The sequence below is a fragment of the Streptomyces griseus subsp. griseus genome (assembly GCF_003610995.1).
In the GTDB taxonomy this organism is placed as follows: domain Bacteria; phylum Actinomycetota; class Actinomycetes; order Streptomycetales; family Streptomycetaceae; genus Streptomyces.
Genome location: NZ_CP032543.1, coordinates 1,377,512 through 1,433,398, shown reverse-complemented (window position 1 = coordinate 1,433,398; position 55,887 = coordinate 1,377,512). Strand labels below are relative to the sequence as shown.

Genomic DNA, 55,887 nt, shown 5'->3' with positions numbered 1-55,887 from the left:
ACACCGAACTCCTTGGTGTAGCGGCGCAGGATTTCGCGCCAGGCGATGGCCGTCTCGTTGGCGTCGGCCGGACGGACGACGTTCAGGCCCGGGATGGCGCGCAGCGCGGCCAGGTGCTCCACCGGCTGGTGGGTCGGGCCGTCCTCGCCGAGGCCGATCGAGTCGTGCGTCCACACGTACGTCACCGGCAGGTGCATCAGCGCGGAGAGCCGCACGGCGTTGCGCATGTAGTCGGAGAACACCAGGAAGGTGCCGCCGTAGATGCGGGTGTTGCCGTGCAGCGCGATGCCGTTCATCGCGGCGGCCATCGCGTGCTCGCGGATCCCGAAGTGGATCGTGCGGCCGTACGGGTCGGCCTCCGGCAGCGGGTTGCCCACCGGCAGGAACGACGACGTCTTGTCGATCGTGGTGTTGTTCGAGCCGGCCAGGTCGGCGGAGCCGCCCCACAGCTCGGGCACGACATCGCCCAGCGCCTGGAGCACCTTGCCGGAGGCGGCACGGGTGGCCAGGGACTTGCCGGCCTCGAAGACCGGGAGCTTCTCCTCCCAGCCCTCCGGCAGCTCGCCCGCGGCGATCCGGTCGAAGTCGGCGGCGCGCTCGGGGTTGGCGGTGCGCCACGCGGCGAACGCCTTGTCCCACTCGGTACGGGCCTCACGGCCGCGGTCCAGGGCCTCACGGGTGTGGCCGATGACCTCGTCGGAGACCTCGAAGGTCTGCTCCGGGTCGAAGCCCAGGACCCGCTTGGTCGCCGCGATCTCCTCGTCGCCGAGCGCCGAGCCGTGCGCGGCCTCGGTGTTCTGGGCGTTCGGGGCGGGCCAGGCGATGATGGACCGGGCCGCGATGAACGAGGGGCGCCCGGTCTCGGCCTTGGCCGCCTGGAGCGCCGCGTACAGACCCGCCGGGTCCAGGTCGCCGTTGGGCAGCTGGTCGACGCGCTGGACGTGCCACCCGTACGCCTCGTACCGCTTCAGGGTGTCCTCGGAGACCGCGGTCTCCGTGTCGCCCTCGATGGAGATGTGGTTGTCGTCCCAGAGCAGGACCAGGTTGCCCAGCTTCTGGTGCCCGGCCAGCGAGGACGCCTCGGCCGAGATGCCCTCCTGGAGGCAGCCGTCACCGGCGACGACCCAGACCGTGTGGTCGAACGGGGAGGTGCCGGCGGCCGCCTCGGGGTCGAAGAGGCCACGCTCGTAGCGGGCGGCCATGGCCATGCCCACCGCGTTGGCGACACCCTGGCCCAGCGGACCGGTCGTCGTCTCGACACCCGTCGTGTGGCCGTACTCCGGGTGGCCCGGGGTCTTGGAGCCCCAGGTCCGGAACGCCTTCAGGTCGTCCAGCTCCAGGCCGTAACCGGCGAGGTAGAGCTGGATGTAGAGGGTCAGGCTGGAGTGGCCCGCCGACAGGACGAACCGGTCGCGGCCGGTCCACTCCGCGTCGGCGGGGTCGTGCCGCATGACTTTCTGGAACAGGGTGTACGCGGCGGGAGCCAGGCTCATGGCCGTGCCCGGGTGGCCGTTTCCGACTTTCTGTACGGCGTCCGCGGCGAGGACGCGGGCGGTGTCCACGGCCCGCTGGTCCAATTCGGTCCACTGGAGGTCTGAGGTGGTCGGCTTGATGCTCACCCTGAGTCAGGGCTCCTCTCCACTGTTCGTAAGCCGGTGACCGTTACCGCACCGGACGCTGCCGAGCCTACCCCCGCCGCGGGGGACACTTTCCGAGCACTTTCCAGGGTGCGGGCGACCCGCCCGCTTCGCCTCCCGGCGGACGGGCCCCGTACATCCGACAGTCACCCTCAACACGACCCCACCCCCGCGAAGGGCGGTGTACCCCCAACGTCTAGAGTGGTCGAGTTCGCGCAAGTCTTCACAAGGGCCCTTCGGCCCGGAGCTTGCTGGGATTTCTCTGTCAGGGGTGTGCGTGACGGCCGTCGAGTCCCGACCCGCCGGGGTCGCCTTGACTCCCAGCCCAGGGGGCCATCGCCCGTACGGGGCCCGTGTCAAGGCATTCGTGGCGCTTACCAAGCCACGGATCATCGAGCTGTTGCTCATCACCACCGTTCCGGTGATGTTCCTCGCGGCCCAGGGCGTACCCGACCTGTGGCTGGTGCTCACCACGACCGTCGGCGGGTACCTCTCCGCGGGCGGCGCCAACGCGCTGAACATGTACATCGACCGCGACATCGACGCGCTGATGGACCGCACGTCGCAGCGTCCGCTGGTCACCGGCATGGTCAGCCCCCGTGAGTGCCTCGCCTTCGGCATCGGCCTCGCGGTGGTGTCCACGCTCTGGTTCGGACTGCTCGTCAACTGGCTGTCCGCCGGGCTCGCTCTCGGGGCACTGCTCTTCTACGTCGTCGTCTACACGATGCTGCTGAAGCGCCGCACCTCGCAGAACATCATCTGGGGCGGTATCGCCGGCTGCATGCCGGTGCTCATCGGCTGGTCCTCGGTGACGAACTCCCTCTCCTGGGCCGCCGTCATCCTCTTCGCCGTCATCTTCTTCTGGACGCCGCCGCACTACTGGCCGCTCTCCATGAAGGTGAAGGACGACTACGCCCGGGTCGGCGTCCCGATGCTCCCGGTCATCGCCTCCAACCAGGTGGTGGCCCGGCAGATCGTCCTCTACAGCTGGGTGATGGTCGGCGTCTCGCTGCTGCTCACCCCGCTGGGCTACACCGGCTGGTTCTATCTGTCGGTGGCGCTGCTGGCGGGCGGCTTCTGGCTCTGGGAGGCCCACGGGCTCCAGAACCGCTCGAAGGCCGGGGTGACGGGCGCCAAACTCAAGGAGATGCGGCTGTTCCACTGGTCCATCACCTATGTCTCGCTGCTCTTCCTGGCCGTCGCGGTGGACCCCTTCCTCCGCTGACTTCCGGACCTGTACGGGCGGGTCACGTGGCACAAGCCACGTGACCCGCCCGTCGCCGTTCGCCCTACCCGTCGGTAGCATCCTGTCCATGGCAGAGACGGCAGCAGACACGGAGCAGACCTCACGGACGGACGCCAGGAAGGCGGCCCGGGCGGAGCGCAGGGCGGCGAAGCTGGCCCGCGAGATCGGGGCCTTCGCCAAGGAGCACGGCGGCGCCGAGGGGCAGCTCGCCTACATCGGCCAGGCGGGCGCCCGTATCGTCCTGGTGGGCCAGGACGGCGCCTGGGGCGACCTGGTGGCCCCGACGTACGCGGTGGCCGAGAGCGCGGCGGAGAAGTCCGGCATCACGGTGCACGAGGAGTTCGACGGCGACTTCGCCCTCAAGGTCCGCACGGGCCCCTACGAGTGGTCGCGGATGGCCGGCATCCAGATCGGCGGTCCGTCCAACGACAGCTGAGCGGATACGGAGAAGGGGCGGCGGGCAGATGCCCGCCGCCCCTTCTCCGTAAGGCCGTTCAGAGAGCCTGCGCCGACTCCCGCCGCTCGGCGGGGGCGGACGGGCCCGGCAGCGGAGCCGGGACGTCGTCGCCGCGCTCACGCATGCTCATCACCAGGCGGATCACGGCGATCCACATGATGGCCGAGCCGAACATGTGGATGCCGACCAGGACCTCGGGGACGTCGCTGAAGTACTGGACGTACCCGATCGCGCCCTGGGCGAGCAGCACGACGAGCAGGTCGCGGGCGCGGGCCCGGGTGTCGGCGGGGGCGTCGACCACCCGCAGGGCCAGCCACATCGCGATGGCCAGCGCGCAGACCACCCAGGCGGCGATGGCGTGCACATGGGCGGCGGCCGACCAGTCCCACGGCATCCGCGGTACGTCGCTGCTGTCGCCCGCGTGCTTGCCGGAACCGGTCACCGAGGTGCCGAGCACGATGAGGACCACGGTGGTCGCCAGGATCGCCCAGGAGAGGCGGCGTACCGGCAGGGGAGCGCGGGGCCGCGCGGGGCCGTCGCCCTCCCCGACCCGGACCCAGGTGATCACGGTGACGGCGAGCAGCGCGTTGGCGAGCAGGAAGTGCCCGGCCACCGTCCACGGGTTGAGCCCCGCCCAGACGGTGATGCCGCCGAGGACGGCGTTGCCCAGCACGATCCAGAACTGCGACCAGGCCAGCCGGGTGACCTTGCGGCGGCGCGGCTTCATCGAGCGGGTGGCGACGATCGCCCAGCCGACGGCCGCCGACAGGACGTACGTCAGCATCCGGTTGCCGAACTCGATCGCGCCGTGCAGCCCCTGCTCGGGCGTCGCGAACAGGCTGTCGTCGGTGCACTTGGGCCAGGTGTCGCAGCCGAGGCCCGAACCGGTCAGCCGGACGGCACCGCCGGTCACGATGATGAGGACACTCATCATCACGGCGGAGAGCGCGGCACGCTTCACCACCTTGGTGGAGGGCGTCCAGCGCTTGGCGATGGCAGAGATGGGGGTTTCCACGCGGACCATCGTAGGACGAGGCTTGTGCACGTTTTCACGAGGGGTGGGTTCGTGGCGGCTTGCCCTGGCTGGTCCCGCTACTCCCAGCGGAAGAACCTCGCCGCCGCGCCCAGACCCAGCACCGCCCACACCGCCAGGATCCCGGCCTGGCCCCACGGCATCGACGCGCCGTGCTGGAGGACGTCCCGCAGCCCCTCCGAGAGCGCCGAGACGGGCAGCAGCCCGAGCACCGACTGCACCGCGTCGGGGAACTTGTCCAGCGGCACGATGACCCCGCCGCCGACCAGCAGCAGCAGGAAGACCAGGTTGGCGGCGGCCAGCGTCGCCTCGGCCTTCAGCGTCCCGGCCATCAGCAGCCCGAGCCCGGAGAACGCGGCGGTCCCCAGCACCAGGAGCAGCAGCACGGAGAGCGGGCCGCCCTGCGGCGACCAGCCGAGCGCGAGGGCGATCGCCGTCAGCAGCAGCACCTGGAGCACCTCGGTGACCAGCACCGACAGCGTCTTCGCCGTCATCAGGGCCCAGCGCGGCAGCGGGGAGGCCCCGAGCCGCTTCAGGACCCCGTAACGGCGTTCGAAGCCGGTGGCGATGGCCTGGCCGGTGAAGGCCGTCGACATCACGGCCAGCGCCAGGATGCCCGGCGCCAGGAAGTCCACGGACGCGCCCGAGCCGGTGTCCACGATGTCCACCGCGCTGAACAGCACCAGCAGCAGCGTCGGGATGATCACCGTCAACAGCAACTGTTCGCCGTTGCGCAGCAGCATCCGGGTCTCCAGCGCGGTCTGCGCGGCGATCATCCGGGGGAGCGGGGCGGCGCCGGGGCGCGGGGTGTACGTACCGGCGCTCATGCGCGCAGCTCCTTGCCGGTCAGTTCGAGGAAGACGTCCTCCAGGGTGTGCCGCTCCACCGAGATGCCCTCGGGCATCACGCCGTGCTGCGCGCACCAGGAGGTGACGGTGGCCAGCAGCTGCGGGTCGATGGCCCCGGTGATGCGGTACGTGCCCGGGAGCGGCTCGGCGGCCTCGGAGCCGTCGGGCAGCGCCTTGACCAGGGAGCCGAGGTCGAGTCCCGTACGGCCGGTGAAGCGCAGGGTGTTCTCCGCGCCGCCCCGGCAGAGCCGCTCGGGGGAGCCCTGGGCGATGACCCGGCCCGCGTCGATGATCGCCACGTCGTCGGCGAGCGCCTCGGCCTCGTCCATGAAGTGGGTGGTGAGCACCACGGAGACGCCGTCTCCGCGCAGTTCGCGCACCAGCTCCCAGGTGGAGCGGCGGGCCTGCGGGTCCAGCCCGGCGGTCGGCTCGTCCAGGAAGACCAGCTCGGGCCGGCCGACGACCGCGAGGGCCAGGGCGAGGCGCTGCTGCTGGCCGCCGGAGAGCCGCCGGTAGGTGGTGCGGCCGCAGGAGCCTAGGCCGAGGCGTTCGATCAGGGCGTCCACGTCCAGCGGGTGGGCGTGGAGCCTGGCCATGTGGCGGAGCATCTCCTCCGCGCGGGCGCCGGAGTAGACGCCGCCGGACTGGAGCATGACCCCGATCCGGGGGCGCAGCCGCCCGGCGTCGGCGACCGGGTCGAGTCCGAGGACGCGTACGGTGCCGGCGTCTGGGCGGTGGTAGCCCTCGCAGGTCTCGATCGTGGTGGTCTTCCCGGCGCCGTTCGGGCCCAGGACGGCGGTCACCGCGCCCGGCGCCACGACCAGATCGAGGCCGTCCACCGCGGTCTTCGTGCCGTACCGCTTCACCAGGCCGGTGACCTGTACGACGGGCTCGTTCTCCATGGCAGGGAAGTCTAGGCAGGGCCCGCCGGGGGCCTGGTCCCGGGGCCAGATTAGGTAACCCTAAGTGACGAACCACACCGTAGATCGTTCCGGACCGTGGTTGTCATGGCCGAATGAATTACGCAACAATGGTGTTGTGAAATACGACGGTGGGGCTCCTCAGGAGGAACTCGCGACCGGTGAGCGCTCGACGCGCAACCGGGTCGCGCGCTCCATCCTGGACCACGGCCCGTCCACCGCCGCCGACCTCGCCCAGCGCGTCGGCCTCACCCAGGCCGCCGTCCGCCGCCACCTGGACGCCCTCGTCTCCGACGATGTCGTCGAGGCCCGTGAACAGCGGGTCTACGGGGCGCGGACCCGCGGCAGGCCCGCCAAGGTGTTCGCCCTGACGGACTGCGGCCGGGACGCCTTCGACCAGTCCTACGACAAGCTGGCCGCGGACGCTCTGCGCTTCATCGCCGAGTCCGGCGGGGACGAGGCGGTCGCCGCCTTCGCCCGTGCCCGGATGGCGGCGATGGGTGAGGCGTACCGCGCCGCGGTCGAGGCCGCGGAGCCCTCCGAGCGCACGGAGGCCCTCGCCAGGGCCCTGAGCGCCGACGGGTACGCTGCTACGGCGCGCAGCGCGCCGGGCCCCCAGCAGGGCGAGCAGCTGTGCCAGCACCACTGCCCGGTGGCGCATGTCGCCGAGCAGTTCCCACAGCTGTGCGAGGCGGAGACGGAATTCTTCTCCAGCCTCCTCGGGACCCATGTGCAGCGTCTGGCCACCCTCGCCCACGGCGACGGCGTGTGCACGACCTATGTGCCGCGCAGCGGTCAGACAGCACCCCCACAGACCACCCATTCAGCATCTGCAAGCACGGCCGGGAGGAACCCCGCATGACGCTCCCCACGGAGACTGCCCACCCTGAGCTCGAGGGTCTGGGTACGTACGAATTCGGCTGGGCCGACTCCGACGCGGCAGGCGCGGCGGCGAAGCGCGGCCTCTCCGAGGCTGTCGTCCGCGACATCTCGGAGAAGAAGAACGAGCCCGAGTGGATGCTGAAGCTGCGGCTCAAGGGCCTCAAGCTCTTCGGCAAGAAGCCCATGCCGAACTGGGGCTCGGACCTGTCGGGCATCGACTTCGACAACATCAAGTACTTCGTGCGGTCCACGGAGAAGCAGGCGGCCTCCTGGGAGGAGCTGCCCGAGGACATCAAGAACACGTACGACAAGCTCGGCATCCCGGAGGCGGAGAAGCAGCGCCTCGTCGCCGGTGTCGCCGCGCAGTACGAGTCCGAGGTCGTCTACCACCAGATCAACGAGGAGCTGGAGGCGCAGGGTGTCATCTTCATGGACACCGACACCGCGCTGAAGGAGCACCCGGAGCTCTTCAAGGAGTACTTCGGCACCGTCATCCCGGTCGGCGACAACAAGTTCGCCTCGCTGAACTCGGCCGTGTGGTCCGGTGGCTCGTTCATCTACGTGCCCAAGGGCGTCCACGTCGAGATCCCGCTCCAGGCCTACTTCCGTATCAACACGGAGAACATGGGTCAGTTCGAGCGGACGCTGATCATCGTCGACGAGGACGCCTACGTCCACTACGTCGAGGGCTGCACCGCCCCGATCTACTCCTCGGACTCGCTGCACAGCGCCGTGGTCGAGATCATCGTGAAGAAGGGCGGCCGCTGCCGCTACACGACGATCCAGAACTGGTCGAACAACGTCTACAACCTGGTCACCAAGCGGGCCGTGGCCTACGAGGGCGCGACCATGGAGTGGGTCGACGGCAACATCGGCTCCAAGGTGACCATGAAGTACCCGGCCGTCTACCTGATGGGCGAGCACGCCAAGGGCGAGACGCTCTCCATCGCCTTCGCGGGCGAGGGCCAGCACCAGGACGCCGGCGCCAAGATGGTCCACATGGCGCCGAACACCTCCTCGAACATCGTCTCCAAGTCGGTGGCGCGAGGCGGCGGCCGTACGTCCTACCGCGGACTGATCGAGATCGGCGAGGGCGCGCCGGGCGCGAAGTCCAACGTCCTCTGCGACGCTCTCCTCGTCGACACGATCTCCCGCTCGGACACCTACCCCTACGTCGACGTCCGTGAGGACGACGTGTCGATGGGCCACGAGGCGACCGTCTCCAAGGTCTCCGAGGACCAGCTCTTCTACCTCATGAGCCGCGGACTCACCGAGTTCGAGGCCATGGCGATGATCGTGCGCGGCTTCGTCGAGCCGATCGCGAAGGAGCTGCCCATGGAGTACGCCCTGGAGCTGAACCGGCTGATCGAGCTGCAGATGGAGGGTTCGGTCGGCTAGTCCTCGCTTCCGAGGACGACCAGGGGCGGTCGTACGCGGCCGCCCCAGCCCCCACCGAACCACCCCCCTTCTTGACTGAGAAAGCGAGCACTACGACAGCCATGGCTGAGGCTCAGAACACTCCGGTGGGCTCCACCACCGCCGGCTCCATCGCGGTGGCCGCCGAGTCGACCGTCGCCACGCGCATGAGCGCACCCCCGTCCTTCGACGTCGCGGACTTCCCCGTTCCGCACGGTCGCGAGGAGGAGTGGCGCTTCACCCCGCTGGAGCGGCTGCGCGGGCTGCACGACGGCACGGCGGTCGCGAACGGCGGCGGCGTGAAGGTCGCGATCGAGGCGCCCGACGGCGTCACCGTCGAGACCGTCGGCCGCGACGACGCGCGGCTCGGCAAGGCCGGTACGCCGGTGGACCGGGTCGCCGCCCAGGCGTACAGCTCCTTCGAGCAGGCCTCGGTCGTCACCGTCGCCAAGGAGGTCGTGCTCACCGAGCCCATCCGGATCGCCGTGCACGGCGAGGGCGGCACCGCCTACGGCCACCAGCTCATCGAGCTGAAGCCCTTCGCCGAGGCCGTCGTCGTCATCGACCACACCGGTGACGCGGTCATCGCCGCCAACGTCGACTACGTGCTGGGCGACGGCGCCAAGCTGACCGTCGTCTCCGTCCAGGACTGGGACGACACGGCGGTCCACGTCGGCCAGCACAACGCGCTGGTGGGCCGGGACGCCTCCTTCAAGTCGATCGTCGTCACCTTCGGCGGCGACGTCGTCCGCCTGCACCCGCGCGTCGCCTACGCGGCCACCGGCGGCGAGGCGGAGCTGTTCGGCCTGTACTTCACCGACAAGGGCCAGCACCAGGAGCACCGTCTCCTGGTCGACCACAACACCCCGCACTGCAAGTCCAACGCGGTGTACAAGGGCGCGCTCCAGGGCGACGGTGCCCACGCCGTCTGGATCGGGGACGTCCTCATCCAGGCCGCGGCCGAGGGCACCGACACCTACGAGATGAACCGGAACCTCGTCCTCACCGACGGCGCCCGGGTCGACTCCGTACCCAACCTGGAGATCGAGACCGGCGAGATCGCCGGGGCCGGCCACGCCTCGGCGACCGGCCGCTTCGACGACGAGCAGCTCTTCTACCTCCAGTCCCGCGGTATCCCGGCCGAGGAGGCCCGCCGCCTGGTCGTGCGCGGCTTCTTCGCCGAGCTGGTCCAGCAGATCGGCCTGCCGGACGTCGAGGAGCGGCTGATCGAGAAGATCGAGGCCGAGCTGAAGGCGTCCGTCTGATGGCCTTCGTCAAAGCCTGTGCGCTGAGTGAGCTGGAGGACGACACCCCGAAGCGGGTGGAACTCGACGGCACACCGGTCTCCGTCGTCCGCACCGAGGGCGAGGTGTTCGCGATCAACGACATCTGCTCGCACGCGAACGTGTCGCTCTCGGAGGGCGAGGTGGAGGACTGCGCGATCGAGTGCTGGCTGCACGGCTCGTCGTTCGACCTCCGCACCGGCAAGCCGTCCGGCCTTCCCGCGACGCGCCCCGTCCCCGTATACCCCGTAAAGATCGAAGGGGACGATGTGCTCGTCTCCGTCACCCAGGAGTCCTGAGTCACCCATGGCAACGCTTGAAATCCGCGACCTGCACGTCTCCGTCGAGGCCGACAACGCCACGAAGGAGATCCTCAAGGGCGTCGACCTGACCGTGAAGCAGGGCGAGACCCACGCCATCATGGGCCCCAACGGGTCCGGCAAGTCCACCCTCGCGTACTCGCTCGCGGGTCACCCCAAGTACACGATCACCGGCGGTTCGGTCACGCTGGACGGCGAGGACGTCCTGGAGATGTCCGTCGACGAGCGCGCCCGCGCCGGCCTCTTCCTGGCCATGCAGTACCCGGTCGAGATCCCCGGTGTCTCGGTCTCCAACTTCCTGCGCACCTCCGCCACCGCCGTGCGCGGCGAGGCCCCCAAGCTGCGCACGTGGGTCAAGGAGGTCAAGGAGACGATGGCCGGGCTCCAGATGGACCCGGCCTTCGCCGAGCGCAACGTCAACGAGGGCTTCTCCGGCGGTGAGAAGAAGCGCCACGAGATCCTCCAGCTGGAGCTGCTCAAGCCGAAGATCGCCGTCCTGGACGAAACCGACTCCGGCCTGGACGTCGACGCGCTCAAGACCGTCTCCGAGGGTGTCAACCGGGTCCGCGCGACCGGCGAGGTCGGCACGCTGCTGATCACGCACTACACCCGGATCCTGAAGTACATCCAGCCCGACTTCGTGCACGTCTTCGCCAACGGCCGGATCGCGGCCTCCGGCGGCGCCGAGCTGGCCGACCAGCTGGAGAACGAGGGCTACGAGGCATACACGAAGGGTGGCGCTTCCGCGTGACTGACGCCCGACAGGGGCTCACCGGCCTCCTCGACACCGAGGCGATCCGCAAGGACTTCCCGATCCTGGACCGCACGGTCCACGACGGCAAGAAGATCGTTTACCTGGACTCCGCGGCGACCTCGCAGAAGCCGCGCCAGGTCCTCGACGCGCTCAACACGTACTACGAGCGCCACAACGCGAACGTGCACCGAGGCGTCTACACGGTCGCCGAGGAGGCCACCGCGCTGTACGAAGGCGCCCGTGACAAGGTCGCGGCCTTCATCAACGCACCCAGCCGCGACGAGGTGATCTTCACCAAGAACGCCTCGGAGTCGCTGAACCTCGTGGCCAACATGCTGGGCTGGGCGGACGAGCCCTACCGGGTGGACCGCGAGACCGAGATCGTCACCACGGAGATGGAGCACCACTCCAACATCGTGCCGTGGCAGCTGCTCGCGCAGCGCACCGGCGCGAAGCTGAAGTGGTTCGGCATCACCGACGACGGCCGGCTCGACCTGTCGAACATCGACGAGATCATCACCGAGAAGACGAAGATCGTCTCCTTCACGCTGGTCTCCAACATCCTGGGCACCGTCAACCCGGTCGAGGCGATCGTCCGCCGCGCCCAGCAGGTCGGCGCGCTGGTCTGCATCGACGCCTCGCAGGCCGCCCCGCACATGGTGCTGGACGTGCAGGCGCTCCAGGCCGACTTCGTGGCCTTCACCGGCCACAAGATGGTCGGCCCGACCGGTATCGGCGTGCTCTGGGGACGGCAGGAGCTCCTGGAGGACCTGCCGCCGTTCCTCGGCGGTGGCGAGATGATCGAGACCGTGTCGATGCACTCGTCCACCTACGCCCCGGCGCCGCACAAGTTCGAGGCCGGTACGCCCCCGATCGCCCAGGCCGTCGGCCTCGGCGCGGCCGTGGACTACCTCTCCTCGATCGGCATGGAGAACATCCACAACCACGAGAAGGCGATCACCGAGTACGCGGTGAAGCGCCTCCTGGAGGTTCCGGATCTGCGGATCATCGGCCCGGCGACGGCCGAGGACCGGGGCGCGGCGATCTCCTTCACGCTCGGCGACATCCACCCGCACGACGTGGGCCAGGTCCTCGACGAGCTGGGTATCTGTGTCCGGGTCGGCCACCACTGCGCCCGCCCGGTCTGCCTGCGGTACGGAATTCCCGCGACGACGCGAGCGTCGTTCTATCTGTACTCCACGCCCGCCGAGGTCGACGCACTGGTGGACGGGCTGGAGCACGTCCGGAACTTCTTCGGCTGAGGGTTGACTGGTGAAGCTTGATTCCATGTACCAGGAAGTGATCCTGGACCACTACAAGCACCCCCATGGGCGCGGCCTGCGGGACGGCGACGCCGAGGTGCACCACGTGAATCCGACGTGCGGTGACGAGATCACGCTCCGGGTGAAGTACGACGGCGAGACCGTCGCCGACGTCAGCTACGAGGGCCAGGGCTGCTCCATCAGCCAGGCCTCCGCCTCCGTACTGAACGAGCTGCTGGTCGGCAAGGAGCTGTCCCAGGCGCAGAAGATCCAGGTCACCTTCCTGGAGCTGATGCAGTCCAAGGGCCAGCTGGAGCCGGACGACGCGATGGAGGAGATCCTGGAGGACGCGGTCGCGTTCGCCGGGGTCTCCAAGTACCCCGCCCGGGTCAAGTGCGCGCTGCTGAGCTGGATGGCGTGGAAGGACGCGACGGCCAAGGCGCTGTCCGAAGGGAAGACCGCATGAGCGAGAACGAGACCGCGACCATGAAGCCGGCCTCCGAGGAGGAGGTCCGCGAGGCGCTGTACGACGTCGTCGACCCCGAGCTGGGCATCGACGTCGTCAACCTGGGCCTGATCTACGGCATCCACGTCGACGACGCCAACATCGCCACCCTCGACATGACCCTGACGTCCGCGGCCTGCCCGCTGACCGATGTCATCGAGGACCAGGCGAAGTCCGCCACGGACGGCATCGTCAACGAGCTCCGGATCAACTGGGTCTGGATGCCGCCGTGGGGCCCGGACAAGATCACGGACGACGGGCGCGAGCAGCTGCGCGCGCTGGGGTTCAACGTCTGACGCACCCCGAGCATCACGGATACGGCCATGCCCGCCAGTCATACTGGCGGGCATGGCCGTATCCCTTTACCACCTCGCCGTCGACGCCCACGACCTGCCCCTCCTGGCCCGCTTCTGGAGCGCGGTGCTGGACTGGAAGGTGCTCTTCGAGGACGAGGAGGAGATCGTCATCGGCGCCCACGAGACCGCGCTGCCGGGCATGTGCTTCCTCCCCGTGCCGGAGGGGAAGACCGTCAAGAACCGGCTGCACATCGATCTGACCCCCGACGACCAGGACGCCGAGGTGGAGCGCATCATCGCGCTCGGCGCACGGCGGCTGGACGTCGGGCAGGGGCCGGAGGCCACCTGGGTGGTACTGGCCGATCCCGAGGGCAACGAGTTCTGCGTGCTGCGCCCGAAGCGGACGCTGATCGACTGAGCCCCGCGTCGGTGAGCGCTACGCCGGGGCGGTCGGCGGCGGGCCGTACTGCTCCGGCAGGGTCCGGGCCGCCGCCTCCGCCAGGACCGGGCCCAGGTTCTCGTTGCGCATCCGCAGGTCCACGTACAGCAGTCCGGTCACCAGCGGCGGGAAGATCGACGAGAAGAGCTGGCTCACCAGCCCGCTGAGCATGGACAGCACCACGAAGCCGCCGAACAGGGCGAGGATCTGGCCGCCGCTCGGTTCGCCCAGCGTGTCCGTGCCGTCCAGGGAGCCGGGGATCATGCCGAACGCCTGGAACGGCATCTGGATCATGTAGCCGACCATGGTCGCCAGCCCGAAGGCGAGCAGCCCGATGCCGAGGACCCGCCACCAGCTGCCCCGGACCAGCTGCGCCGAGCGGCGCAGCGCCGCGACCGGCCGCTGTGCCTCGAAGACCACGATCGTCGGGGCCAGGGAGAACTTCACCCAGAGCCAGATCGCGACCGGGCCGAGCAGCAGCCAGCCGAGGAGACCGAACGCGAACAGCGCCCAAGCCGTGTCCGAGTCGCCGAGCGAGACGGCGTAGACGATGGTGGCGACCATGGTGAACATGATGACCAGGAAGGGGATGGCCACGGCCAGCGCCAGCAGGAACACCGTGCCGATCATGGCCCAGACCCGTGACCAGGCGCGCTTCCAGACGGTGCCGAAGGTGATCGGACGCCCCAGGACCGCCTCTTGCAGGACCACCGGGACCGCCGCCTGTACGACGGCCGACGCCAGCAGGTAGGCGACGAGGCCGAGGACCATCAGGACGCCGAACGCGATGCCCAGCGGGACCAGTTGTGCCGTGTCCGGTTCGCCGGGCCCCGTCAGGCCGTCCCAGTTGGCCGCCACGGTCGAGAAGGCGGTGGCCAGCCCGACGCCCATGACGGCCGTGGCCGCGCCGAAGAGTGCCAGGGCTGTTCCGACCAGCGGCTTCCAGTAGCCGCCGATCGTCGCGAAGGCGCCGCTGAGCATGTCCGAGACCCTCAGCGGCGCCAGGGGTATCACCCCCGGCTTGGGCGGCGCCGCCCATCCGCCGTTCCAGCCACCCGGTCCCTGCGCTCCCCCGTGGAAGGGCCCCCCGCCGTGGGGCGCGCCCCCGTACGGGCCACCGCCCCACCCCGCATCCTGCGCCACTGTTGTCTCTCCGCTCAAAGCTGTCGGCCCGTACCGCCGGGGCCGTTCCGTCGGTCGGCACACCGTAGCGCCTCCGACGTGCACCGATGATATGTACAGCTGTACGCAACGATGTGTACAGTCGTCCACATGGGATACGCATACGGACTGCTGGCCGCGGCGATCACGGCGGAGGTGGCCGGGACGACGGCCATGAAGTACAGCGAGGGCTTCACCCGGCTCTGGCCCTCGATCGGCACGGCGGTGGGCTATCTCATCGCCTTCACCCTGCTCGCCCAGACCCTCAAGACGCTCTCCGTGGGCACCGCGTACGCGATCTGGGCCGGTGTGGGCACGGCAGCCGTGGCCCTCATCGGCATCCTGTTCCTGGGGGAGTCCAGCAGCCTGGTCAAGATCGCGGGGGTGGCCCTGATCGTCGCCGGGGTCGTCGTGCTCAACCTGGGAGGGGCGCACTGATGGCCCGCCGGTACGACCCCGAGCGGCGGACGCGGATCATCGACGCCGCGCTGCGGGTGATAGCGGCCGACGGCCTGGCGGGACTCAGCCACCGCACGGTGGCCGCCGAGGCGGACGTGCCGCTCGGCTCCACCACGTACCACTTCGGATCGCTGGACGAGCTGCTGACGGCCGCCCTGCGCCGGTCCAACGAGAACTTCGCCCAGGCGCTGCGCGACAGTGCCGCCTTCACCGGGGAACCCTCCGCCCAGGACGCCGACACCGGACTCGCCGATGACCTGACCAGGGTGCTGGGGGAGTGCTTCGCGGGGGAGCGGGGCGCGATCGAGCTGGAGTACGAGCTGTACCTCGCGGCCCTGCGCCGCCCGGCCCTGCGCCCCGTCGCCGCCGAGTGGACCGAGTCGGCGGTCGAGGTGCTGTCCGCCCGCACCGACCCGGCCACCGCGCGCGCCCTCGTCGCGCTGATGGACGGCGTCTGCCTCCAGGTGATGCTGACCGGCTCCGCCTTCGACGCGCCCTACACCCGGGAGATGCTGGCCCGGGTGGTGGAGGGGCGGGGCTGAGGGTGTGTGCCCTGCTCGCGGCGACGCTGGGGGGCGATGTCGGCGGCAGCGGAGGGGCGGGGCTGAGAGGGGGCGCGCCCTGCTCGCGGCGACCGCCAGGGGCGGTGCCGGTGGCTGCCGGGGCCGGGGAGCGGACGCGCACCGCGGAGGACGGGCCGGAAGCTGAGACCGGTTCGCCGGAGCGGGCCCCGGCCGGTTAGGTTTCTGTCCATGACCGACACGACTTCCCAGGCCACTTCCCGTACCACCGGCGCCGTCGCCGCCGGCCTCGCCACCGTCGCCGGTGACGGCACCGTCCTCGACACCTGGTTCCCCGCCCCCGAGCTCAAGCCCGAGCCCGGCCCGGCCGGTACGCAGCGGCTCACCCCGGACGAGGCCGTCAACCGCCTCGGTGAGGGGGCCGCCAAGGCCATCGGCGTGGACGCCCGGCGCGGGGTCGAGGTCGTCGCCGTCTCCACGGTCATCTCCTCGCTGGAGGACAAGCCGCTGGACGCGCACGACGCGTACCTGCGCCTGCACCTGCTCTCGCACCGGCTCGTCCAGCCGCACGGCCAGAACCTCGACGGCCTCTTCGGCCTGCTGGCCAACGTCGCCTGGACCTCGCTCGGCCCGGTCGCCGTCGACGACCTGGAGCGGGTCCGCCTCAACGCCCGCGCCGAGGGGCTGCACCTCCAGGTGACCTCGGTCGACAAGTTCCCGCGCATGACGGACTACGTGGCCCCCAAGGGCGTACGCATCGCGGACGCCGACCGGGTCCGGCTCGGCGCGCACCTCGCCGCCGGGACCACCGTCATGCACGAGGGCTTCGTCAACTTCAACGCGGGCACGCTCGGCACCTCCATGGTCGAGGGCCGCATCTCCGCGGGCGTCGTCGTCGGCGACGGTTCGGACATCGGCGGCGGCGCCTCCACCATGGGCACCCTCTCCGGCGGCGGCAACGTCCGCATCGTCATCGGCGAGCGGTGCCTGGTCGGCGCCGAGGCGGGCGTCGGCATCGCGCTCGGCGACGAGTGCGTGGTGGAGGCCGGGCTGTACGTCACCGCCGGCACCCGCGTCACGCTGCCGGACGGCCAGGTCGTCAAGGCCCGTGAGCTCTCCGGCGCCTCCAACATCCTCTTCCGCCGCAACTCGGTCACCGGCACGGTCGAGGCCCGCCCGAACAACGCGGTGTGGGGCGGACTGAACGAGGTCCTGCACGCCCACAACTGATCTTCCGCGGATCCACAACGGATCTTCTGCCGATCCACAGCTGTTCTCCGCGGATCAGGCCGCGAGGAGCTCCTCGTACGCCGCCCGCAGCCCGTCGACCGCCTCGCGGCCGGCGGGCTGCAGCGGTTCCCGGACCGGGCCCGCGTCCAGCAGGGCCTTCACGGTGACGGCGCCGGGCAGCCCACCCGCCATCATCAGCTCAGCGAGCCGGACCGTCAGCCCGTTGAGCCGGGCCGCCTCGTCGGTGCGCCCCAGGTCGAACGCGTCCAGCGGCGCCCGCATCTGACGCGGGGCCACGTTGGCGACGGTGCTGACATAGCCCGCGCCGCCCAGCGCGTACAGCGGGAGGTTCAGCTCCTCGCACCCCGAGTAGTACGCCAGCGAGGTCCGCGCCAGCACCTTCGTGGAGCCGAGCAGGTCGTACGCGCAGTCCTTGACCGCGACGATCCGCGGGTGGTCCGCGAGCCGCAGCAGGGTCTCCGGCGCGATCCGGACGCCGGTACGGCCGGGGATGTCGTACAGCATCAGCGGTACGCCGGTGGCCTCGGCGATCCGCAGGAAGTACGTCTCCACGGCGGCCTGCGGCGGCCGGCTGTAGTACGGCGGCACCACCAACAGCCCGTCCGCGCCCGCCTCTTCGGCCTCCCGCGCCAGCCGCACCGCGTGCGCGGTGTCCGCGCTGCCGACGCCGGAGAGCAGCGGCACCCCGGCACCGACCTCCGCCCGGACCGCCCGCAGCAGGTCCGACTTCTCCGCGTCCGACGTGGTGGGCGACTCCCCGGTGGTGCCGCTGAGCACCAGCCCGTCGCAACCATCGGCCACCAGCTGCGCGGCATGGGCGCGGGCGGCGTCGAGGTCCAGCGCCCCGGTGGCGGTGAACGGCGTGATCATGGCGCAGAGGGCGCGGCCGAAGGGGCGGGGCGCGGTGGCAGTCATGCCCGAAGTGTCGGCCGCCGTGACCGTGAAGGTCTACTTAGATCTGCTTGTGCGGACCGGGAAGAGATGCTGAACAGTGCCCTGGGATACCCGCCTCCTGACATGATCGAACACGTGGGCGGTGCGCGGCGGGGGGCCGTGACGAGGGCGGGCGAGGGGTGGAAGAGATGGGTGAGCGGGTGCGGGGCCGGACGCGGACACGGCGAGCGGTCTCGGCGGCGGTCCTGCTGACGGTACTGACCGGCTGTTCGGGCTTCCTCGTACCGGCCGGTGAGGGCGAACCCGACCCCACCCCGTCCGCCCGCGCACCGCGGCCACCCGCGCCCTCCGCGGACGTACCGGCTCAGGGCCCGGACCCGTCGCCCACCCCCACCCCCACGCCCACGTCCACCGGGGACTGCCCCGCCTCCGGGGCGGTGGTGACCATGGGGGAGATACTGACCGTGATGATGAGCCGCGCGGCCGTCCTCACCCTGACCAACTGCGGCTCGAAGCCCTACCGGGTCGAGGGCTACCCCTCGGTCCAGGCGCTCGGCGAGGACGGCGAACGCCTCCCGGTGAAGGTCAACCCGGCGGGCTCGCAGTTCGGCCGCGACCAGGGCCCCGAGGAGCTCACCCTGAAGCCCGGCGGCACCGTGAAGTCGATGCTCGCCTGGGTCTCCACCCAGGAAGGCGGCGAACTCGTCATGGCCGACGCCCTGGAACTGGCCGCCGCCCCCGACGCCGGGGCGCGGGTCCAGCCGCTGGAGGGCCACGACATCCGGTACATGGACGAGCTGAACATCACGGCCTGGCGGGCGGAGCTGCCCGAGTGACCGGCTCTCCTCTCACGCGTCGCCCACCGGCACGGTGTGGGTGACCCAGGCCGTGCCGGGCGGCCCTTCCGGCGCCGTGTGCAGCAGGAAGGACGCGGGCTCACCGGTGTAGCCGGGCAGACCCTCCCGCCGCACCAGCCCGCTCTGCCGGTACGTGCTCGGCGCCACGCCCACCGTGCTGCCCGCGAAGGGTGCCGTGACCGGGCGGTTCACCGACCGCCCCCACCCGGCCCGGCAACGCGACTGGATCGACGCCGTGTTCGAGGCGTTCGGCAACGACATCCGGACGTCCGAGGGAGGCATCGCCGGGCACGTCCACGTCAGCACCGACGGCACCCGGGTCCTCAACTACGCGGAATGGGAGAGCGCCGAACACCACATCGCGGCACTCGCCGCACCCGGTGAGGGGACCGGCTCCCCGTCGCCGCTGTGGGAACGCGTCCAGAACCACCCAGGCATGACCGGCGGCGGCGTGAAGCGCTACACGCCCGCCCTCAGCATGCGGGCCGGGTGACGCCCCGGCGCTGCGGCGGAGCTGCCGGCGAACCCCCGGTGAACGGGGGCGGTCGGTGGCCCGGACCGGGTGGCAGGCGGCGAATTGCGTCTAGGCTTGAGCGGCTGAACCGCGTACGCACTCCGTACGCCCCCGAGCACGCACCGAGGAGAACCCCCGATGTCCGCAGAGCGCCCCATCCTGCCGCCGGTCCGGCTGCACTCCGAGGCCGAACTGGCGCGGGACGCGCTCGCCGCACCGCTCTTCGTCCGCGCCGTCCGGCTCGCCCGCTGGGCGGGGCCCGACGCACGGGTCGGCGCCGGCGGTGAGCTGGTGGAGGCGCAACTGCCCGCGGCCGCCGAGCACCTGGGCCTGACCGCCGACGAGGACGGTGCCGCGTACGCCAGCGAGGCCTGGCGGCTCGCCGTGGACACCGGGCTCCTCGACGTCACGGACCCCGAGGAGGGGGAGCTCCCGGACGGCTCGGGCGCCCCGGACTCCTCGGAGGCCTCGGAAGCCGAAGGCACCGTCACCGCGGGCGAGAACCTGGCGCTGCTCACCACCGGCTCCCCGCAGGACATCCTCGGCATCTGGCTCGACGGCCTCGACGCCGTGCACGCCGACGCCACCGCGCCCGTCCTGGACGACGTCGCGGACCTCGTCGGTGAGGACGGCTCCATCGACTTCGACGCCCTCGACTGGGACCCGGAGGCGGAGGCCGAGTTCCTCGACGGGGTCCTCGGCAACCTCTACCTGCTCACCCTCGCCGAGAACGGCGCGGGCGAGGGCCCGGTGCCGCTGCCCGCCCTCGCCGCGTCGATTATCGTCCCTGACGACATGGGCGAGCCCACCGACGACATCCTGGAGCAGGTGTCGGAGGCGATGATGCGCCTCGACGACCAGTTCCGCCTCCTCGAACCCATCGGGATCGTCGAATACCAGCCGGTCGACGAGGCGTTGATGGTCGAGGAGGGCGACGCGGCGGACCCGGCGGCCGGGGCCGACGAGGAGGACGTCACCCGGTACGGGATGGTCAAGCTCACCCCCCTCGGCCTGTACGGGGTCCGGGCCCGGATGCTGGAGGCCGGGGTCGACGCCCCCGCCGTCGGCGACCTCGCCGACAAGGGCGCCGACACCCTCCTCGACGGCATCGCGTACTACCCGGAGGCAGCCGCCCGGGCCGAGATCCAGCTCTGGCTCGCCGGGCGCGGCACCGAGGGCACGGTCCCGGCCGCCGCCGAGCTGCTCGCGGCCTCACGCGGCACGGACGAGGGCGCCCCGCTGCGCCGCCTCCACTGCCAGCAGGCGCTCGCCCTCGCCGGCGAGGCGGCCGAACCCGCCGTACGCGCGGTCCTCGGCGACCGGGAACTCGGTGGCCTGGCCCGCGTCTGGCTCGCGGAGCACGGCGCGTCCGACGTCCCGCCCCCGGCGGAGGCGATGATCTTCTGGCTGGCCATCGACACGATCGCCGCCCAACTGGACGCCGACGGCGAACTCGACGAGCTCCAGGGCCTCGTCGAGGGCCTCTCCGCCCAGCACAGCGGCTTCTTCGACGAGGTCTGGCGCGTCGACCACCCGGCCACCGCCGACGTACTGGAGGCCATGGGCCGCCTGCACAGCGACAAGAAGGCGGCGAAGGACGCCCGAAAGGCCGCGTTCAAGGCCCGGTCGCGGGCCGGCAGCTGAGGAGCGTAGCGCAGACGTGGGCATCTGCTCGGACAGAGCAGATGCCCACGCTTCCCGTTGCCCGGCTCCTCCGAAATCTCCTCGCGTGCGCGGACACCGGTCCCTAGGGTCATGGACATGCACCTCCCGGTGCGAAGGCCGCGGCTCCTTCCTGCAACGAACCACGCCGCGGCCACAGTTGATCTCGGGAGGCGCGAGCGCCGGGGTGTCCGGTGCGCAGACGACGGATACTTCCTTGATCTGGCGGCTGCGGGTTCGAGTCCCGTCCGGCTCCGGCCGGTAGCTCACATGGGCAGAGCACCAGAATGTTCTCCGTCGTCGACCCCGGGCCGTCACACGGCCCTGATCTCGGGCACCCCGTTCCGCCGCCGCGCCCTCCCCCGGGAACCAGGAACCAGGAATTCGGGGATTCTCATGGCTCGGTTCAACCAGCGCGTCACCCAGCTCCGTTCCGCCTTTCCGGGGCCCGCCTCGCCCGTCACCACCACCGGTGGGCTCGCGGCCAACCACCAGGGGGCACCGGGCGGGTACGGGATGGCCGGTCCGAGCTCTTCCTGCTCGCCGTCGCCGACTTCGTGGCGCAGGAGACCTTCTACGAGAGTGGCGAGAAGTACGACACCGCGTCCAAGGGCTTCCGCTTCGGTGACGTCCTCAACCTGGTGCATGCCGCGCCGGACCCGGCCAAGCCGTGGCAGGGCCAGCTGTTCCGGTACGCGCCGGACCGCAGGCACCGGCCGGAGAGCGCCGTGCCGCCCGCCGGCGACCGCACCCTGACCGCGCACCGGGCCCTCATGGAGCTGCCGGTCGCCGAGCGTCGCGCGGTCGTCACCGGGCCCGGCGGCGCCGAGCGGCTGGCCGGGGCCGGGATGACCTGGGAGGCGCTGGCGGGCTGGTTGCAGGGGCCGATGGACGCGGAGGCGTGGGAGGCGGTGATTGCGTCCATGGGGACGATGGCGCTCGTGCGTAACCTGCGGAACTTCGACGAGGCCGGGGTGAGTGACGCGGTCGCGGCCCGGGCGGCGGCGCGGATCTGCGACCCGGAGGCCGTCGCCGCCTCCCGGCAGTTCCCCTTCCGCTCCCTCGCCGCCTACCGGCACGCGCCCTCGCTGCGCTGGGCGTACCCGCTGGAGCGGGCGCTCGGCCACCCGCTGAACCAGGTACCGGCGCTGCCGGGGCGCACCCTGGTCCTGGTCGACCGCTCCGGGTCCATGTGGTCGCCGCTCTCCGGGCGCTCCCAGCTGAACCGGGCCGACGCCGCCGCCGTCTTCGGTGCCGCCCTCGCGCTGCGCGCCGCCGACGCGGACCTGGTGGAGTTCGGCACGACCAGCGCGCCGGTGGCGTACCGCACGGGTGAATCGGTGCTCAAGGTCCTGGAGCGCTTCGGCAACCTGGGCGGCACCGACACCGTACGGGCGGTGGAGCGCCACTACCGTGGCCATGACCGGGTGCTGATCGTCACCGATGAGCAGGCCTCGTCCACCTTCCGCGGCGACGCCACCCGGAGCGTTCCGGACACGGTGCCCGTCTACACCTGGAACCTGGCCGGATACCGCCTCGGCCACGCCCCGTCCGGCGACGGAAACCGCCACACGTTCGGGGGGCTTTCCGACGCCGCGTTCCGCATGGTTCCGCTGCTGGAGGCCGGGGTAAGCGCTGACTGGCCCTGGTGAGCGCGGGTCACGAATCCGGCACTTCTGGGGCCCGGGCGGCAAACGGGCATGGCGTCGGGCCTTCACAGGGCGCATACTCGACTTAATGAAACAGTCAGCCGGATCCCGGCGTCACCTGCCTTCCAGTCCCTTCAACCGCCCGGCCCAGGAGGCCCCACCGGTCGAATGCTTCGATGTGGGCGACAGGGTGTCGCACGACCAGTTCGGGCTCGGCAGGATCCTTGCTGTCGAGGGCGACAACGACGCAGTCCTCATCGACTTCTCGGGGCGACAGGGGAGGATCCTGAGCCCGTACTCCAAGCTGACCAAGCTCTGAGACACCGCACGAGCACGAGCAGCGTCCGCCTTCTCCGGATCCGGGGCACCTGAATCACCTCAGGTGCCCCGGATGCCGTTGGCGGCCGTCCGGCCCGGGAGCTACAGGGACTGGGCGGCGGGCTTCACCATGCCGCGCACGGTGCGTGACTTCACGAACTCGCCCATGGCCGTCATCTCCCACTCACCGCTGAACTGCTTGATGAGCTTGGCCATGATGACGCCGGTCTGCGGCTCCGCGCCGGTCAGGTCGAACCGGACCAGTTCCTCGTCGGTGCGCGCGTCGATCAGCCGGCAGTAGGCCTTGGCCACCTCGTTGAACTTCTGGCCGGTGAACGAGTTCACCGTGAAGACCAGGCCCGTCGCCTCGGCCGGGATACGGCCCAGGTCAACGACGATCGTCTCGTCGTCGCCCGCGCCCTCACCCGTGAGGTTGTCGCCGGAGTGCTTGATCGCCCCGTTGAGGATGGAGAGCTTGCCGAAGTAGCAGCTGTCCAGGTGGTTGCGGTTGGGGCCGTAGGCGATGACCGAGGCGTCCAGGTCGATGTCCTTGCCGCGGAACGCGGGCTCCCAGCCGAGCCCCATCTTGACCTGGGAGAGGAGCGGGGCACCGCCCTTGACCAGGGAGACCGTCTGGTGCTTCTGAAGGCTGACCCGGCCCTTGTCGAGGTTGATCTTCCCGGCGCCCATGGCCGGGGCGACGGGCTGTGCCGGGGGAGCGGCGGGGGCCGGCGGGGCGATCCGCGGGTCGACCGGAGCGGCTGCCGGAGCCGCCGGGGCTGCCGGAGCCGCCGGGGCGGCCGGCTCCTCGACCGAGACGCCGAAGTCCGTGGCGATGCCGGCCAGCCCGTCGGCGTAACCCTGGCCGACCGCGCGGGCCTTCCAGGCACCGTTGCGCCGGTAGACCTCGATGACCACGAGCGCCGTCTCACTGCCCAGCTGGGGCGGGGTGAACGTGGCCAGCGCGGTGCCGTCGTCGGCGTTGCGCACGGTGGCGGTGGGCTCGACGCCCTGGAAGGTCTGTCCCGCGGCGTCGGGGCTCGCGGTGACCACGATCTTCTCGATGCCGGGCGGGACGGCGGTGGTGTCCACCACGATGGCGTCGGGTGCGGAGCCGCCGCCGGCGCGGTAGGTCACGCCGGGACCCGAGGGCTGGTTGTAGAAGATGAAGTCGTCGTCGGAGCGCACCTTGCCGTCGGCGGTGAGCAGCAGGCCCGAGACGTCGAGCCGCACCGGAGCGGCGACGTCCACCGCCACACGGACGGCGGAGAGAGGGATGTTCGAGCCGGGGGTCATTGCGGTCATGCACGGGGTAACGAACGACCCCGCTTTGCCGTTCCCTTACCTTCGCGGCTGTCCGGCAGTTCCCTGCCGCAGAGCCTCAGGCGGGCCGTTTCCGGCGCCCTCGGCGGCGGTCGCGCCGAGCGGGCGGTGGGCGCCTTGACCCGCCCCCAGGGCTGCTCCAGCGTGACGCTGTCCATGAATAACGACGCGGGTGCGGCGGCGGACTTCGCCTGCTGCGGCACGGGCGAGTTCCACGCGCTGGCGCGGGAGGAGTTTCCGCCTCGTGGTCACCGCCGCCGTCGAGGAGAGGGCCGGACAGGCCCCGTCGTCGCGGGTACGGGATACGGCACGGCCCTCGCGATCGAGTGCGCGCGGACCGCCGAGGAGGCCGGCGCCGACGGGCTCCTCGCCCTGCCCCCGCACCTCGTCGTCGCCGGCCAGGAGGGCTGCTGAACCACTACGCGGCGCTCACGGCGGCCACCGGTGGACCCACCCGGCGGGCCCGGCCGGGCCGGGCGGCGGCGGGGCCGCGGCCGAGACCGCTGCGGTCGGCGCGACGTCGGCGAGCGCGGCCTGCACGGGGGCCCAGTACGGGCGTCCGGCGGTGAGCCCGCCCTCGAAGACCACCGTGGGTCCTGTCTCCCCTCCGGCACGGCCCGGCAGATGCACTGGCTGCTCCGGGGTTCCTCGGCGCTGTTCGCGCCCTCCTTCGCGATCGACCCGATCGAGCGGCGGCCCGGGGTGAGGGAGCGGGACGCCGTACGGGGGCCGGTGTGCGCCCGGCCACCGGCCCCCGCCGGGCTCACCGCTCCAGCGCCGCCCGCATCATCTTCTGTGCGATCGGCGCCGCCAGGCCGTTGCCGCTGACCTCGGAGCGCGCCGAGCCGGAGTCCTCGACGATCACCGCGACGGCGACCTCCTTGCCGCTGCTGCCGTCCTTCGCGTACGAGGTGAACCAGGCGTACGGGGTGTTGCTGTTGTCCACGCCGTTCTGCGCGGTTCCCGTCTTTCCGCCGACCTCGGCCCCGGCGATCTTCGCGTTGGTGCCGGTGCCCTCCTCGACGACGGTCACCATCGCGCTGCGCAGCTGCTCGGCGGTGGACTCCTTCACCACCCGCTCCGTCTTCCCGTCCTCGGTCTCCTCCAGCGTGGAGCCGTCCCCGTCCGTCACCGACGAGACCATGCGCGGGGCGGCCAGCTCACCGCCGTTGGCGAGGGCCGCGGTGACCATCGCCATCTGGAGCGGGGTCGCGGTGACCTCGAACTGGCCGATGCCCGTCAGCGCCGTCTGCGCCTTGTCCATGCCGGTCGGGTAGACGCTCTCGGCGGCCCGCACCGGGACGTCCAGCTTCTTGGTGTCGAAGCCGAACGCGTCGGCCATCTCCTTGACCTTGTCCTGGCCGAGGTCGGCGGCCACCTTGGCGAAGACGTTGTTGCAGGAGTAGCGGAGGGCGGTGCGCAGGGTCGCGTTCTGGCAGGGGGCGGAGGCGTTCTCGTTGCGCAGGACCGTGCGGGTGCCGGGGAGGGTGTACGGGTCGGGGCTGTCGGTCGCCTCGTCGACGGAGCCGTAGAGCCCGTTCTCCAGCGCCGCCGCCGCGACCACCAGCTTGAACGTGGAACCGGGTGCCAGCGGCTGCCGCAGTGCCCGGTTGACCAGCGGCTTCTCCTTGTCGTCCAGCAGCTTCTTCCAGGCGTCGCCGTCGTCCGTGCCGCTGATGGCGGAGGGGTCGTACGAGGGCGTGGAGACCATGCCCAGGATGCGGCCGGTCTTCGGGTCGATGGCCACGGCCGCGCCCTTGTCGTCGCCGAGCGCCTCGTACGCCGCCTTCTGGACGCCCGGGTCGATCGTGGTGAGGACGTTGCCCGGGGCGGCCTGCTCGCCGGTGATCAGGTCGGCCGGGTTCTTCAGGCGGTCGTCCGTGCCGTCCAGGACGTCGCTGTAGATGCCTTCGAGCTGGGTCGCCCCGTACGCCTGCGAGCTGTAGCCCGTCACGGCCGCGTAGAGCTCGCCCTGCGTGTAGGTCCTCTTGTACCGGAGGTCGCCGCCACTGGTCCCCTTCGATCCGGTGACCGGCGAACCGGCCACGATGATGTCCCCGAGCGGCTGCGCGTACTGCGCGATGGTGTTCCGCCGGTTGTGCTCGTCGTCTGCGAGCGCCTTGGCCTGGTAGCCCTGCACCCACGTCGCCCGCACCAGCAGGGCGAGCACCATGAGCAGGCAGAAGACCGAAGCGCGCCTGATTGTCTTGTTCATCCCGCTGGAGGGACGAGCGGGGGTGCTCCGCCCGTTCCCGGTTGTGCCGCTTCTCACCGATTTCTCACGCGGCCCATCCGGCCGTGACGCTCAGCCCGGGGTGATGAACCCGGATTCGGACGCCGCGATGACGGCCTGTGTACGGTCCCTGGCACCGGTCCTCGCGAGCCCCCGACGCAGCGTGAGCCAGGCGGCGGTGCGCACCTTGGCCTGCCGGGTCCGGGCGGGCCCGTCGGCCGGCAACGCGGGCGGCACCCCGCACAGGGCCCGGGCCCCGGCCACGGCGGTGACCCGCAGCACGGGGAGGGCCGGAGTCGCGGGCAGCTCCCGCAGCCGCTTCGCCGGTGTCGTCATGGTGCCCACGCTTCCGTGGAGCCGCCGTCCGCACCTCCTGCCCGCCGACGATCCGCCTCCGCCGTACGGGGGAGGCGGGCTCAGAGTCTCCGCGTGGCCAGGGTGAGGCGGTCGCGGGCGTCCAGCAGGGCGTCCCTCACCGTCTGTTCGTGGCCGGGGGTGAGGCGGGCGGCCGGTACCGAGCAGCTGATCGCGTCGCGCGCGGGTGTGCGGTAGGGGATCGCCACGCCGAAGCAGCGCAGGCCGAGGGTGTTCTCCTCGCGGTCCACCGCGTAGCCCTGCTCGCGGACCACGTGCAGCTCCTCGATGAGCTTCTCCCGGTCGGTGATGGTGTGTTCGGTCAGCGCGGGCAGCGTCTCGGGGAGCAGCTTGCGGACCTGCTCGTCGCTGTGGGTGGCCAGCAGTGCCTTGCCGAGCGAGGTGGAGTGGGCGGGCAGCCGACGGCCGACCCGGGTGAAGGGGCGCAAATAGTGCTGGGACTGGCGGGTCGCGAGGTAGACCACGTTCGTGCCGTCGAGGCGGGCCAGGTGGATGGTCTCCGTGGTGTCGTCGGAGAGCCGGTCCAGGGTGGGCCGGGCGGCGGCCACGACCTCGTCGCCGTCGATGTAGGAGGTGCCCACCAGCAGGGCGCGCACCCCGATTCCGTACCGCGTGCCCGTCGCGTCCGTCTCCACCCAGCCGAGCTCCACCAGCGTCCGCAGCAGCATGTAGAGGCTGGACTTGGGATAGCCCACGGCCTCCTGGACCGCGGCGAGCGAGTGCATACCGGGGCGGCCGGCGAAGTATTCGAGCAGCTCCACCGTGCGTACCGCGGACTTGACCTGTGCCCCACCGGACTCGGCGACCGACATCGCCCCACGCTCCTTCTTCGGCTGCTTCGGCCTCGGGCTCCGCCCGGAAGGCCCGCCACCATGGATTGCCAACACGGAACACCCGGAAATAGAGTCCGAGCACATTCACGATCGAGAACTCTGTTCAGAATACCGAACGCTTCTGGGCGGTGTTCCGGGAGCTGAGGGGAATCACGGTGAGCGCAGCACCAGTCTGGAGTGTCGACCCCCGAAGCGGGAACCCGCGCGAACAGGTCGCGGTGGAGGCCACCACCGAGGAGGTCGACCGTACGGTCCGGGCGGCCCACGCCGTACGCGGCGCCCTGGCCGACCGCACGCCACGCGCCGCGTTCCTGCGTACGGCGGCCGAGCTGCTGGAGGGGTCGGGCGCGCACATCATCGAGGCCGCCGACGCGGAGACCGCGCTCGGCCCGGCCCGGCTCACCGGTGAACTCGCGCGTACCGCAGCTCAGTTGAGGGCCTTCGCGGAGGTCGTCGACGAGGGCGCCTACCTCGGCATCCGCATCGACCACGAGGACGACTCCCGCACCCCGCCCTGGCCCGACCTGCGCCGCTGGAAGATCCCGCTCGGGGTCGTCGCCGTCTACGCGGCGAGCAACTTCCCGCTCGCCTTCTCCGTCCCCGGCGGCGACACCGCCAGTGCCCTGGCGGCGGGCTGCCCGGTCGTCGTCAAGGCACACCCCGGCCACCCGGCCACCTCCGAGCTCTGCGCCTCGGTGCTCCGCCGCGCCGCAGCCCGCACCGGGTTGCCGGAGGACGTGGTGACCCTGGTCCACGGTTTCGACGCGGGCGTCGAACTGATCCGCCACCCGCTGGTGAGCGCGGCGGGCTTCACCGGTTCGGTACGCGGCGGCCGCGCCCTGTTCGACGCGGCGGCCGCCCGCCCCACGCCCATCCCCTTCCACGGCGAACTCGGCTCGCTCAACCCGGTCGTGGTCACCGAGGCGGCCGCCGCCGAGCGTGCGGCGGAGATCGGCGCGGGTCTCGGCGGCTCCATGGCCCTGGGCGTCGGCCAGTTCTGCACCAAGCCCGGCTTCGTCCTCGCCCCGGCCGGCGACACGGGGGATCAGCTGGTCAAAGCCCTTACCGAGACGGTCAGCTCCACCGGCTCCGGCGTGATGCTGGACCGCCGGATGCGGGACGCGTTCCTCGCAGGCGTACGCGAACGGGCCCAACTCCCCGACGTCGAGACCCCCGTCACCCCCGGCGCCGCCGGGGAGCACACCGTCTCCGCCGGATTCCTGACCGTCCCGGCCGCCCGTCTCACCGCCGAAGGCCCGCACGACACGCTCCTGGAGGAGTGCTTCGGCCCGGTCACCGTGATCGCGCGCTACGGCTCCGAGGACGAGGTCGCCGCCGTACTCGCCCGGCTCCCCGGCAACCTCACCGCCACCCTCCAGACCACGACGGAGGGCGACGACCCGGCGGCGGCCGGGCTCCTCACCGCCCTCACCCCGCTCGCCGGGCGCGTCCTGGTCAACGGCTGGCCGACCGGCGTCGCCGTCGCCCCGGCCCAGCACCATGGCGGCCCGTACCCGGCCACCACCTCCCCCTCCACCTCGGTCGGGACGACGGCCATCGAACGCTGGCTGCGCCCGGTGACGTACCAGAACACCCCCGAACCGCTCCTCCCACCGGAACTCCGCGAGGCCAACCCGCTGAGCCTGCCCCGCCGCGTGGACGACCGCCCCGCGTGAGCCCGCGCGTGGACGGCCGCCCCGCATGAGCCCCTGCGCTTGAACGCACGACCCGCATGCCCCCGCACCCGAACGCACGACCCGCATGCCCCCGCACCCGAACGGATGACCCGCATGACCCCGCACCCGGACGGACTCCGACCATGACCCTCCACCTGGACGAACTCCCCTTCCCTCTGGCCCCCTCGGGCCCCGACGGTCGCTGGACCCACGCAGACGGCACCCTGACCGGCCGCGCGGGCCCCGGCCAGGATCTTTTCGTACCGCCGTCCGGTGCGGCGCTGGACTCGGCGACCGACGCGCCGCGCCTGCTCGGCCCGGCAGGGGACGGCGACTTCCGGCTGCTCACCCGCGTCCGCCCCGGTCTGGCCGCCGCGGGCGACGCCGGGGCGCTGTATCTCCAGGTCGGCGACCGCGACTGGGCCAAGCTCTGCCTGGAGCACTCCGCAGGCCTGGCGACCGTGTGCAGCGTCGTCACCCGGGGCCACTCCGACGACGCCAACGCCTTCGTGGTGGAGGAGGGCGCCTGCTGGCTCCGCCTCAGCCGCACCGGCGGCGCCTACGCCTTCCACGCCTCCGCCGACGGCGGGACCTGGACCTTCGTCCGCGTCTTCACCCTCGGCACGGACGAGGAACGCGCGGCCGCCCGGATCGGCTTCCTGGTGCAGTCGCCCACGGGGGAGGGCTGCGGCGCGGTCTTCGACCGGATCACGTTCCTGGCCGGGGGAGTGGAGAACCTGCGCGACGGGCGGTGACGGACAACGCGAAGAGAGAACGGGAGCCTGCCTGTGCCGGAGACGCCGAAGTTCGACCGGCGGGCGATAGCCGTGGTGGAGCTGCTGGGAACGGCTGCCGACCGCGGCGAGTTCGAGCAGGCCCCGGCGAGGAGGGGCTGGCCGATCCCGCAGAAGGAGGGGGCTCGCGCAACGGCGCGGGCTGCTACCGGAGCGCGGTTCGGTCCGGGGAATCACCAGGTCAGCTTCGGTGTTCGAACGAGGGGCCCGTCCTGCGGGGCGGCCTTCCCGAACCGTCCGCGACCCCTGGAGAGAAGAAGAGTCATGCGCGTCGAGATCTGGTCCGATATCGCTTGTCCCTGGTGCTACATCGGCAAGGCCCGCTTCGAGAAGGGGCTCGCCGAGTTCGCCCACCGGGACGAGGTCGAGGTCGTGCACCGCTCCTTCGAACTCGATCCCGGGCGGGCCAAGGGCGAGACCGAGAAGGTCGTCGACATGCTGGCCGCCAAGTACGGGCGGACCCGTGAGGAGGCCGCCGCCATGGAGGCCAACGTCGCGGCCAACGCGCAGGCCGAGGGGCTCGGTTACCGCACCGAGGGGCGGGACCACGGCTCCACCTTCGACATCCACCGGCTGCTGCACCTGGCGAAGGCCCGCGGACGCCAGGACGAGCTGCTGACCCTCGCCTACCGGGCCAACTTCGCCGAGGAGCGGTCCGTTTTCGACGACGACGTGCTGCTCGGCCTCGCCGTGGAGGCCGGACTCGACGCCGACGAGGCGCGTACGGTGCTCGCCGACCCTGAGGCGTACGCCGACGAGGTCCGGGCCGACGAGCGCGAGGCGTCCGAGCTGGGCGCCAACGCGGTGCCCTTCTTCGTCCTCGACCGGCGGTACGGGATCTCCGGCGGTCAGCCCTCGGAGGTCTTCGTCCAGGCGCTGGAGCAGGCGTGGAAGGACCGCCCGGCCACCGCGCTGACCACCGTCGGCGGCGACGCGGCGGCCTGCGACACGGACGGCGCCTGTGAGGTTCCGAAGGGCTGAGCAACGGCGCCGACTATAAGCATTTCTTGGGTGCTCCGCACAGATTCCGGCAATTGACTATGGGTCGCGGGGGCTCCAGGCTGGGCGCATGACGCTCTCTCCGCTCCGCCAGGTGGCCGCCGCCGAGTTCGCCCCGGAGGTCACGTACCTCAACACCTCCAGCTGGGGGCTGCTGCCCCGCCGCACCATCGCCGCCGTCAAGGCCCTCGCCGACGAGAACGCCGCAGGCCGCCGGATCGGCGCGGGCAGCTTCGACGTGGTGGAGGCGGCCCGGGCCGGCTTCGCCCGGCTCGCCGGGGTCCGGCCGGAGCGGGTCGCCACCGGCAGCTCGGTCACCGTCCATGTCGGGCTGATCGCCGCATCGCTCCCGGCGGGTGCCGAAGTCCTCGCGCCCGAGGGTGAGTTCAGCTCGGTGGTCAGCCCGTTCGCGCTCCGCGGGGATCTGCGTATGCGGTACGTCCCGCTCGCGGACCTCGCCGACGCCGTACGGCCCACCACCGCGCTCGTCGCCTTCTCCTCGGTCCAGTCGGCCGACGGCCGGGTCGCCGACCTCGCCGCCGTCCGCGCGGCCGCCGCCGCCCACGGGGCCCGGACCCTGCTGGACGCCACCCAGTCGGCGGGCTGGTTCCCGCTGGACGCCGGGGCCTACGACTACACCGTCACCGGCGGCTTCAAGTACCTGCTCTGCCCCAGGGGTACGTCGTTCCTCACCGTGACCGAGGAGGCGCAGGCCACCCTGCCCCACCTCTTCGCCGGATGGGTCGCCGCCGGAGCGCCCTGGACCGGCAACTACGGCCCGCTGGAGCGCGTCGCCCCCGGTGCGCGCGGGTTCGACGAGCCGCCCGCGTTCCTCTCGTACCACGGGGCGGAGCACTCCCTGGCCCTGCTCGCGGAGGTCGGCATCGACGCGCTGTACGCGCACGCCACCTCGCTCGCCGCCCGGCTGCGCTCGGGGCTGGTGGAGCTGGGTCACGAGGTGGTGCCGGGGGAGTCGGCGATCGTCTCCGTGCCGGGGCTGGACGGCCGCCACGACGAGCTCACCCGGGCCGGGATCGCGGTCTCGGCCCCGGCCGGGAACCTGCGGATCTCCTGCCACCTCTACAACACCGGGGCGGACGTCGACCGAGTCCTGGACGTGCTGGGCTGAGGGGGCCGGAAGCCGGGGGCGGGCGGGGGTTCAGCCCCGTTCCGGGCAGCCCTCCGTCTCGTGGCAGAGGTTCGCCTCCACCTTCGCCAGCAGCCGCGTCAGCTCCGTACGCTCATCGCTCGCCAGTCCCGCGAGCGTGTGCTCCTCCAGGCTGCCCCACGCGTCCCGCACCGCCGTGTGCAGCGCGCAGCTCTCGTCCGTCGCCTCGACCAGCACGGCCCGCCGGTCGTCCGGGTCGGGGCGGCGGCGCACATGGCCGGTCTGTTCGAGGCGCTGGAGCATCTTGGTGACCGTGGACGGGTCCAGGTCCAGGGTCTTGATCAGCTCGGCCTGGCGGACCGGCCCCGAGTCCCACAGCTGCATCATCAGCAGCTCCTGGCCCGGGTAGAGCCCCAGGCCCTTCAGCAGCTTCCCCGCCGCGATCCGGTGCAGTCGGGCGACCCGGGATACGGCATGGCTCACAGGGCCGCTGAGCGCTGCTCCGGGCAGCGCGTCGGTACAGGCGGCTTCCGCGGTGCCGGCGGGGGCGGTGTTCATGTCGGGGCTCCTCGGTGCTGCTCCGGTAGGGCTTCGATCATGCCCGGCAGTCCTTTCCCCCACTTTACCTTGGTCGGCCAAGTAATGAGCTACAGTGGCGGTCGGTGTCAATGGTTGGCCGACCACATACCCCTTCGATTGGTCGACCACATACTTTTGGGAGCCCTTATGACCACCGCTTTCGACCCGATCGACCTGTCCGGCACCCCGCTGGCCAACCGCATCGTGATGGCCCCGATGACCCGGAGCCGGGCGGGCGAGGGCGGTACGGCCACCGAGCTCACGGCCGCCTACTACGCCCAGCGCGCCTCGGCGGGCCTCGTCATCACCGAGGGCATCCAGCCCTCCGTCGTCGGCCAGGGCTACCCCTTCACACCGGGACTGCACAGCGCCGAGCAGGTCGCCTCCTGGCGCAAGGTCACCGACGCGGTGCACGCCGAGGGCGGCCGGATCTTCGCCCAGATCATGCACGCGGGCCGCATCGGCCACCCGGTCCTGCTCCCCGAAGGACTGACCCCGGTCGGCCCCTCGCCGGTCAAGGCCGAGGGGCAGGTCTACACCCACGAGGGCCCCAAGGACTTCGTGGTGCCGCACGAGCTGACCGACGCCGAGATCCGGCAGACCATCGCCGACTTCGTCTCCGCCTCCCGCAACGCCATCGAGGCCGGGTTCGACGGCGTGGAGCTGCACGGGGCCAACGGCTACCTCATCCACCAGTTCCTGGCGCCCAACACCAATCTGCGCACCGACGGGTGGGGCGGCTCGGAGACCGGCCGCATCCGGTTCGCCGTGGAGGTCGTCAAGGCGGTCGCGGCCGAGATCGGCGCCGCACGTACCGGGCTGCGCATCTCGCCGTCGAACGTCTACAACGACATCGACGAGCCCGCCCCGGACGCCGTCTACACCGCGCTGGTCCAGGAGATCGAACCGCTCGGCCTCGCCTACCTGCACATCCTGGAGGGCGCCCCGATCCGCGAGCTGACCCTCTCCCTGCGCAAGGTGTTCACCGGCACCCTCCTCATCAACGTGCACTCCGACGGGCCGACCGGGCCGGACGACCACACCGTGATCGACGACGGGATCGCCGACCTCATCTCGTACGGCGTGCTCTTCCTCGCCAACCCGGACCTGCCCGCCCGGCTCAAGGCCGGGGGCCCCTTCAACACCCCCGACCCGGCGTCCTTCTTCGGCGGCGACGCCAAGGGCTACACCGACTACCCGGCGCTCGACGCCGTCTGATCCTCCAGGGGCCGCCCGTCCCACCGCCACTCCGTGCGGCGCGGGCGGCCCGGCAGTTCGGCGCGGCCGGTGGCCCAGAGCAGGACGGTCCACCGGTCGCCGCCCGCCGGGGCGCCGGGGAAGAGCCGGGCCAGCGCCCGGTCGCAGAGCGCGGCGGGCGGCGCCCACGTGAGGCCCAGCCCCTCCGCGAGGTCATACGTGTGCACCAGCGTCTCCACCACCCCCATCGCGGCGAAGCCCTCCGGGTCGGAGATCCCGTACCCGTGGTACGAGCGCACCTCCGGCGGAGTCGTCCGCGCCATCGACGCCAGCAGCGCACCGCTCGCCTCCAGGGTCGCCAGCAGCCCGGCGGGCCCGGCCGCGCGGTCGGCGAAGACCGCGTTGGCCGGGCCGCCCCGCCGGTCGGGGACCCACCGGTAGGGCACCTCACCGTCCACCGGGGGCGTGCGCGGGCCCAACTGGACGGCGTACGCGAACAGGTCGTCACTCAGGTGCTCCACCGTCTCCCAGCAGGTCCACTCCAGCGTCCCGGCAGCCCCGTCCCAGCCGTCCGCCGGAGCCCCGGCCAGCGTGTCCACCGCGAGCCGCACGGCGGTCGTCACATCGTCGGCGGTCACCGGCGGCCGGGTCCCGCCCGGCGCGGCCCGCTCGGCGGCGGAACGCTCCACACAGAACTCGTTGCCCTCGGGGTCCGCCAGGGTCGCCCACCCCCGCCCGTCCGCTCTCCGGTGGTCGCCCACCAGCGTGGCCCCGAGCGCGAGCAGCCGCTCCACCTCCTCGTCCCGAGTGCGGTCCTGCGGCTGGACGTCCAGGTGGACGCGGTTCTTGGCGGTCTTCGTGTCGGGGCCCTGCACGAAGAGGATCGCCGCGCCCGGGGTCTCGAGCAGGGCCTCGGGATCGCCGGGGAAGTCGTCGGCGGCCAGCGGGGCGCCGAGCACCTGGGACCAGAAGCTGCCGAGCGCGTAGGCGTCGGCGCAGTCGACGGTGATGTGCCGTACGTGAGAAGTCATGGCCGCCACCCTGGCCCGCGGCCGGCGGCGGGGTCCAGTGGGTTACGCGTGATGGGCCCGGGACGGCGTACCGTCCCGGGCCCATCACGCGGGCGGATGCCGCTACTTCACCGGGGTGAAGTCCCGTGCCCCGATGAAGTCGGGGCGGCGGATCGGCGCCGCGAACGGCTCCTGCGCCTCGTTCTCCACGCTGTTGAAGACGATGAAGACGTTGGAGCGCGCGTACGGGGTGATGTTGTCGCCCGACCCGTGCATCGCGTTGCAGTCGAACCAGGTCGCCGAGCCGGCCTGGCCCGTGAAGAGCCTGATGCCGTGGCGGTCGGCCATCTTCGTCAGCGCCTCGTCGGACGGGGTGCCGGCGTCCTGCATCTGGAGCGACTTCTTGTAGTTGTCCTTCGGCGTCTCGCCCGCACAGCCGAGGAACGTCTTGTGCGAACCGGGCATGATCATCAGCCCGCCGTTGGTGTCGAAGTTCTCGGTGAGCGCGATCGACACGGAGACGGTCCGCATGTTGGGCAGCCCGTCCTCGGCGTGCCACGTCTCGAAGTCCGAGTGCCAGTAGAAGCCCGAGGCGCCGAAGCCCGGCTTCACATTGATACGGGACTGGTGGACGTATACGTCCGTGCCCAGGATCTGGCGGGCGCGGCCCACCACCCGCTCGTCGCGGACCAGCCCGGCGAAGACCTCGCTGATCTTGTGGACCTCGAAGACGGACCGCACGTTCTGCGACTGCTTCTCCACGATGGAGCGCTCGTCGGCACGGATCAGCGGGTCGGCGACCAGCCGGTCCAGCTCCGCCCGGTAGACGGCGACCTCGTCGGGGGTGATCAGCTGGTCGACGGTGAGGAAGCCGTCGTGCTCGTATCCCTGGAGGTCCTTGGCGGCGATCGGGCCCGGTGCGCCCGGCGCGGACCAGATGACCGGGTCCTGGCGGGGAGTGGTCATCTCGGCGGCGCCGCGCGAGGGGTACAGATCGGCGCGTACTTCGGTGGTCATACGGTTCAGGCCTCCTCGGTCAGCAGTGGGTAGACACCGTTCTCGTCATGGTCCTCCCGTCCGGTGACGGGCGGGTTGAAGACGCACACGCAGCGGAAGTCGGTCTTGGGCCGCAGGGTGTGCCGCTCATGGCCGTCCAGCAGGTACATCGTGCCCGGGGAGATCCAGTGGGTCTCGCCCGTCTCGTCGTTGGTGAGCTCGGCCTCGCCCTCGGTGCACAGGACCGCCTCGATGTGGTTCGCGTACCACATGGAGGTCTCGGTGCCCGCGTAGAGCACGGTCTCGTGGAGCGAGAAGCCCACCTTCTCCTTGGCGAGCACGATGCGCTTGCTCTCCCAGGTGCCGGACGCGGACTTCACATGCCGGTCGGTGTTCTCGATGTCCTTGAACGATCGGACGATCACGGTGAGCAGTGCCTTTCTCTTGAACTCCGCCCCGGGCCCGCGGGCCCGGGGCGCTCTTTCTCCGCCTGCCCCGGACTCGCCGGGTCAGGCCGTCTCGCGGACGCAGCGGGCCAGCGTGCGCAGCCCCTCGTCCAGTTCCTCGGTGGTGACGGTCAGCGGCGGCAGCAGCTTGACGACCTCGCTCTGCGGGCCGGAGGTCTCCAGCAGGAGTCCCAGCTCGAAGGCGCGGGCGCAGACCGCCGAGGCGCGGGCCGGGTCCTCGAACTCCATGCCCCAGACCAGGCCGCGGCCGCGGAACTGCGCGGTCGGCTCCTCGGCGCAGATGGCCAGCAGCGCCTGCTCCACCTGCTCGCCGCGGGCCAGGGTCTGCTTCTCCATCTGACCGTCGGCCCAGTACGCCTGCAGCGCGGCCGCGGCCGTCACGAAGGCCGGGTTGTTGCCGCGGAAGGTGCCGTTGTGCTCGCCCGGCTCCCAGATGTCCAGCTCAGGCTTGAACAGGCAGAGCGACATGGGCAGCCCGTAACCGCTGATGGACTTCGACAGCGTGACGATGTCCGGGACGATGCCGGCCTCCTCGAAGGAGAAGAAGCCGCCGGTACGGCCGCAGCCCATCTGGATGTCGTCCACGATCAGCAGCATGTCCTGGCGCTCGCACAGCTCCTTGAGCGCGCGCAGCCACTCGGCGCGGGCCACGTTGATACCGCCCTCGCCCTGGACCGTCTCCACGATCACGGCGGCGGGCTTGTTGAGCCCGGAGCCCTGGTCATCGAGGAGCCGCTCGAACCAGAGGAAGTCGGGGACGGTGCCCTCGAAGTAGTTGTCGAACGGCATCGGGGTGCCGTGCACCAGCGGGATGCCGGCGCCGGCCCGCTTGAACGCGTTGCCGGTGACGGCGAGCGAGCCCAGCGACATGCCGTGGAAGGCGTTGGTGAACGAGACGACCGACTCGCGGCCCTTGACCTTACGGGCCAGCTTCAGCGCCGACTCGACGGCGTTGGTGCCCGTCGGGCCGGGGAACATGACCTTGTACGGGAGGTCGCGCGGGCGCAGGATGACGTTCTGGAACGTCTCCAGGAAGGCGCGCTTGGCGGTGGTCGCCATGTCCAGGCCGTGGGTGATGCCGTCGCGCTCGATGTAGTCGATCAGCGCTCGTTTCAGCACCGGGTTGTTGTGGCCGTAGTTGAGCGAGCCGGCCCCGGCGAAGAAGTCCAGGTAGGTGTGGCCGTCCTCGTCGGTCAGCCGGGCGCCCTGCGCGCGGTCGAAGACGGCCGGCCAGCCGCGGCAGTAGCTGCGGACCTCCGACTCCAGGGTCTCGAAGACGCTCAGTGCGGGCGGGGTGATGGTCACAGCGGGTCTCCTGCGTGAGGGGGTGTGACGGGCGATGTGGTCGGTGCTCCCCGCCGCACCAGGGCGGCCGGGACCGCGCCGGATGGTCGGCCGGCGCGAAAAGTCGTGGGGGACCGGGCGTACGGGTCAGGTACGCCGGGCCGTGAACGGGCGGATCAGGTGACGCGGCTGCCTCAGCCGGCGAACGGGCCTATCCGGTAGAGGACCTCCGGCAGGTGCGTCCCCTCGGGGAACAGCCCCCCGTCGAAGAGGACCTCCTGCTCCAGGGCGACGTCGTGCCGCTGGGCGTAGGACGTGAACAGCCGGTCGGACGCGGTGTTGTCCGGGGTGATCGTCGTCTCGACGCAGGAGAGCCCCTGGTCGGCGGCGACCCGGGCGGTCAGCGCGTCCAGCAGGGTGGCGGCCAGTCCCTTGCCGCGATGCGCCTGGTCGACGGCCACCTGCCAGACGACGAGGGCCTCGGGGCGGTCGGGCCTGATGTAGCCGGTGACGAAGGCGATCGGCTCACCGTCCTCGCCACGGGCGACGGCGGACGTCGCGGCGAAGTCGCGACACCACAGCAGGTAGCTGTACGAGGAGTTCAGGTCCAGAACCTGGGAGTCGCGGGCGATGCGCCAGATCGCGGCTCCGTCCTCCACTCGTGGCGTGTCGATACTCAGGAATTCACTTCGGGCACGGGCAAAATCTGCTGGTGCGGCGGTCATGCGAATTGAATTTACCCAGCAAATTTCTAAATTGCATCGAGGCAAAGGGTTGGGTAGGGCGCCTTCATGTGTTATCAGGCGTGCGCGAGATTCGACCGAACCCCGGTACGATTTCGCACTCTTTGTGCCGAATTTTTCGGGCATAACGCCGCTCTTGTGGAGTCGGTCACAGGGTTGTAACTCCTCTGAGACGTGTCCGAATCATGAAGTTCGGACCCCGAAAAACTTCCGCGTTTAGCAGGATGGAAAGCGGGCAGAAGAATGCGGGGAGCTAATTTCGATAAAGTAGCTCCCCGCATTATGAATATCAGAGGCCCGGGGAGGTTTCCGTCACCGCACGACGGGCAGCCTCGAAGTCGACCTGCCGGCCCGTGGCGGCCAGCGCCGCCCCCAGAGCCCCGAGCGAGGACAGCACCGCGTTCCGCGTCGCGTCCGCACCGTAGTGATTGACCCGGATCATCTCCTTGGAGAGAGCCCCGCCGCCCGCGACGAGCGGCAGCGTGGGCTCCAGCTCCAGCGCCCGCGCGACCAGCGCCGACGCGTCGGTTCCCGCCGGGGTGCGCAGCGTGGTGGCCACCGGAGCGGCGTCCCGCGCCTGAAGGACGTACGGCTCCAGACCGCCGCCCAGCGCCACCGCACCCACCCGGGTCGCCGCCGCGGCCGAGGCGTGGCGGGCCATCACCTCGTCCAGGCCGTCCTCCTCGATCCGCTCCAGGCACGCCTCCAGACCCAGCATCTCCAGCTGCGCCGGAGCGTGCGGCAGGGCCTTGCGGCCCGCGTCGATCCAGCGCTCCCTCCAGTCCAGCAGCGAGAGGTACGAGCGGCGCGGGGCGGCCGGGTTGGCGGCGATCCGCTCCCAGGCCCGCTCGCTCACCGAGACCGCCGACACCCCGGCCGGACCGCCCATCGCCTTCTGCGCTCCGATCACGCACAGGTCGACGCCCCAGGCGTCCGGCAGCAGCGGCTCGGCGGCCACCGAGGCGACCGCGTCCAGCATGAACAGCGCCCCGTGCGCCCGGACCACCTCGCCGATCTCCGCGACCGGGTTGGTGTTGCCGGTCGCCGCCTCCGCGTGCACCAGGGAGACGAAGTCGATCTCCGGGTGCTCGGCGAGCGCCTCGGCGATCTGGGCGGCACTCACGGCGGTGTGGAAGGGCACGGTGAGGTCGACGACCCGGGCGCCGCAGTCCCGCAGCCAGTTGCCGAAGGTCTGCCCGTACGGTCCGGTGACCACGTTCAGCGCGGTCGAACCGGGCCGGGCGCCGCTACGGATGCAGCCCTCCAGCGGCAGCAGCGCCTCGCCCTGTGTGATGACGACGTCCTGCTCGGTGGCGAGGAGCGCGGCCACCCGCCTCTCGATGGCCGCGAAGTGCGCGGCGGTCAGCGGGGGGAGGTCGAGGAAGGGGTGTGTCACGGTGGGGCTCTCTTCGGGTTCGGTCGGCGGTCGACAGGCTCCAGCAGCCTACCGAGGGCCTCGTACAGTGCCGCCTATGAGTGATCAGGTGCGCGATCAGGACGGGCAGCGGGTGCTGCGGGTGAGGGGACGGGTCCTCGTCGGCCCGGACGAGGTACGCGACGAACTGTGGGCCGTCGGCGGGCGGATCACCTACGAGCGGCCGCCGGGCGCGGACCGCGCGGAGACGGTCACCGGCTGGGTGCTGCCCGGCCTCGTCGACGCGCACTGCCATGTGGGGCTGGACCGGCACGGCCCGGTCGACGCGGCGACCGCCGAGAAGCAGGCGCTCACCGACCGGGAGGCCGGGACCCTGCTCATCCGGGACGCCGGATCGCCCTCCGACACCCGCTGGATCGACGATCGCGATGACCTGCCGAAGATCATCAGGGCGGGCCGCCACATCGCCAGGACCCGCCGCTACATCCGCAACTACGCCCATGAGATCGAGCCCGGCGACCTCGTCGCGTACGTCGCCCGGGAGGCCCGGCGCGGCGACGGCTGGGTCAAGCTGGTGGGGGACTGGATCGACCGGGACGCGGGCGACCTGACCGCCTGCTGGCCGCGCGGCGAGGTCGAGGCGGCCATCGCCGAGGCGCACCGGCTGGGCGCCCGGGTCACCGCGCACTGCTTCGCCGAGGCGGCGCTGCGCGATCTGGTGGAGGCGGGCATCGACTGCGTCGAACACGCCACCGGCCTCACCGAGGAGACCGTCCCGCTCTTCGCCGAGCGCGGTGTCGCGATCGTCCCGACGCTGGTCAACATCGCCACGTTCCCGGACCTCGCGGCGGGCGGCGAGGCCAAGTTCCCCCGCTGGTCGGCCCATATGCGGCAGCTGTACGAGCGCCGCTACGACACCGTGCGGGCCGCGTACGACGCGGGCATCCCGGTCTACGTCGGCACCGACGCGGGCGGCTCGCTGGCGCACGGCCTGGTCGCGGGCGAGGTCGCCGAGCTGGTGAAGGCGGGCATCCCGCCGCTGGAGGCGCTCTCCGCCACCGCGTGGGGGGCGAGGAGCTGGCTGGGGCGGCCGGGGCTCGAGGAAGGGGCTCCGGCGGACCTGGTCGTGTACGACGAGGACCCGCGCGCGGATGTCCGGGTGCTGGCGGCCCCGCGCCACATCGTGCTGAACGGGCGGGTCACCGGCTGAGGTGGTGCCGGGTTGACAGGCAGTGACGGATGCCGCCCCCGGCTCGTTGAGATGGTCCGGCTCATCGCTGCGCCCGGCTCCTGACATGTGAAACGGGTGATGTGGAGGGGTGAGAGGGAACGCGCGTGCCGAAAGATTCGAATATGCGCGCGGAAACCCCCCTTTGGGGTGAACTCACGCCAGGTGTCCGCCAGTTCACCCACAGTGCGTAAAGATTCACGGAGTCGAGGCCACCGGCACAGGCGATGTCCCCCATTGGACTGCGCCGGTGGCTCCATGTCTCTTGTGGGGGTTCCACCATCTTGAACAGCAACACCTTCCGCCTCGCCGCCCTGGCGGTCGCCGCCGCTCCCGTCGCTCTGTTTGCCGCCGTCCCCGCGCAGGCAGCCCCGGCGACGCCCGCCACCGGCGGCGAGGGCAGGGCGAGCGCGGTCGTGCTCCGTACCGGACTCGACGTCTCGCTCGTCAACAAGTCCGTCCAGGTGCCCCTCAAGGTCACGCTCAACGAGGTGCACGCGCCGGCCAGCGCCGAGAAGACCGCGCTCACCGTCAACCTGGACGGCGTGGAGGGCGGACAGCCGGTCAGTGTCCTGCGCGCCGACGTGGCCACCGCGAACGCCACCGTGGACGAGAAGAAGGCCGAGGGCTACACCAACCTGGCCAAGGCCCGGGTCCATGTGCCCGGGCTGCCCCTGCTCTCCCTGATCGAGGTCGAGAAGGTGACCTCCAAGGCGCTCTGCGAGGTCGGCAAGCAGCCCGTCGCCGAATCGAACGTCCTCGGCCATGTCTCGGTGCTCGGCAAGAAGGTGACGCTCTCCGCGGGCGGCCCGACCCGGGTGGTGGTGCCGGGTGTCGGCGAGGTCAGCCTCGACCTGTCGAAGACCGAGACCACCTCGCGTACGGCGGCCGCGACGGCGCTCCAGCTGAAGGTCTCGGTCAACCCGCTCAAGCTCAACGTGGCCGAGGTGGAGGGCGAGGTCACCCTGGCCGAGGCGACCTGCGAGACCCCGAAGGAGCCCAAGACGCCCGAGGAGCCGGGCGGTTCCACGGGCGGTGACACCGGAGGCTCCACGGGCGGCTCCAGCGGTGGCGACTCGGGCGGTTCGGACGGCGGCTCCACCGGCGGCGACCAGGGCGACGGCGGCACCGATGTGAAGCCGCAGACCGGCTCCGACTCCGGCAAGGCCCCCACCACCGCCAACCTCGCCGAGACCGGTGGCAGCTCCACCACCCCGTACCTCGCGGGCGGCGCGGCCCTGCTGCTGGCGATCGGCGCGGGCGCCACGGTGGCCGCCCGCAGGCGGAGCGGCGCCAGCCGGAGCTGATCCGCGCGCGGCAGAAGGGACCGCAGGAACGGCGTCCGTACGACGGAACGCCGCCCCACGGGCCGTCCGCCGCGCGGCGGACGGCCCCGGGGCTCCCTCAGCGCCCCGTACGCGCGGGCAGCGCCTGGACCGCCTGGTCCAGGGCCTGGAGGAAGCGGTTGGTCGTCGCCCGGTCGCGGACGGCCAGCCGCAGCCACTGCGGCCCCAGCCCCGGGAACGTATCGCCGCGCCGGGCCGCGAACCCCAGCAGCCGCAGCCGCTCCCGGACCTCCGCCGCCCGCTCCAGCCGCACCAGCACGAACGGGCCCCAGGCCGCCTCCACCGCCCGCACCTCGCTGAACTCCGCGAGCCCGGCCAGCAGATGGTCCCGGTCCACGGTGATCCGGTCCGCCGCCTCGGCCGCCTCCACCAGCGCCCTCGGCTCCATGCACGCCTGGGCCGCCGCCAGCGCCGGGGACGACACCGGCCACAGCGGCTGCGCCTCGGCCAGCAGCGCGATCGTCTCCGGGTCGGCCAGGACGTAACCGATCCGCAGTCCGGCCAGCCCCCACGTCTTGGTGAGGCTGCGCAGCACGACCAGACCCGGGATGTCCGTACGGCCGCACAGCGCCTCGCGCTCGCCCGGCACCACGTCCATGAACGCCTCGTCGACCACCAGCGTCCGCCCCGGTCTGGCCAGCCGCTCCAGCAGGGCCGCCGGGTGCAGCACCGACGTCGGGTTGGTCGGATTGCCGACCACCACCAGATCCGCCTCGTCGGGGACCGCCGCCGGATCCAGCCGGAAGCCGTCCTCCTCCCGCAGCAGCACCCGCCCCACCCCGTGCCCGGCCGCCCGCAGGGCCGCCTCCGGCTCGGTGAACTGCGGATGCACGACCACCGGACGACGGGCCGGGAGCGCCCGGGCGATCAGGACGAACGCCTCAGCGGCACCGGCCGTCAACAGCACGCGTTCCACCGGCAGTCCGTGCCGCTCGGCGACCGCCTCCCGGGCCGGTGTGCCGTCGGGGTAGGCGGCGAGTGAGACCAGGGACGCGGCTATGCGCTGGCGCAGCCACTCCGGTGGTGTGTGGGTGCGGACGTTCACGGCGAGATCGGTCAGATTCTCGCCGCGCACCTCCGCGTCGCCGTGGTGCCGCAGGTCGGGCCCGGCGCTCTCGATGTTCTGTGTGGGGGGTGTCATGGCTGCCATGGTGAACGGGCGGGGGCCTTCCGTCACGAGTGGGGTGGAAGTTTTCTCGCCGGAAACGGGGAACGGCGCCAGGACGGCCGGAATCCGGCGTGCCACCGCGCAGGTCGCCACCCCCTTGCCGACGCGCTTCCCCACCACCAGCTCGTCCGCCTCGATCAGCGCCGCCGCCTCCGCGACCGACGGCGTGCCCACCGCCCCGGCCGCCGCACCCGACGGATGCGGCACGCGCACCGCCGCCAGCGCCGCCGCCGGATACGTCCGCACCGGCACCCCGAGCCGGGCGGCCGCCCCCACGATCCCCGGCTCGTCCGCCTTCGCGTCGACGGTCGCCACCTCCGCCACATCGACGGTCCGCAGCCCCGCCCCGCGCAGGGTCTCCTCGATCAGGCCGTACACCTCGCCGAGCGGCGCTCCCCGGCGGGCACCGACCCCGACGACCAGGTTCCGCGCGCCGGGCTCGGATGTGGGGGTCGTCATGGCGGAGCCTGCCTTTCCGATCAAGCGGTGGGGGGAGCCGTTCCGTATACGGTCACGGATCCGGCGGTCGCACGGTTCGCCGCGCAGTCCGCCGCACGGTGCGTCGTAGGGGCGGACGGGGCCGCCAGGGGGAGGGGTGCGGGTGAGGGCATGGGTAAGGACACCCTGAGATGCGGCCGGCCCGGTCGATCGACTAGCAAGAGCCCATGGCGGTGTTCGTCGCGCTCGGCGCGTTCCTGATGACTCTGGCCGGCGGCTGGGTCGCACAACGCGTCACGGACCGCCGCCATCTGGTGCTCGGCTTCGCGGGCGGGCTGATGCTCGGCGTGGTCGGCCTGGACCTCCTGCCGGAGGCGATGGAGGCCGCGGGCACCCCGGTGTTCGGGGTGCCCGCCGCCCTGCTGCTCTTCGTCGGCGGCTTCCTGGTGGCCCATCTGGTCGAGGGGCTGCTCGCCGTACGCCAGGTGGCACACGGGGCGAGCGGTGAGCGCGTACCGCAGGTGGGGCTCACGGCGGCCGCCGCGATGGTCGGCCACAGCCTGATGGACGGCATCGCGCTCGGCGCGGCCTTCCAGGTCGGCGGAGCCATGGGCCTGGCCGTCGCGCTGGCGGTGATCAGTCATGACTTCGCCGACGGATTCAACACGTACACCCTCACCAGTCTCTACGGGAACGCCCGCCGCAAGGCGCTCCTGATGCTGTTCGCGGCCGCCGTGGCACCGGTCGTGGGCGCCGCGACGACGCTGCTGTTCACCCTTCCGGAGGAACTGCTCGGCGGCTATCTCGGATTCTTCGGCGGAGCCCTGCTCTACCTGGCCGCTGCGGAGATTCTTCCCGAGGCGCACCACACCCATCCCGCCCGCTCCACTCTTCTCTGCACCATCGGGGGCGTGGGCTTCATCTGGCTGGTCGTGGGCATCGCCGAGTGAGCCCGCGTACGCCCGCACGCTTCGTCACGACGAACGCGCGGGGGCGTTCACCGCGCCCGGCAGTGCGCCACGAAACGCCGGGCCACCTCGGGGGAGGCCGCCCAGTGGGTGTGCAGATAGCTGGCGTGCACGCCCCGCTGGACGTACCCCTCCACCCGCCGCTCCGGCTGGTGCATGCCCCAGGCGGGTGTGGCCCCCGCCCCCGGCTCCAGCACCGTCCGGTGGAACTCATGGCCCCGCATCCGGGCCCCCGCGACCGCCAGCGGGCTGTCGGAGACCGCGACCGCCTGCCGGTACCCGAGGGTGAGCCGCTCCGACATCCGGGCCTCCGCGTCCAGCACCCCGCACATCGGCTTCCCGTCCAGCTCCCGCGCCAGATAGAGCAGCCCCGCGCACTCGGCCGCCACCGGGGCGCCGCTCAGGGCCAGTTCGGTCACCGCCCGGCGCAACGGCTCGTTGGCCGACAGCTCGGGGGCGTACATCTCCGGGAACCCGCCGCCGATCACCAGCCCCGCCGTCCCCGCCGGCAGCTTCTCGTCCCGCAGCGGGTCGACGACCACGACCTCCGCACCGGCCGCCGTCAGCAACTCGGCGTGTTCCGCGTACGCGAAGGTGAACGCCGCCCCGCCGGCCACGGCGACGACGGGCCGCGGGCCTTCCACAGGGGCGTACGCCGGTGCCCACGCCTCGTCCGGCAGCGCGGGCGCCGTCCGCGCCAGCGCCATCAGCGCGTCCAGGTCGCACCCGGCGAGCACCCGTTCACCCATGGCCCGTACGGCATCCACCGCATCGCCCTGCCGCTCGGCCACCGGCACCAGACCCAGGTGGCGCGAGGGCGTGGCCACCTGAGGCGCCCGGCGCAGCACACCGAGCACCGGCAGCCCCGACTCGTCCAACGCGTCCCGCAACAGCGCCTCGTGCCGGTCCGAGGCCACCTTGTTCAGGATCACCCCGCCGATCCGCACCTGAGGGTCCCAGGAGGCGAACCCGTGCACGAGGGCCGCCACCGACCGGGACTGCGAGGAGGCGTCGACCACCAGCACCACCGGCGCCTTGAGCAGCTTCGCCACCTGCGCGGTGGACGCCAGCTCCCCCTGGCCGGAGGCGCCGTCGTACAGCCCCATCACGCCCTCGACCACGGCGAGGTCGCACCCCGCCGACCCGTGCGCGAAGAGGGGGGCGATGAGGTCCGTCCCGCACATGTACGCGTCGAGATTGCGGCCGGGGCGCCCCGTCGCCAGCGCGTGGTAGCCCGGATCGATGTAGTCCGGGCCCACCTTGTGCGGCGAGACGGCCAGCCCGCGCGCGGCGAAGGCGGCCATCAGGCCGGTGGCGACGGTGGTCTTGCCGCTGTTGGAAGCAGGTGCGGCGATGACCAGACGGGGCGTACTCACCACTCGATGCCCCTCTGGCCCTTCTGCCCCGCGTCCATCGGGTGCTTGACCTTCGACATGTCGGTCACCAGGTCGGCGGCCTCGATGAGCGCGTCCGGCGCGTTGCGGCCGGTGATCACCACATGCTGGGTGCCGGGCCGGTTCCGCATCACCTCGACGACCTCGTCGGTGTCGATCCACCCCCAGTGCAGCGGGTAGGCGAACTCGTCCAGCACATACAGCTTGTACGTCTCCGCCGCCAGGTCGCGCTTGACCTGCTCCCAGCCCTCGCGGGCCTTCTCCTCGTTGTCCAGCTGACCGTCCCGCTGGACCCAGGACCAGCCCTCGCCCATCTTGTGCCAGTCGACCGTGCCGCCCTCGCCGCTCGCGCCCAGCACCTTCAGCGCGTTCTCCTCGCCGACCTTCCACTTCGCCGACTTCACGAACTGGAACACCCCGATCGGCCACCCCTGGTTCCAGGCCCGCAGCGCGAGCCCGAAGGCGGCGGTCGACTTGCCCTTGCCCATGCCCGTGTGGACGAACAGGAGCGGGCGGTTGCGCCGCTGGCGGGTGGTGAGCCCGTCGTCCGGCACCGATGTTGGCTGTCCCTGCGGCATCAAGCGGCCCTCCCGGCTGCGGTGACGTCCTTGACGAGCCCGGCGATCGAGTCGGCCCGCAGCTCGTCGAGTGTGACGGCGGTGCCTCCCAGCTCCCGGGCGAGCTCCCCGGCGAGACCGAGGCGTACGTACCCCGACTCGCAGTCCACGACGACCGAGGCCGTCCCCTCGGCCTGGTGCAGCCGCGCCGCCCGCCCCGCGAGCGCCACCGGCTCCGGCCCGCCGGTCGCCCGGCCGTCCGTGACGACGACGAGCAGCGGCCGCCGCGACGGATCGCGCAGCCGCTCCACCCGCAGCACCTCGTGGGCCTTCAGCAGCCCGGCGGCCAGCGGGGTGCGGCCACCGGTCGGCAGCGACTCCAGCCGGGCGGCGGCCGCGTCCACGGACGAGGTCGGCGGCAGCGCCACGTCGGCCTCCTTGCCCCGGAAGGTGACCAGACCGACCTTGTCCCGCCGCTGGTAGGCGTCCAGCAGCAGCGACAGCACGGCCCCCTTGACCGCGCTCATCCGCTGCCGGGCCGCCATCGACCCGGAGGCGTCCACGACGAACAGCACGAGGTTGCCCTCACGCCCCTCCCGGGTCGCCTGCCGCAGATCGTCGCGCCGCACCACGAGCCCGCGCCCGGAACGCCCGCGCGCCCGCTGGTGGGGGGCGGCTGCCTGCACGGTGGCGGCCAGATGCAGCTTGGTGAGGGCGCCTTGCGGCCGGACCGCTCCTGTGGTCCGGCCATGCGCTGTACGGGCCCGGGAACGCCGCCCGGCAGCCCCCTCACCCAGCCCCGGCACGCTGAGCATCTTCGTACGGAACGGCTCGGCGGCGGCCACCGGCCGCTGCTCGGCCCCGGCGGACCGCCCGGGCGCGTCGGGGGCCTCCCCGGGGGCCTCGGACGGCGTGTCGTCGGCGCCCTCGGAGCCCGGCGGCGGGGTGCGGTCGCCATCGGCCTGCGGCGGTACGCCACCGCCTCCACCGCCGCCGTCCCCACCCCCGTCGGGATCGGGCCGGTCGTCACCTTCGTTGTTCTCCTGCGGGCCGGCCTCGTCCAGGGTCTGGTCCAGCTTGTCCTCGTCCAGACCCGGCGCGTCGAACGGATTGCGGCGCCGCCGGTGGGGGAGCGCCAGGAGGGCGGCCTGCCGTACGTCGTCGGCGGTGACCTCCTCGCGCCCGGCCCAGGCGGCGAGCGCGGTCGCGGTACGGGCCATCACGATGTCGGCCCGCATCCCGTCGACCTCGAACGCGGCGCAGGTCGCGGCGGTCTGGCGCAGCACGCCGTCACCGAGCACGACCCGGGGCAGCAGGGCACGCGCGGCGGCGATGCGCTCCCGGAGCGCCGCCTCCTCCTCGGCCCAGCGCGCGGCGAACCCCTCGGGATCGTCGTCGTACGCGAGCCGGCGCCGCACGACCTCCACCCGCTCGTCGGTGTCCCGGGACGCGGCCACCTCCACGGTCAGCCCGAACCGGTCCAGCAACTGCGGCCGCAGCTCGCCCTCTTCCGGATTCATCGTCCCGACCAGCAGGAACCGTGCCGCATGCCGTACGGAGACGCCTTCGCGCTCCACGTACGAGGCACCCATGGCGGCCGCGTCCAGCAGCAGGTCCACCAGGTGGTCGTGGAGGAGGTTGACCTCGTCGACGTACAGGATTCCCCGGTGGGCATCGGCCAGCAGCCCCGGCTCGAAGGCCTTCACGCCCTCCGAGAGCGCCCGTTCGATGTCCAGCGCCCCCACGAGCCGGTCCTCGGACGCGCCGACGGGCAGCTCCACGGTCCGCGCGGGCCGCGACACACCGGGGGCCTCCGCGTGCGGCCCATCAGGACACGCGGGATCGGGGGAGACCGGATCACAGGAGAACCGGCACCCCGGTACGACGGAGACCTCGGGCATGAGGGCGGCCAGGGCGCGGACGGCGGTGGACTTGGCGGTCCCCTTCTCGCCCCGCACGAGCACACCACCGACGGCCGGACTGACCGCGTTCAGCAACAGCCCGAGCCGCAGGTCGTCCTGCCCGACGATCGCGGTGAAGGGATACGGCGTACTCACTTGTCCTCCTCGTTGGCATGCTCTTCAGCTCTTACGCGCCCGGTCACCACAAGCCCCTCGTCCCTCGGCTCAGCGGACCCGGCACATTCCCGCCCCTGGGACTCGCCCGCTTCCCTCTGCGTCTCCGGGCGACCCATGTCCAGCCCCTCCGGCGGTTGAGGAGCGGGGGCCGGGGCAGCGCCCCGGCTCTCCGGCGGCGCACCCGCCCCCGACGGCGGCGCCCCCGGCGGCACGAACGGCAACCCGGGCGGCGCCCCGCCCTCGATCAACCGCCACAGCGCGTCCGTATCCGCGTGCTCCTCCACCAGATCGCCCAGCCGGTCCAGCTGCTCCTCCCGCAACACCCCGAAACTCGTGTCGGGCGCGGGAACGAACCGCCGCCCGGCCCCCCGGGCCACCTCCTCCAGGAACCGCCGCCGGAACCCGTCGCTCTCCAGCGACCCGTGCCAGTGCGTCCCCCAGACCGACCCCACCCGGCACCCGTCCAGGAACGGTTCCCCGCCCCGCACATCGGCGACCCCGTGGTGGATCTCGTACCCCTCCACCGGCTCGCCGAGAGCCGAACCCACCGGCCGCGCCAGCGTCTTGGCCCGGTCGAAGCGGATACGTACGGGCAGCAGACCGAGCCCGTCCACGACCCCGGCCCGCGACTCCACCTCGTCCTCGATCCGCTCACCGAGCACCTGGAACCCGCCGCAGATCCCCAGCACCGGCCGCCCCTCCGCCGCCCGCCGCACCAGTGCGTCCGCGAGACCCCGCTCCCGCAGCCAGGCCAGGGCCTTCACCGTGCCGCGCGTCCCCGGCACGACGACCAGGTCCGCGTCGGCCAGCTCGTCGGGACGGTCCACGAACCGCACCACGACGCCCGGTTCGGCGGCCAGCGCGTCCACGTCCGTGAAGTTCGACATCAACGGCACCGCGCAGACCGCGACCCGCAGCACGTCCTCGCCGTGCGGGGGAGCCACGACCGACTCCCGTACCGCACCCCGCAAGGAGACCCGCAGGCCGTCCTCCTCGTCGATACCGAGCCCGTGGGTGAACGGCAGCACCCCGTACGTCCGCCGTCCGGTCAGCCCGTACAGCATGTCCAACCCGGGCTCCAGCAGTGAGACATCACCCCGGAACTTGTTCACCAGGTACCCCGCGACCAGCGCCTGGTCCTCCGAGCTCAGCAGCGCCGTCGTCCCGAAGAAGGAGGCGAAGACCCCGCCCCGGTCGATGTCCCCGACCACCAGCACGGGGAAGCGGGCCGCCCGAGCGATCCCCATGTTCACGATGTCGGTGCGCCGCAGGTTGATCTCCGCAGGGGACCCCGCCCCCTCGCAGATCACCGCGTCGTACGCCGACCGCAGCTGCTCCAGACAGTCGGTGACCGTCCCGAGCAGCGCCTCCTGCCGGCCCCCGTGGTAGCCCCGGGCGCTCATCTCGCCGACCGGCCTGCCCATCAGGACGACCTGGCTGGACCGGTCGCTGCCGGGCTTCAGCAGGACCGGGTTCATCAGCGCGGTCGGCTCCACCCGGGCGGCCTGCGCCTGCATGGCCTGGGCGCGGCCGATCTCGGCGCCCTCGCGGGTGACGAAGGAGTTGAGGGACATGTTCTGCGCCTTGAACGGCGCGACCTTCACGCCCCGGCGAACCAGCCAGCGGCAGATGCCCGCCGTGACGACGCTCTTGCCCGCGTCCGATGTGGTCCCCGCGACCAGCAGCCCGCCACTCATGCCCGTCCCCGCTTCCGTCCCACGACTGTCCGGCCCGCCACGCACACGCCGAGGGCCAGCGCACTCACCCGGCGCGACAGCCGCACCGCGCGTTCGATGTCGGTGCTCCGCACGTCCCGCCCGGACGCGCCGTTCAGGACCGGCCGGTGTTCGACGCGCCCCGCGTACGCCAGCGTCCCGCCGAGCCGTACGCCGAGCGCCCCCGCGAACGCGGCCTCCACCGGACCCGCGTTCGGGCTCGGATGGCGCCCCGCGTCCGCCCGCCAGGCGCGTACGGCCTCCGAGGGCCGCCCGCCCGCCACGACCGCCAGCGCGGCCGTCAGCCGCGCCCCGGGCCACCCCGCGAGATCGTCCAGTCGGGCCGAGGCCCAGCCGTAACGCCGGTGGCGGGGCGACTTGTGGCCGACCATCGCGTCCAGGGTGTTCACGGCCCGGAAGCCGACGAGCCCCGGCACCCCGCCGATCGCGCCCCACACCAGCGCGCCGACGACGGCGTCCGAGGTGTTCTCCGCGACCGACTCCACCACGGCGCGGGCGATCTGCGGCCCGTCCAGGGAGTGCGGATCACGCCCGCACAGGTGCGGCAGCCGCTCCCGGGCCACCTCCAGGTCCCCGGCGGCCAGCGCGCCCCCGATGGCACGGGCCTCCCGGCCCAGCGACGTACCGCCGACGACCGACCAGGTGGTGGCGGCGGTCAGCGCGACGGCGAGCGCGGGGCGTCCCCGGACGGCACGGGCGGCGAGCGCGGCGGCCCCCACGGCGCCTCCGGCGCACAGCAGGGTGTGCAGCGCGCCCCGGCCCCGGTCGTCACCCCACAGCAGGGACTCCACCCGCGCGGCGGCCCGGCCGAAACCGGCGACGGGGTGGCCCCGCCGGGGGTCGCCGAGAGCCGCGTCGGCGATCAGCCCGGCGGTGGCGCCGTACGCGAAGACACGATCGGCACGCACGCGTCAGGCCGCCGGGGGCAGGGGCGTTCCGGCACGAAGAGGTACGGGACGAGGCAGCGGATGCGGCGCACGGCGGCCGGGCATGGCTTATGTCCTCACTCAGGGTCCGCGCCCTGGTTCGACGTGACCGGCGACAAGAGTCTCCTGGCTTCCCGGATCCGCAGTTCCCCCGGCCTTCCAGCCCGCGTTGCGAGGGCCGTGACATCCGGTGTGGGGGAGTGCTCCCCGGTGACAGTGGCGGGACCGCGCCGGATTCGCACCGGCTTCCTCTTCTGTCGCCGTAAATGGCTCCGGCAGTCCACCACGCTGCGAGAACGGCCGTCAACTTGCTGTTGACCTGCGGAGCTCCAGTGTGCGCAGACGCACATCGGGCCGGACACACGGTGGTGTGTCCGGCCCGAAGGAGTGCGGTGGGGCGCGTCAGGCGACGATCAGATAGATCCCGTACGCGACCGCCGCCACGCACGCCGCGAAGCAGGCGTACGCGCCGGTGCGCGCCAGTGCGGCCGAACCGCCGGAGGCGCCACCGGCGGCCGGGGCCGACAGCTTGGAGAGGGCGACGATGCCCAGGGTGAAGACGCCGACCAGCGCGACGGTGACCACGAGACTGACACCGAAGACGGAGGCGAGAGCTGCCCAGTCGATTTTCATACGGATCTGTCCTTACACCGTCGCCGCGGGGCGGGCCGTGTCGTCGGGCTTCGAGGCCGGGGCCGGGATGGTGGTCGAGAGGTCGGAGGCCGGACCGCCGATGGGCGGCGGCGCGACCGCGGCCATGGCGGTGGTGACGACACCCTGGGGCTCGTCCGCCGCGACCTCGGTGTCGTTGACGTTGGTGTGGTCAACCGGCTGGCGGCGTGAGGCCACCCAGATCGCGAAGGAGCCGCCGACCAGCAGGATCGCGGTGGTGGTGATGCCCCACGGGCCCTGCTTGGTGAGGAACTCGGCGCCCGCGCCGACCAGGCCCGCGGCCGGGAGCGTCAGGCCCCAGGCGACGAACATCCGGGTGGCGGTGGACCAGCGGACCACGCCGCCCTTGCGGCCGAGGCCCGCGCCCATCACCGCACCCGAGCAGGACTGGGTGGTGGAGAGCGAGAAGCCGAGGTGCGAGGAGGCCAGGATGACCGTGGCCGCGCTGGTCTGGGCGGCGAAGCCCTGCGGCGGCCGGAGATCGGTGAGGCCCTTGCCCATGGTGCGGATGATGCGCCAGCCGCCGAGGTAGGTGCCGAGCGCGATGGCGACACCGGCAGAGACGATGACCCACATCGGCGGGTTGGAGCCGGGGGCGAGGACGCCGCCGGTGACCAGGGCCAGGGTGATGATGCCCATCGTCTTCTGGGCGTCGTTGGTGCCGTGGGCCAGCGAGACGAGACCGGCCGAGGCGATCTGTCCGGCCCGGTAGCCCTTGGCCGTCGACTTGAGCTGGTTCTCGTCGGTGACGTTCCGGTTGATCCGGTACGTCAGCTTCGTGGCCAGCATCGCGGCGACACCGGCGACCAGCGGGGCGGCGATCGCGGGGAGCAGCACCTTGGTGACGACGGTGCCCCCGTTGATCGAGGACCAGCCGGCCGACATCACGGCCGCACCGATCAGACCGCCGAACAGGGCGTGGGAGGAGCTGGAGGGCAGGCCGACCAGCCAGGTCAGCAGGTTCCACAGGATGGCGCCGACGAGCGCCGCGAAGATGACCTCGGTTCTGAGGCCGTTCTCGTTGACGATCCCGCCGGAGATCGTCTTGGCGACCTCCACTGACAGGAACGCGCCGATGAGGTTGAGAACGGCGGACATGGCCACCGCTGTCTTGGGCTTCAGGGCGCCGGTCGAGATGGTCGTTGCCATCGCGTTGGCGGTGTCGTGGAAACCGTTCGTGAAATCGAACACGAGAGCTGTCACGACCACAATCGCGAGCAGCAGCGTGATGTGTTCCATTTACCCAGGCAATCGTTCGACGTCAGTGGCTCGTGGACCGTAGGCAACCTGGGTGAACGGAAGATGAACTGGGCGGGGCGCTGTGGTGACCCGAATCGGAGTGCGGTGATTCCGCTTGTGTGCGCGTGAGGTTGCGGGACGCGGGTGGGGCACGGGCTGGTCTGCCCTTTGCTCCTCGTTGGCGAAGTCTTCGACGGTCACATCCGGCCCCGGAAGAGATCCCCGTCACGTGCGGGATGACGTTCCGGTTTCCGGCCACCGCCCCTACGCTCGCCCCATGAGCGAGCAGCAGCCGGAACCGGTCGCCCTGGCCTGGCGGGACGTGGTCGCGACCGCCCGCCGGAGCGCCGCCGACGGCCTGGTCGTCGGCACCTCCGGCAATGTGTCGGCCCGCGTCGGAGACCTCGTCCTGGTGACCCCCAGCGGGGTGCCCTACGACCGGCTGGGACCCGGGGACGCCGTCGGCGTCGGCCTGGACGGCCGCCAGGTCCTCGGCGAGCTGGAGCCGACCAGCGAACTCCCCCTCCACCTCGCCGTCTACGCGGAGACCGACGCCGCCGCCGTGGTCCACACCCACGCCGTGCACGCCACCGCCGTCTCCACCCTCGTCACCGAGGTGCCGCTCGTGCACTACGCGGCCGCCATCCTCGGCGGCCCCGTCCGCACCGCCGCCTACGCCCGCTACGGCACCCCGGAACTGGCCGAATCCATGCTCACCGCCCTCCAGGGCCGCACCGGCTGTCTGCTGGCCAACCACGGCACCGTCACCTACGGCTCCACCCTCGACCAGGCCTATGAGCGCACCGCCCAACTGGAGTGGCTCTGCCGCCTCTGGCTCACCGCCAGCGCGCTGCCGGGCCGCACCCCGGCCCTGCTCAGCGAAGCCCAGCTGGCCGAGGTGACCGAGGCGCTCAAGGGGTACGGGCAGCCCGGCTGACCCGGTCCGCCGCCCGCCCCGCCGCACCGGACGGCCCCCGTCCACTGGCACCGCGCCCCCCGCGCCACGACACTGAAGCGGTGCGCCCGGCAACTGCGACGGCAACGGCCGTCACCACGATCCTCGGCGCCGGTGCGGCAGCGGTCGCGGCCGGCCGGTACGCCAGCGACGCCGCCCTCAAGGCGGCGCCCGGCCGACCCCTGCCCACCGACCGCAGACTCACCGTGCACGCCACGGCGATCCGGCAGGTCACCCTGACCCGCTCCCTCACCGCGCTGCGCCCCGGTACGTACGGGATCGAGGGCCCCGGCGTCCATGCCGTGGTCGGCCCCGTCGTCGAAGGGGCCGAGACCACCGCCGACACCGTGGTCCGCACCCTGGAGCGGGTCACCCACGGCATCCTGGAGCCGGGTGACAAGGTCCGCCTCACCCCCGAGCTGTACCGCGGGGACCCGGGCAGCGCCCTCGGCCTGGAGTACCGGGAGGTCGAGATCCCCGGCGAGCTCGGCGGACTGCCCGCCTGGTGGGTCCCCGGCGACCGCGACACCTGGGTCATCACCGCGCACGGCCTCGGCACCACCCGCGCGCACCCCATGAACGTGATGGGCTTCCTGAGCGGCCTGCAGCTCCCCGTGCTGGACCTCGCCTACCGGGGCGACGCCGGAGCCCCGCGCCCCGCCGACGGCCTCGGCCACCTCGGCGCCTCCGAGTGGCGCGACCTGGACGCCGCGATGCGCTTCGCCGTCCGCTACGGCGCCCGGAACGTGATCCTGTACGGCTGGTCCACCGGCGCCTCCATGGCCCTGCACGCCGCCGTGAACTCCCCGCTCCGCGAGCGCGTCGGCGGCCTCGTCCTGGATTCCCCGGTCCTGGACTGGACGGCCACCCTGCGCGCCCTGGCCGCCGCCCGCGGAGTCCCCGCAGCGCTGCTGCCGCTGGCCGTCCGCGCGGCCCAGGGCCGGACCGGGATGACCTCGGCCCCGCTCCTGGACGCCTCCCTGGCCGACGCGCTGCCCGCCCCGACGCTGATCCTGCACGGGCCGGACGACACGCTCGCCCCCTGGGGCCCCTCCCGGGAGCTGGCCGCCCGCCGCCCGGACCTCGTCAGCCTCCACGCCGTACCGCAGGCTCCGCATGCGTCGATGTGGAACGCCGATCCCGCCCGCTACGAAGAGACGCTCAGGCGCTTCCTCACGCCTCTGATGTGAGGCGATGCGGGGATCGGCCCCTTTTGTTCCCCGCGCCCCGGACTACGCGCGGAGACCGGGGAAACGCCTTCCGTTTGGGCTTTCGGGCCGACAGAGGCAAGACTGCTCCTGTGACGTCCCGTACCCCGCGCGACTCCAGGCTGCGACTTGTCCGCCCGCGACCCCTCGCCACCGCCCGCAAGGCGGTGTCCACCCGGCGCACCCGGCCGGCCCCCCGGCCCCCCGAGGGCACCCCGCCCCGCACCGAACTGGCCCGCCAGGCCCGGGCGGTGCTCGCCGACTCCGTGCGCATCGCCCACTGGGCCGCCGGCGCCCCCGCCCCCGGTAGCGCCGCACCGCTCGCCACCCAGGCCCTCGAACGGGCCGCGACGGCCCTGGAGCTCTCCCCGGCCCAGGTCCGTGCGGGCTGGGACCGG

At 72.1% G+C, this 55,887-nt stretch carries 55 protein-coding genes, 3 pseudogenes and 1 riboswitch (2 of these 59 only partly in view); of the genes and pseudogenes, 31 read left to right on the top strand and 27 right to left on the bottom strand.

Annotation, left to right across the window (positions count from 1 at the left end):
* On the bottom strand, nt 1–1,619 hold the 5' portion of the coding sequence (gene tkt / locus D6270_RS06680) for a transketolase (protein ID WP_109166279.1). It extends 469 nt beyond the left edge of the window; only the first 1,619 of its 2,088 coding nucleotides appear in the window; the start codon lies at nt 1,617–1,619; the stop codon falls past the left edge of the window.
* A 289-nt stretch (nt 1,620–1,908) separates the two neighbouring features.
* On the opposite strand from tkt, the gene D6270_RS06675 reads away from it, so the two are divergent.
* A complete protein-coding gene (locus D6270_RS06675; RefSeq protein WP_109166280.1) occupies nt 1,909–2,862 on the top strand; it encodes a heme o synthase in 954 nt (317 codons plus the stop codon).
* Nucleotides 2,863–2,950: 88 nt separating this feature from the next.
* The gene (locus D6270_RS06670; protein WP_109166281.1) at nt 2,951–3,319 is read left to right on the top strand and encodes a hypothetical protein; all 369 of its coding nucleotides are present in this window, start codon (nt 2,951–2,953) and stop codon (nt 3,317–3,319) included.
* Between the two features lie 58 nt (nt 3,320–3,377).
* Here D6270_RS06670 and D6270_RS06665 read toward each other — a convergent pair whose 3' ends face one another.
* From D6270_RS06665 to D6270_RS06655, 3 genes are all read right to left on the bottom strand, one after another.
* On the bottom strand, nt 3,378–4,364 hold the full coding sequence (locus D6270_RS06665; protein WP_109166282.1) for a COX15/CtaA family protein: 987 nt from the start codon (nt 4,362–4,364) through the stop codon (nt 3,378–3,380).
* 68 nt (nt 4,365–4,432) lie between these two features.
* Nucleotides 4,433–5,200, bottom strand: a complete 768-nt coding sequence (locus D6270_RS06660; RefSeq protein ID WP_109166283.1) for an ABC transporter permease — start codon at nt 5,198–5,200, stop codon at nt 4,433–4,435.
* Complete coding sequence (locus D6270_RS06655) at nt 5,197–6,123, bottom strand: ABC transporter ATP-binding protein (protein WP_109166284.1); 927 nt, start codon at nt 6,121–6,123, stop codon at nt 5,197–5,199. Before D6270_RS06655 ends, D6270_RS06660 begins: the two co-directional genes overlap by 4 nt.
* A gap of 136 nt (nt 6,124–6,259) precedes the next feature.
* Here D6270_RS06655 and D6270_RS06650 point away from each other — a divergent pair, with 136 nt between their 5' ends.
* The 9 genes from D6270_RS06650 (at nt 6,260) to D6270_RS06610 (ending at nt 13,277) form a co-directional block, all read left to right on the top strand.
* A complete protein-coding gene (locus D6270_RS06650) occupies nt 6,260–7,003 on the top strand; it encodes a helix-turn-helix transcriptional regulator (RefSeq protein ID WP_109166285.1) in 744 nt (247 codons plus the stop codon).
* Nucleotides 7,000–8,421 carry a Fe-S cluster assembly protein SufB gene (gene sufB, locus D6270_RS06645; protein WP_018957645.1) on the top strand — a complete coding sequence of 474 codons (1,422 nt, stop codon included), beginning with the start codon at nt 7,000–7,002 and terminating at the stop codon, nt 8,419–8,421. The genes D6270_RS06650 and sufB overlap by 4 nt, the downstream gene beginning before the upstream one ends.
* 101 nt (nt 8,422–8,522) lie before the next feature.
* Nucleotides 8,523–9,704, top strand: a complete 1,182-nt coding sequence (gene sufD / locus D6270_RS06640; protein ID WP_109166286.1) for a Fe-S cluster assembly protein SufD — start codon at nt 8,523–8,525, stop codon at nt 9,702–9,704.
* Entirely contained in the window at nt 9,704–10,021 is a 318-nt protein-coding gene (locus tag D6270_RS06635; RefSeq protein WP_014156911.1) for a bifunctional 3-phenylpropionate/cinnamic acid dioxygenase ferredoxin subunit, read from the top strand. The genes sufD and D6270_RS06635 overlap by 1 nt, the downstream gene beginning before the upstream one ends.
* Nucleotides 10,022–10,028: 7 nt before the next feature.
* Nucleotides 10,029–10,793 (top strand): Fe-S cluster assembly ATPase SufC, encoded by a 765-nt coding sequence (sufC, locus tag D6270_RS06630; protein ID WP_109166287.1) that lies wholly within the window; start codon nt 10,029–10,031, stop codon nt 10,791–10,793.
* On the top strand, nt 10,790–12,058 hold the full coding sequence (locus D6270_RS06625; RefSeq protein WP_109166288.1) for a cysteine desulfurase: 1,269 nt from the start codon (nt 10,790–10,792) through the stop codon (nt 12,056–12,058). The genes sufC and D6270_RS06625 overlap by 4 nt, the downstream gene beginning before the upstream one ends.
* A gap of 10 nt (nt 12,059–12,068) precedes the next feature.
* Nucleotides 12,069–12,524 (top strand): Fe-S cluster assembly sulfur transfer protein SufU, encoded by a 456-nt coding sequence (gene sufU / locus D6270_RS06620; RefSeq protein WP_109166289.1) that lies wholly within the window; start codon nt 12,069–12,071, stop codon nt 12,522–12,524.
* A complete protein-coding gene (locus D6270_RS06615) occupies nt 12,521–12,859 on the top strand; it encodes a metal-sulfur cluster assembly factor (protein WP_015607822.1) in 339 nt (112 codons plus the stop codon). The genes sufU and D6270_RS06615 overlap by 4 nt, the downstream gene beginning before the upstream one ends.
* A gap of 52 nt (nt 12,860–12,911) precedes the next feature.
* Nucleotides 12,912–13,277, top strand: a complete 366-nt coding sequence (locus tag D6270_RS06610) for a VOC family protein (RefSeq protein ID WP_109166290.1) — start codon at nt 12,912–12,914, stop codon at nt 13,275–13,277.
* Between the two features lie 18 nt (nt 13,278–13,295).
* On the opposite strand, the gene D6270_RS06605 is transcribed toward D6270_RS06610, so the two are convergent.
* Nucleotides 13,296–14,279: a DUF7847 domain-containing protein gene (locus D6270_RS06605; protein ID WP_109167567.1), complete on the bottom strand. Its 984-nt coding sequence runs from the start codon at nt 14,277–14,279 to the stop codon at nt 13,296–13,298.
* 291 nt (nt 14,280–14,570) lie between these two features.
* Between D6270_RS06605 and D6270_RS06600 the strand changes: the two genes are divergently transcribed.
* The 3 genes from D6270_RS06600 to dapD all read left to right on the top strand — a co-directional run bounded on the left by D6270_RS06600 (nt 14,571) and on the right by dapD (nt 16,669).
* A complete protein-coding gene (locus tag D6270_RS06600; protein WP_109166291.1) occupies nt 14,571–14,897 on the top strand; it encodes a DMT family transporter in 327 nt (108 codons plus the stop codon).
* Nucleotides 14,897–15,460, top strand: coding sequence for a TetR/AcrR family transcriptional regulator (locus tag D6270_RS06595; protein WP_109166292.1), 564 nt, complete (start codon nt 14,897–14,899; stop codon nt 15,458–15,460). Before D6270_RS06600 ends, D6270_RS06595 begins: the two co-directional genes overlap by 1 nt.
* A 210-nt stretch (nt 15,461–15,670) precedes the next feature.
* A complete protein-coding gene (dapD, locus tag D6270_RS06590) occupies nt 15,671–16,669 on the top strand; it encodes a 2,3,4,5-tetrahydropyridine-2,6-dicarboxylate N-succinyltransferase (protein WP_015607815.1) in 999 nt (332 codons plus the stop codon).
* Nucleotides 16,670–16,723: 54 nt separating this feature from the next.
* Here the strand turns inward: dapD and dapA are convergent, their stop codons facing one another.
* Nucleotides 16,724–17,605 carry a 4-hydroxy-tetrahydrodipicolinate synthase gene (dapA, locus tag D6270_RS06585; protein WP_109166294.1) on the bottom strand — a complete coding sequence of 294 codons (882 nt, stop codon included), beginning with the start codon at nt 17,603–17,605 and terminating at the stop codon, nt 16,724–16,726.
* Nucleotides 17,606–17,772: 167 nt separating this feature from the next.
* Between dapA and D6270_RS06580 the strand changes: the two genes are divergently transcribed.
* Complete coding sequence (locus D6270_RS06580) at nt 17,773–18,420, top strand: DUF4232 domain-containing protein (protein ID WP_109166295.1); 648 nt, start codon at nt 17,773–17,775, stop codon at nt 18,418–18,420.
* A 12-nt stretch (nt 18,421–18,432) separates the two neighbouring features.
* Here the strand turns inward: D6270_RS06580 and D6270_RS06575 are convergent, their stop codons facing one another.
* The gene (locus tag D6270_RS06575) at nt 18,433–18,588 is read right to left on the bottom strand and encodes a hypothetical protein (RefSeq protein WP_225976780.1); all 156 of its coding nucleotides are present in this window, start codon (nt 18,586–18,588) and stop codon (nt 18,433–18,435) included.
* Nucleotides 18,589–18,634: 46 nt separating this feature from the next.
* Here D6270_RS06575 and D6270_RS06570 point away from each other — a divergent pair.
* The 4 genes and pseudogenes from D6270_RS06570 to D6270_RS32825 form a co-directional block, all read left to right on the top strand.
* Nucleotides 18,635–18,934, top strand: a pseudogene (locus D6270_RS06570) (antibiotic biosynthesis monooxygenase); the annotation flags it as partial.
* Between the two features lie 159 nt (nt 18,935–19,093).
* Nucleotides 19,094–20,599, top strand: a complete 1,506-nt coding sequence (locus D6270_RS06565; RefSeq protein WP_109166296.1) for a hypothetical protein — start codon at nt 19,094–19,096, stop codon at nt 20,597–20,599.
* A 414-nt stretch (nt 20,600–21,013) separates the two neighbouring features.
* Nucleotides 21,014–22,269: pseudogene (locus D6270_RS06560) on the top strand (TROVE domain-containing protein).
* An 85-nt stretch (nt 22,270–22,354) separates the two neighbouring features.
* Entirely contained in the window at nt 22,355–22,585 is a 231-nt protein-coding gene (locus D6270_RS32825; protein ID WP_003969918.1) for a hypothetical protein, read from the top strand.
* A 101-nt stretch (nt 22,586–22,686) separates the two neighbouring features.
* Here the strand turns inward: D6270_RS32825 and D6270_RS06555 are convergent, their stop codons facing one another.
* Nucleotides 22,687–23,889, bottom strand: coding sequence for a TerD family protein (locus D6270_RS06555; protein ID WP_109166297.1), 1,203 nt, complete (start codon nt 23,887–23,889; stop codon nt 22,687–22,689).
* A 135-nt stretch (nt 23,890–24,024) separates the two neighbouring features.
* Here D6270_RS06555 and D6270_RS06550 point away from each other — a divergent pair, with 135 nt between their 5' ends.
* Complete coding sequence (locus tag D6270_RS06550; RefSeq protein WP_162600264.1) at nt 24,025–24,321, top strand: dihydrodipicolinate synthase family protein; 297 nt, start codon at nt 24,025–24,027, stop codon at nt 24,319–24,321.
* Between the two features lie 15 nt (nt 24,322–24,336).
* Here D6270_RS06550 and D6270_RS32820 read toward each other — a convergent pair whose 3' ends face one another.
* From D6270_RS32820 to D6270_RS06535, 4 genes are all read right to left on the bottom strand, one after another.
* The gene (locus D6270_RS32820; RefSeq protein ID WP_225977099.1) at nt 24,337–24,495 is read right to left on the bottom strand and encodes a hypothetical protein; all 159 of its coding nucleotides are present in this window, start codon (nt 24,493–24,495) and stop codon (nt 24,337–24,339) included.
* Between the two features lie 175 nt (nt 24,496–24,670).
* Nucleotides 24,671–26,122 (bottom strand): peptidoglycan D,D-transpeptidase FtsI family protein, encoded by a 1,452-nt coding sequence (locus D6270_RS06545; RefSeq protein WP_109166298.1) that lies wholly within the window; start codon nt 26,120–26,122, stop codon nt 24,671–24,673.
* A gap of 90 nt (nt 26,123–26,212) precedes the next feature.
* Nucleotides 26,213–26,476: a hypothetical protein gene (locus D6270_RS32815; RefSeq protein ID WP_225976779.1), complete on the bottom strand. Its 264-nt coding sequence runs from the start codon at nt 26,474–26,476 to the stop codon at nt 26,213–26,215.
* A gap of 80 nt (nt 26,477–26,556) precedes the next feature.
* Nucleotides 26,557–27,327 (bottom strand): IclR family transcriptional regulator, encoded by a 771-nt coding sequence (locus D6270_RS06535; RefSeq protein WP_109166299.1) that lies wholly within the window; start codon nt 27,325–27,327, stop codon nt 26,557–26,559.
* A gap of 176 nt (nt 27,328–27,503) precedes the next feature.
* Here D6270_RS06535 and D6270_RS06530 point away from each other — a divergent pair, with 176 nt between their 5' ends.
* The 4 genes from D6270_RS06530 to D6270_RS06515 all read left to right on the top strand — a co-directional run bounded on the left by D6270_RS06530 (nt 27,504) and on the right by D6270_RS06515 (nt 31,946).
* Nucleotides 27,504–29,024 carry an aldehyde dehydrogenase (NADP(+)) gene (locus D6270_RS06530; protein WP_109167568.1) on the top strand — a complete coding sequence of 507 codons (1,521 nt, stop codon included), beginning with the start codon at nt 27,504–27,506 and terminating at the stop codon, nt 29,022–29,024.
* Between the two features lie 143 nt (nt 29,025–29,167).
* Entirely contained in the window at nt 29,168–29,779 is a 612-nt protein-coding gene (locus D6270_RS06525) for a DUF1349 domain-containing protein (protein WP_109166300.1), read from the top strand.
* Between the two features lie 303 nt (nt 29,780–30,082).
* Nucleotides 30,083–30,799, top strand: a complete 717-nt coding sequence (locus tag D6270_RS06520) for a DsbA family oxidoreductase (RefSeq protein WP_109166301.1) — start codon at nt 30,083–30,085, stop codon at nt 30,797–30,799.
* Between the two features lie 88 nt (nt 30,800–30,887).
* On the top strand, nt 30,888–31,946 hold the full coding sequence (locus D6270_RS06515) for an aminotransferase class V-fold PLP-dependent enzyme (RefSeq protein WP_109166302.1): 1,059 nt from the start codon (nt 30,888–30,890) through the stop codon (nt 31,944–31,946).
* Nucleotides 31,947–31,976: 30 nt separating this feature from the next.
* Here the strand turns inward: D6270_RS06515 and D6270_RS06510 are convergent, their stop codons facing one another.
* A complete protein-coding gene (locus D6270_RS06510) occupies nt 31,977–32,483 on the bottom strand; it encodes a MarR family winged helix-turn-helix transcriptional regulator (RefSeq protein ID WP_109166303.1) in 507 nt (168 codons plus the stop codon).
* A 168-nt stretch (nt 32,484–32,651) separates the two neighbouring features.
* On the opposite strand from D6270_RS06510, the gene D6270_RS06505 reads away from it, so the two are divergent.
* Nucleotides 32,652–33,722, top strand: coding sequence for an alkene reductase (locus D6270_RS06505; protein ID WP_109166304.1), 1,071 nt, complete (start codon nt 32,652–32,654; stop codon nt 33,720–33,722).
* Here the strand turns inward: D6270_RS06505 and D6270_RS06500 are convergent.
* The 6 genes from D6270_RS06500 to D6270_RS06475 form a co-directional block, all read right to left on the bottom strand.
* Nucleotides 33,698–34,732, bottom strand: a complete 1,035-nt coding sequence (locus D6270_RS06500) for a VOC family protein (protein ID WP_109166305.1) — start codon at nt 34,730–34,732, stop codon at nt 33,698–33,700. The genes D6270_RS06505 and D6270_RS06500 overlap by 25 nt on opposite strands.
* A gap of 102 nt (nt 34,733–34,834) precedes the next feature.
* A complete protein-coding gene (gene thpD / locus D6270_RS06495; protein WP_109166306.1) occupies nt 34,835–35,728 on the bottom strand; it encodes an ectoine hydroxylase in 894 nt (297 codons plus the stop codon).
* A 5-nt stretch (nt 35,729–35,733) separates the two neighbouring features.
* Nucleotides 35,734–36,132 (bottom strand): ectoine synthase, encoded by a 399-nt coding sequence (locus tag D6270_RS06490; RefSeq protein ID WP_018512207.1) that lies wholly within the window; start codon nt 36,130–36,132, stop codon nt 35,734–35,736.
* A gap of 84 nt (nt 36,133–36,216) precedes the next feature.
* Entirely contained in the window at nt 36,217–37,479 is a 1,263-nt protein-coding gene (gene ectB / locus D6270_RS06485) for a diaminobutyrate--2-oxoglutarate transaminase (RefSeq protein WP_109166307.1), read from the bottom strand.
* 173 nt (nt 37,480–37,652) lie between these two features.
* Entirely contained in the window at nt 37,653–38,183 is a 531-nt protein-coding gene (gene ectA / locus D6270_RS06480; protein WP_109166308.1) for a diaminobutyrate acetyltransferase, read from the bottom strand.
* 307 nt (nt 38,184–38,490) lie between these two features.
* The gene (locus tag D6270_RS06475) at nt 38,491–39,597 is read right to left on the bottom strand and encodes a pyridoxal-phosphate-dependent aminotransferase family protein (protein ID WP_109166309.1); all 1,107 of its coding nucleotides are present in this window, start codon (nt 39,595–39,597) and stop codon (nt 38,491–38,493) included.
* 76 nt (nt 39,598–39,673) lie between these two features.
* Between D6270_RS06475 and D6270_RS06470 the strand changes: the two genes are divergently transcribed.
* Together D6270_RS06470 and D6270_RS06465 are read left to right on the top strand one after the other, a co-directional pair.
* Nucleotides 39,674–40,786 carry an amidohydrolase family protein gene (locus tag D6270_RS06470; protein WP_109166310.1) on the top strand — a complete coding sequence of 371 codons (1,113 nt, stop codon included), beginning with the start codon at nt 39,674–39,676 and terminating at the stop codon, nt 40,784–40,786.
* A 302-nt stretch (nt 40,787–41,088) separates the two neighbouring features.
* Nucleotides 41,089–42,111, top strand: a complete 1,023-nt coding sequence (locus tag D6270_RS06465; RefSeq protein WP_109166311.1) for an SCO1860 family LAETG-anchored protein — start codon at nt 41,089–41,091, stop codon at nt 42,109–42,111.
* 97 nt (nt 42,112–42,208) lie between these two features.
* Here the strand turns inward: D6270_RS06465 and cobC are convergent, their stop codons facing one another.
* Nucleotides 42,209–43,777: an Rv2231c family histidinol phosphate aminotransferase CobC gene (gene cobC / locus D6270_RS06460; RefSeq protein WP_109166312.1), complete on the bottom strand. Its 1,569-nt coding sequence runs from the start codon at nt 43,775–43,777 to the stop codon at nt 42,209–42,211.
* Between the two features lie 206 nt (nt 43,778–43,983).
* Between cobC and D6270_RS06455 the strand changes: the two genes are divergently transcribed.
* Nucleotides 43,984–44,706, top strand: a complete 723-nt coding sequence (locus tag D6270_RS06455) for a ZIP family metal transporter (RefSeq protein ID WP_109166313.1) — start codon at nt 43,984–43,986, stop codon at nt 44,704–44,706.
* Between the two features lie 47 nt (nt 44,707–44,753).
* On the opposite strand, the gene D6270_RS06450 is transcribed toward D6270_RS06455, so the two are convergent.
* The 7 genes from D6270_RS06450 to D6270_RS06420 form a co-directional block, all read right to left on the bottom strand.
* Nucleotides 44,754–46,103, bottom strand: a complete 1,350-nt coding sequence (locus D6270_RS06450) for a cobyrinic acid a,c-diamide synthase CobB (RefSeq protein WP_109166314.1) — start codon at nt 46,101–46,103, stop codon at nt 44,754–44,756.
* The gene (cobO, locus tag D6270_RS06445; RefSeq protein WP_109166315.1) at nt 46,097–46,696 is read right to left on the bottom strand and encodes a cob(I)yrinic acid a,c-diamide adenosyltransferase; all 600 of its coding nucleotides are present in this window, start codon (nt 46,694–46,696) and stop codon (nt 46,097–46,099) included. Before cobO ends, D6270_RS06450 begins: the two co-directional genes overlap by 7 nt.
* The gene (locus D6270_RS06440) at nt 46,696–48,732 is read right to left on the bottom strand and encodes a putative cobaltochelatase (RefSeq protein WP_109166316.1); all 2,037 of its coding nucleotides are present in this window, start codon (nt 48,730–48,732) and stop codon (nt 46,696–46,698) included. Before D6270_RS06440 ends, cobO begins: the two co-directional genes overlap by 1 nt.
* Complete coding sequence (locus D6270_RS06435) at nt 48,729–50,450, bottom strand: cobyric acid synthase (protein ID WP_225976778.1); 1,722 nt, start codon at nt 50,448–50,450, stop codon at nt 48,729–48,731. Before D6270_RS06435 ends, D6270_RS06440 begins: the two co-directional genes overlap by 4 nt.
* Nucleotides 50,447–51,397: a cobalamin biosynthesis protein gene (locus tag D6270_RS06430; protein WP_109166317.1), complete on the bottom strand. Its 951-nt coding sequence runs from the start codon at nt 51,395–51,397 to the stop codon at nt 50,447–50,449. Before D6270_RS06430 ends, D6270_RS06435 begins: the two co-directional genes overlap by 4 nt.
* Nucleotides 51,398–51,534: 137 nt before the next feature.
* Nucleotides 51,535–51,669, bottom strand: a riboswitch (cobalamin riboswitch).
* 148 nt (nt 51,670–51,817) lie between these two features.
* Nucleotides 51,818–52,048, bottom strand: coding sequence for a hypothetical protein (locus D6270_RS06425; RefSeq protein WP_109166318.1), 231 nt, complete (start codon nt 52,046–52,048; stop codon nt 51,818–51,820).
* A 12-nt stretch (nt 52,049–52,060) separates the two neighbouring features.
* A complete protein-coding gene (locus tag D6270_RS06420; RefSeq protein WP_109166319.1) occupies nt 52,061–53,326 on the bottom strand; it encodes an inorganic phosphate transporter in 1,266 nt (421 codons plus the stop codon).
* A gap of 277 nt (nt 53,327–53,603) precedes the next feature.
* On the opposite strand from D6270_RS06420, the gene D6270_RS06415 reads away from it, so the two are divergent.
* From D6270_RS06415 to D6270_RS06405, 3 genes and pseudogenes are all read left to right on the top strand, one after another.
* On the top strand, nt 53,604–54,263 hold the full coding sequence (locus D6270_RS06415; RefSeq protein ID WP_109166320.1) for a class II aldolase/adducin family protein: 660 nt from the start codon (nt 53,604–53,606) through the stop codon (nt 54,261–54,263).
* A gap of 80 nt (nt 54,264–54,343) precedes the next feature.
* On the top strand, nt 54,344–55,471 hold the full coding sequence (locus D6270_RS06410; protein ID WP_109166321.1) for an alpha/beta hydrolase: 1,128 nt from the start codon (nt 54,344–54,346) through the stop codon (nt 55,469–55,471).
* A gap of 185 nt (nt 55,472–55,656) precedes the next feature.
* A pseudogene (locus D6270_RS06405) lies at nt 55,657–55,887 on the top strand (hypothetical protein); it runs 1,100 nt beyond the window's last position.

Coding starts and splice junctions, on each gene's coding strand:
- D6270_RS06670 (WP_109166281.1), top strand. CDS start 2,951: ATGGCAGAGACGGCAGCAGACACGGAGCAGACCTCACGGACGGACGCC.
- D6270_RS06665 (WP_109166282.1), bottom strand. CDS start 4,364: ATGGTCCGCGTGGAAACCCCCATCTCTGCCATCGCCAAGCGCTGGACG.
- D6270_RS06660 (WP_109166283.1), bottom strand. CDS start 5,200: ATGAGCGCCGGTACGTACACCCCGCGCCCCGGCGCCGCCCCGCTCCCC.
- D6270_RS06655 (WP_109166284.1), bottom strand. CDS start 6,123: ATGGAGAACGAGCCCGTCGTACAGGTCACCGGCCTGGTGAAGCGGTAC.
- sufB (WP_018957645.1), top strand. CDS start 7,000: ATGACGCTCCCCACGGAGACTGCCCACCCTGAGCTCGAGGGTCTGGGT.
- sufD (WP_109166286.1), top strand. CDS start 8,523: ATGGCTGAGGCTCAGAACACTCCGGTGGGCTCCACCACCGCCGGCTCC.
- D6270_RS06635 (WP_014156911.1), top strand. CDS start 9,704: ATGGCCTTCGTCAAAGCCTGTGCGCTGAGTGAGCTGGAGGACGACACC.
- sufC (WP_109166287.1), top strand. CDS start 10,029: ATGGCAACGCTTGAAATCCGCGACCTGCACGTCTCCGTCGAGGCCGAC.
- D6270_RS06615 (WP_015607822.1), top strand. CDS start 12,521: ATGAGCGAGAACGAGACCGCGACCATGAAGCCGGCCTCCGAGGAGGAG.
- D6270_RS06610 (WP_109166290.1), top strand. CDS start 12,912: ATGGCCGTATCCCTTTACCACCTCGCCGTCGACGCCCACGACCTGCCC.
- D6270_RS06605 (WP_109167567.1), bottom strand. CDS start 14,279: ATGCTCAGCGGCGCCTTCGCGACGATCGGCGGCTACTGGAAGCCGCTG.
- D6270_RS06600 (WP_109166291.1), top strand. CDS start 14,571: ATGGGATACGCATACGGACTGCTGGCCGCGGCGATCACGGCGGAGGTG.
- D6270_RS06595 (WP_109166292.1), top strand. CDS start 14,897: ATGGCCCGCCGGTACGACCCCGAGCGGCGGACGCGGATCATCGACGCC.
- dapD (WP_015607815.1), top strand. CDS start 15,671: ATGACCGACACGACTTCCCAGGCCACTTCCCGTACCACCGGCGCCGTC.
- dapA (WP_109166294.1), bottom strand. CDS start 17,605: ATGACTGCCACCGCGCCCCGCCCCTTCGGCCGCGCCCTCTGCGCCATG.
- D6270_RS06580 (WP_109166295.1), top strand. CDS start 17,773: ATGGGTGAGCGGGTGCGGGGCCGGACGCGGACACGGCGAGCGGTCTCG.
- D6270_RS06565 (WP_109166296.1), top strand. CDS start 19,094: ATGTCCGCAGAGCGCCCCATCCTGCCGCCGGTCCGGCTGCACTCCGAG.
- D6270_RS32825 (WP_003969918.1), top strand. CDS start 22,355: ATGAAACAGTCAGCCGGATCCCGGCGTCACCTGCCTTCCAGTCCCTTC.
- D6270_RS06555 (WP_109166297.1), bottom strand. CDS start 23,889: ATGACCGCAATGACCCCCGGCTCGAACATCCCTCTCTCCGCCGTCCGT.
- D6270_RS06545 (WP_109166298.1), bottom strand. CDS start 26,122: ATGAACAAGACAATCAGGCGCGCTTCGGTCTTCTGCCTGCTCATGGTG.
- D6270_RS32815 (WP_225976779.1), bottom strand. CDS start 26,476: ATGACGACACCGGCGAAGCGGCTGCGGGAGCTGCCCGCGACTCCGGCC.
- D6270_RS06535 (WP_109166299.1), bottom strand. CDS start 27,327: ATGTCGGTCGCCGAGTCCGGTGGGGCACAGGTCAAGTCCGCGGTACGC.
- D6270_RS06525 (WP_109166300.1), top strand. CDS start 29,168: ATGACCCTCCACCTGGACGAACTCCCCTTCCCTCTGGCCCCCTCGGGC.
- D6270_RS06520 (WP_109166301.1), top strand. CDS start 30,083: ATGCGCGTCGAGATCTGGTCCGATATCGCTTGTCCCTGGTGCTACATC.
- D6270_RS06515 (WP_109166302.1), top strand. CDS start 30,888: ATGACGCTCTCTCCGCTCCGCCAGGTGGCCGCCGCCGAGTTCGCCCCG.
- D6270_RS06510 (WP_109166303.1), bottom strand. CDS start 32,483: ATGAACACCGCCCCCGCCGGCACCGCGGAAGCCGCCTGTACCGACGCG.
- D6270_RS06505 (WP_109166304.1), top strand. CDS start 32,652: ATGACCACCGCTTTCGACCCGATCGACCTGTCCGGCACCCCGCTGGCC.
- D6270_RS06500 (WP_109166305.1), bottom strand. CDS start 34,732: ATGACTTCTCACGTACGGCACATCACCGTCGACTGCGCCGACGCCTAC.
- thpD (WP_109166306.1), bottom strand. CDS start 35,728: ATGACCACCGAAGTACGCGCCGATCTGTACCCCTCGCGCGGCGCCGCC.
- ectA (WP_109166308.1), bottom strand. CDS start 38,183: ATGACCGCCGCACCAGCAGATTTTGCCCGTGCCCGAAGTGAATTCCTG.
- D6270_RS06470 (WP_109166310.1), top strand. CDS start 39,674: ATGAGTGATCAGGTGCGCGATCAGGACGGGCAGCGGGTGCTGCGGGTG.
- cobC (WP_109166312.1), bottom strand. CDS start 43,777: ATGACGACCCCCACATCCGAGCCCGGCGCGCGGAACCTGGTCGTCGGG.
- D6270_RS06455 (WP_109166313.1), top strand. CDS start 43,984: ATGGCGGTGTTCGTCGCGCTCGGCGCGTTCCTGATGACTCTGGCCGGC.
- cobO (WP_109166315.1), bottom strand. CDS start 46,696: ATGCCGCAGGGACAGCCAACATCGGTGCCGGACGACGGGCTCACCACC.
- D6270_RS06435 (WP_225976778.1), bottom strand. CDS start 50,450: ATGAGTGGCGGGCTGCTGGTCGCGGGGACCACATCGGACGCGGGCAAG.
- D6270_RS06425 (WP_109166318.1), bottom strand. CDS start 52,048: ATGAAAATCGACTGGGCAGCTCTCGCCTCCGTCTTCGGTGTCAGTCTC.
- D6270_RS06420 (WP_109166319.1), bottom strand. CDS start 53,326: ATGGAACACATCACGCTGCTGCTCGCGATTGTGGTCGTGACAGCTCTC.
- D6270_RS06415 (WP_109166320.1), top strand. CDS start 53,604: ATGAGCGAGCAGCAGCCGGAACCGGTCGCCCTGGCCTGGCGGGACGTG.